61 protein-coding genes and 3 riboswitches (2 of these 64 only partly in view) are annotated in these 57,302 nt (G+C 49.6%); of the genes, 14 read left to right on the top strand and 47 right to left on the bottom strand.

What is annotated here, in order from left to right; genetic code table 11:
* The 27 genes from mreB to prfA form a co-directional block, all read right to left on the bottom strand.
* Positions 1-67 carry the 5' end (the start) of a rod shape-determining protein MreB gene (gene mreB / locus KNQ14_RS00630; RefSeq protein WP_023469490.1) on the bottom strand. 914 nt of this gene lie to the left of the window's left edge, so only the first 67 of its 981 coding nucleotides appear in the window; it begins with the start codon at positions 65-67; its stop codon lies beyond the left edge, outside the window.
* Positions 68-284: 217 nt separating this feature from the next.
* Positions 285-1,589 (bottom strand): UDP-N-acetylglucosamine 1-carboxyvinyltransferase, encoded by a 1,305-nt coding sequence (gene murA / locus KNQ14_RS00625; RefSeq protein ID WP_023469491.1) that lies wholly within the window; start codon positions 1,587-1,589, stop codon positions 285-287.
* A 221-nt stretch (positions 1,590-1,810) separates the two neighbouring features.
* Complete coding sequence (locus tag KNQ14_RS00620; RefSeq protein WP_023469492.1) at positions 1,811-2,044, bottom strand: DUF1146 family protein; 234 nt, start codon at positions 2,042-2,044, stop codon at positions 1,811-1,813.
* Positions 2,045-2,362: 318 nt separating this feature from the next.
* A complete protein-coding gene (locus tag KNQ14_RS00615) occupies positions 2,363-2,776 on the bottom strand; it encodes a F0F1 ATP synthase subunit epsilon (protein ID WP_029342737.1) in 414 nt (137 codons plus the stop codon).
* 26 nt (positions 2,777-2,802) lie between these two features.
* Entirely contained in the window at positions 2,803-4,221 is a 1,419-nt protein-coding gene (gene atpD, locus KNQ14_RS00610) for a F0F1 ATP synthase subunit beta (RefSeq protein ID WP_023469494.1), read from the bottom strand.
* Between the two features lie 36 nt (positions 4,222-4,257).
* Positions 4,258-5,109, bottom strand: a complete 852-nt coding sequence (atpG, locus tag KNQ14_RS00605) for an ATP synthase F1 subunit gamma (RefSeq protein ID WP_023469495.1) — start codon at positions 5,107-5,109, stop codon at positions 4,258-4,260.
* Between the two features lie 42 nt (positions 5,110-5,151).
* Positions 5,152-6,660, bottom strand: a complete 1,509-nt coding sequence (atpA, locus tag KNQ14_RS00600; RefSeq protein WP_035395863.1) for a F0F1 ATP synthase subunit alpha — start codon at positions 6,658-6,660, stop codon at positions 5,152-5,154.
* A 19-nt stretch (positions 6,661-6,679) separates the two neighbouring features.
* Positions 6,680-7,213, bottom strand: a complete 534-nt coding sequence (locus KNQ14_RS00595; protein WP_023469497.1) for a F0F1 ATP synthase subunit delta — start codon at positions 7,211-7,213, stop codon at positions 6,680-6,682.
* Positions 7,213-7,746, bottom strand: a complete 534-nt coding sequence (atpF, locus tag KNQ14_RS00590; RefSeq protein WP_023469498.1) for a F0F1 ATP synthase subunit B — start codon at positions 7,744-7,746, stop codon at positions 7,213-7,215. The genes KNQ14_RS00595 and atpF overlap by 1 nt, the downstream gene beginning before the upstream one ends.
* A 127-nt stretch (positions 7,747-7,873) precedes the next feature.
* The gene (gene atpE / locus KNQ14_RS00585; protein WP_023469499.1) at positions 7,874-8,086 is read right to left on the bottom strand and encodes a F0F1 ATP synthase subunit C; all 213 of its coding nucleotides are present in this window, start codon (positions 8,084-8,086) and stop codon (positions 7,874-7,876) included.
* A 75-nt stretch (positions 8,087-8,161) separates the two neighbouring features.
* Positions 8,162-8,905 (bottom strand): F0F1 ATP synthase subunit A, encoded by a 744-nt coding sequence (gene atpB, locus KNQ14_RS00580; RefSeq protein ID WP_023469500.1) that lies wholly within the window; start codon positions 8,903-8,905, stop codon positions 8,162-8,164.
* An 8-nt stretch (positions 8,906-8,913) separates the two neighbouring features.
* Complete coding sequence (locus tag KNQ14_RS00575; protein WP_053454404.1) at positions 8,914-9,300, bottom strand: ATP synthase subunit I; 387 nt, start codon at positions 9,298-9,300, stop codon at positions 8,914-8,916.
* Positions 9,297-9,515 (bottom strand): AtpZ/AtpI family protein, encoded by a 219-nt coding sequence (locus KNQ14_RS00570; protein WP_214859211.1) that lies wholly within the window; start codon positions 9,513-9,515, stop codon positions 9,297-9,299. Before KNQ14_RS00570 ends, KNQ14_RS00575 begins: the two co-directional genes overlap by 4 nt.
* A 777-nt stretch (positions 9,516-10,292) precedes the next feature.
* Complete coding sequence (gene wecB, locus KNQ14_RS00565) at positions 10,293-11,426, bottom strand: non-hydrolyzing UDP-N-acetylglucosamine 2-epimerase (protein ID WP_058264532.1); 1,134 nt, start codon at positions 11,424-11,426, stop codon at positions 10,293-10,295.
* Between the two features lie 124 nt (positions 11,427-11,550).
* Positions 11,551-12,180, bottom strand: a complete 630-nt coding sequence (gene upp, locus KNQ14_RS00560; protein WP_023469504.1) for a uracil phosphoribosyltransferase — start codon at positions 12,178-12,180, stop codon at positions 11,551-11,553.
* Between the two features lie 72 nt (positions 12,181-12,252).
* Positions 12,253-13,224 (bottom strand): hypothetical protein, encoded by a 972-nt coding sequence (locus KNQ14_RS00555; protein WP_156357211.1) that lies wholly within the window; start codon positions 13,222-13,224, stop codon positions 12,253-12,255.
* A 141-nt stretch (positions 13,225-13,365) separates the two neighbouring features.
* Positions 13,366-14,007, bottom strand: coding sequence for an ABC transporter ATP-binding protein (locus tag KNQ14_RS00550; protein WP_214859210.1), 642 nt, complete (start codon positions 14,005-14,007; stop codon positions 13,366-13,368).
* Positions 14,004-15,032, bottom strand: coding sequence for an ABC transporter permease (locus KNQ14_RS00545; RefSeq protein WP_214859209.1), 1,029 nt, complete (start codon positions 15,030-15,032; stop codon positions 14,004-14,006). Before KNQ14_RS00545 ends, KNQ14_RS00550 begins: the two co-directional genes overlap by 4 nt.
* A gap of 75 nt (positions 15,033-15,107) precedes the next feature.
* Complete coding sequence (locus KNQ14_RS00540; RefSeq protein WP_214859208.1) at positions 15,108-16,463, bottom strand: HAMP domain-containing sensor histidine kinase; 1,356 nt, start codon at positions 16,461-16,463, stop codon at positions 15,108-15,110.
* Positions 16,460-17,128 carry a response regulator transcription factor gene (locus KNQ14_RS00535; RefSeq protein WP_023469509.1) on the bottom strand — a complete coding sequence of 223 codons (669 nt, stop codon included), beginning with the start codon at positions 17,126-17,128 and terminating at the stop codon, positions 16,460-16,462. Before KNQ14_RS00535 ends, KNQ14_RS00540 begins: the two co-directional genes overlap by 4 nt.
* 74 nt (positions 17,129-17,202) lie before the next feature.
* Positions 17,203-18,462, bottom strand: a complete 1,260-nt coding sequence (gene glyA / locus KNQ14_RS00530) for a serine hydroxymethyltransferase (protein ID WP_058264526.1) — start codon at positions 18,460-18,462, stop codon at positions 17,203-17,205.
* A 111-nt stretch (positions 18,463-18,573) separates the two neighbouring features.
* A complete protein-coding gene (locus KNQ14_RS00525) occupies positions 18,574-19,113 on the bottom strand; it encodes a TIGR01440 family protein (RefSeq protein ID WP_023469511.1) in 540 nt (179 codons plus the stop codon).
* A complete protein-coding gene (rpiB, locus tag KNQ14_RS00520) occupies positions 19,113-19,553 on the bottom strand; it encodes a ribose 5-phosphate isomerase B (protein ID WP_023469512.1) in 441 nt (146 codons plus the stop codon). The genes KNQ14_RS00525 and rpiB overlap by 1 nt, the downstream gene beginning before the upstream one ends.
* Before the next feature lie 5 nt (positions 19,554-19,558).
* Entirely contained in the window at positions 19,559-20,074 is a 516-nt protein-coding gene (locus KNQ14_RS00515) for a low molecular weight protein arginine phosphatase (RefSeq protein ID WP_023469513.1), read from the bottom strand.
* Between the two features lie 17 nt (positions 20,075-20,091).
* The gene (locus KNQ14_RS00510) at positions 20,092-21,078 is read right to left on the bottom strand and encodes an L-threonylcarbamoyladenylate synthase (protein ID WP_217448999.1); all 987 of its coding nucleotides are present in this window, start codon (positions 21,076-21,078) and stop codon (positions 20,092-20,094) included.
* Positions 21,079-21,086: 8 nt separating this feature from the next.
* Positions 21,087-21,935, bottom strand: a complete 849-nt coding sequence (gene prmC, locus KNQ14_RS00505; protein ID WP_214747128.1) for a peptide chain release factor N(5)-glutamine methyltransferase — start codon at positions 21,933-21,935, stop codon at positions 21,087-21,089.
* Entirely contained in the window at positions 21,935-22,993 is a 1,059-nt protein-coding gene (prfA, locus tag KNQ14_RS00500; protein ID WP_023469516.1) for a peptide chain release factor 1, read from the bottom strand. The genes prmC and prfA overlap by 1 nt, the downstream gene beginning before the upstream one ends.
* Before the next feature lie 156 nt (positions 22,994-23,149).
* Between prfA and KNQ14_RS00495 the strand changes: the two genes are divergently transcribed.
* The 8 genes from KNQ14_RS00495 to treC all read left to right on the top strand — a co-directional run bounded on the left by KNQ14_RS00495 (position 23,150) and on the right by treC (position 31,653).
* Positions 23,150-23,518 carry a GntR family transcriptional regulator gene (locus KNQ14_RS00495; RefSeq protein WP_023469524.1) on the top strand — a complete coding sequence of 123 codons (369 nt, stop codon included), beginning with the start codon at positions 23,150-23,152 and terminating at the stop codon, positions 23,516-23,518.
* Between the two features lie 35 nt (positions 23,519-23,553).
* The gene (locus KNQ14_RS00490) at positions 23,554-24,378 is read left to right on the top strand and encodes an ATP-binding cassette domain-containing protein (RefSeq protein WP_251138248.1); all 825 of its coding nucleotides are present in this window, start codon (positions 23,554-23,556) and stop codon (positions 24,376-24,378) included.
* Entirely contained in the window at positions 24,371-25,345 is a 975-nt protein-coding gene (locus KNQ14_RS00485) for a hypothetical protein (RefSeq protein ID WP_075643031.1), read from the top strand. Before KNQ14_RS00490 ends, KNQ14_RS00485 begins: the two co-directional genes overlap by 8 nt.
* 170 nt (positions 25,346-25,515) lie before the next feature.
* Positions 25,516-26,874, top strand: coding sequence for an alkaline phosphatase (locus tag KNQ14_RS00480; protein ID WP_058704141.1), 1,359 nt, complete (start codon positions 25,516-25,518; stop codon positions 26,872-26,874).
* An 11-nt stretch (positions 26,875-26,885) separates the two neighbouring features.
* Complete coding sequence (locus tag KNQ14_RS00475; RefSeq protein WP_055969310.1) at positions 26,886-27,533, top strand: DUF4352 domain-containing protein; 648 nt, start codon at positions 26,886-26,888, stop codon at positions 27,531-27,533.
* A 128-nt stretch (positions 27,534-27,661) separates the two neighbouring features.
* Positions 27,662-28,369, top strand: coding sequence for a trehalose operon repressor (treR, locus tag KNQ14_RS00470; protein WP_023469529.1), 708 nt, complete (start codon positions 27,662-27,664; stop codon positions 28,367-28,369).
* A 182-nt stretch (positions 28,370-28,551) separates the two neighbouring features.
* Entirely contained in the window at positions 28,552-29,991 is a 1,440-nt protein-coding gene (gene treP / locus KNQ14_RS00465; protein WP_214859204.1) for a PTS system trehalose-specific EIIBC component, read from the top strand.
* 21 nt (positions 29,992-30,012) lie between these two features.
* On the top strand, positions 30,013-31,653 hold the full coding sequence (treC, locus tag KNQ14_RS00460) for an alpha,alpha-phosphotrehalase (protein ID WP_214859202.1): 1,641 nt from the start codon (positions 30,013-30,015) through the stop codon (positions 31,651-31,653).
* Positions 31,654-31,863: 210 nt separating this feature from the next.
* On the opposite strand, the gene KNQ14_RS00455 is transcribed toward treC, so the two are convergent.
* Positions 31,864-33,222 carry an alanine/glycine:cation symporter family protein gene (locus tag KNQ14_RS00455; protein WP_035395828.1) on the bottom strand — a complete coding sequence of 453 codons (1,359 nt, stop codon included), beginning with the start codon at positions 33,220-33,222 and terminating at the stop codon, positions 31,864-31,866.
* 189 nt (positions 33,223-33,411) lie between these two features.
* On the opposite strand from KNQ14_RS00455, the gene KNQ14_RS00450 reads away from it, so the two are divergent.
* A complete protein-coding gene (locus KNQ14_RS00450; protein WP_035395827.1) occupies positions 33,412-35,115 on the top strand; it encodes a methyl-accepting chemotaxis protein in 1,704 nt (567 codons plus the stop codon).
* A gap of 49 nt (positions 35,116-35,164) precedes the next feature.
* Here KNQ14_RS00450 and KNQ14_RS00445 read toward each other — a convergent pair whose 3' ends face one another.
* The 9 genes from KNQ14_RS00445 to KNQ14_RS00405 all read right to left on the bottom strand — a co-directional run bounded on the left by KNQ14_RS00445 (position 35,165) and on the right by KNQ14_RS00405 (position 43,717).
* Positions 35,165-35,986, bottom strand: coding sequence for a DUF6612 family protein (locus KNQ14_RS00445; protein WP_214859200.1), 822 nt, complete (start codon positions 35,984-35,986; stop codon positions 35,165-35,167).
* A 212-nt stretch (positions 35,987-36,198) separates the two neighbouring features.
* Positions 36,199-36,657 carry a 6,7-dimethyl-8-ribityllumazine synthase gene (gene ribH / locus KNQ14_RS00440; protein ID WP_035395821.1) on the bottom strand — a complete coding sequence of 153 codons (459 nt, stop codon included), beginning with the start codon at positions 36,655-36,657 and terminating at the stop codon, positions 36,199-36,201.
* Positions 36,654-37,844 carry a bifunctional 3,4-dihydroxy-2-butanone-4-phosphate synthase/GTP cyclohydrolase II gene (locus KNQ14_RS00435; RefSeq protein ID WP_023469536.1) on the bottom strand — a complete coding sequence of 397 codons (1,191 nt, stop codon included), beginning with the start codon at positions 37,842-37,844 and terminating at the stop codon, positions 36,654-36,656. Before KNQ14_RS00435 ends, ribH begins: the two co-directional genes overlap by 4 nt.
* The gene (ribE, locus tag KNQ14_RS00430; RefSeq protein ID WP_035395815.1) at positions 37,844-38,470 is read right to left on the bottom strand and encodes a riboflavin synthase; all 627 of its coding nucleotides are present in this window, start codon (positions 38,468-38,470) and stop codon (positions 37,844-37,846) included. The genes KNQ14_RS00435 and ribE overlap by 1 nt, the downstream gene beginning before the upstream one ends.
* Positions 38,455-39,495, bottom strand: coding sequence for a bifunctional diaminohydroxyphosphoribosylaminopyrimidine deaminase/5-amino-6-(5-phosphoribosylamino)uracil reductase RibD (ribD, locus tag KNQ14_RS00425; RefSeq protein WP_214859198.1), 1,041 nt, complete (start codon positions 39,493-39,495; stop codon positions 38,455-38,457). Before ribD ends, ribE begins: the two co-directional genes overlap by 16 nt.
* Positions 39,496-39,654: 159 nt before the next feature.
* Positions 39,655-39,799, bottom strand: a riboswitch (FMN riboswitch).
* Positions 39,800-39,982: 183 nt separating this feature from the next.
* Entirely contained in the window at positions 39,983-41,188 is a 1,206-nt protein-coding gene (locus KNQ14_RS00420) for a M20 family metallopeptidase (protein WP_023469539.1), read from the bottom strand.
* Between the two features lie 22 nt (positions 41,189-41,210).
* Positions 41,211-42,029, bottom strand: a complete 819-nt coding sequence (locus KNQ14_RS00415) for a MetQ/NlpA family ABC transporter substrate-binding protein (protein ID WP_023469540.1) — start codon at positions 42,027-42,029, stop codon at positions 41,211-41,213.
* Between the two features lie 19 nt (positions 42,030-42,048).
* Positions 42,049-42,699: a methionine ABC transporter permease gene (locus KNQ14_RS00410; protein WP_023469541.1), complete on the bottom strand. Its 651-nt coding sequence runs from the start codon at positions 42,697-42,699 to the stop codon at positions 42,049-42,051.
* Positions 42,689-43,717, bottom strand: a complete 1,029-nt coding sequence (locus tag KNQ14_RS00405) for a methionine ABC transporter ATP-binding protein (RefSeq protein WP_214859196.1) — start codon at positions 43,715-43,717, stop codon at positions 42,689-42,691. The genes KNQ14_RS00410 and KNQ14_RS00405 overlap by 11 nt, the downstream gene beginning before the upstream one ends.
* An 86-nt stretch (positions 43,718-43,803) precedes the next feature.
* Positions 43,804-43,907, bottom strand: a riboswitch (SAM riboswitch).
* A 249-nt stretch (positions 43,908-44,156) separates the two neighbouring features.
* Positions 44,157-44,258: riboswitch (SAM riboswitch) on the top strand.
* Between the two features lie 67 nt (positions 44,259-44,325).
* Between KNQ14_RS00405 and KNQ14_RS00400 the strand changes: the two genes are divergently transcribed.
* A complete protein-coding gene (locus tag KNQ14_RS00400; RefSeq protein WP_035395806.1) occupies positions 44,326-45,084 on the top strand; it encodes an alpha/beta hydrolase in 759 nt (252 codons plus the stop codon).
* Positions 45,085-45,165: 81 nt separating this feature from the next.
* Here the strand turns inward: KNQ14_RS00400 and KNQ14_RS00395 are convergent, their stop codons facing one another.
* A complete protein-coding gene (locus KNQ14_RS00395) occupies positions 45,166-45,780 on the bottom strand; it encodes a thymidine kinase (protein WP_041255579.1) in 615 nt (204 codons plus the stop codon).
* A gap of 183 nt (positions 45,781-45,963) precedes the next feature.
* Between KNQ14_RS00395 and KNQ14_RS00390 the strand changes: the two genes are divergently transcribed.
* Positions 45,964-46,614 carry a DedA family protein gene (locus tag KNQ14_RS00390; protein WP_055969335.1) on the top strand — a complete coding sequence of 217 codons (651 nt, stop codon included), beginning with the start codon at positions 45,964-45,966 and terminating at the stop codon, positions 46,612-46,614.
* 36 nt (positions 46,615-46,650) lie between these two features.
* Here KNQ14_RS00390 and KNQ14_RS00385 read toward each other — a convergent pair whose 3' ends face one another.
* Positions 46,651-46,896 carry a type B 50S ribosomal protein L31 gene (locus KNQ14_RS00385; RefSeq protein WP_023469546.1) on the bottom strand — a complete coding sequence of 82 codons (246 nt, stop codon included), beginning with the start codon at positions 46,894-46,896 and terminating at the stop codon, positions 46,651-46,653.
* A gap of 91 nt (positions 46,897-46,987) precedes the next feature.
* Positions 46,988-48,361 (bottom strand): transcription termination factor Rho, encoded by a 1,374-nt coding sequence (gene rho, locus KNQ14_RS00380; RefSeq protein WP_214859194.1) that lies wholly within the window; start codon positions 48,359-48,361, stop codon positions 46,988-46,990.
* A gap of 354 nt (positions 48,362-48,715) precedes the next feature.
* Here rho and KNQ14_RS00375 point away from each other — a divergent pair, with 354 nt between their 5' ends.
* Together KNQ14_RS00375 and KNQ14_RS00370 are read left to right on the top strand one after the other, a co-directional pair.
* On the top strand, positions 48,716-49,393 hold the full coding sequence (locus KNQ14_RS00375) for a C40 family peptidase (protein WP_087681534.1): 678 nt from the start codon (positions 48,716-48,718) through the stop codon (positions 49,391-49,393).
* A 76-nt stretch (positions 49,394-49,469) separates the two neighbouring features.
* On the top strand, positions 49,470-50,237 hold the full coding sequence (locus tag KNQ14_RS00370; RefSeq protein WP_214859192.1) for an SDR family NAD(P)-dependent oxidoreductase: 768 nt from the start codon (positions 49,470-49,472) through the stop codon (positions 50,235-50,237).
* A 276-nt stretch (positions 50,238-50,513) separates the two neighbouring features.
* Here the strand turns inward: KNQ14_RS00370 and glpX are convergent, their stop codons facing one another.
* From glpX to KNQ14_RS00345, 5 genes are all read right to left on the bottom strand, one after another.
* Entirely contained in the window at positions 50,514-51,479 is a 966-nt protein-coding gene (gene glpX / locus KNQ14_RS00365; protein ID WP_035395794.1) for a class II fructose-bisphosphatase, read from the bottom strand.
* A 32-nt stretch (positions 51,480-51,511) separates the two neighbouring features.
* Positions 51,512-52,759 carry a UDP-N-acetylglucosamine 1-carboxyvinyltransferase gene (gene murA / locus KNQ14_RS00360; protein ID WP_023469551.1) on the bottom strand — a complete coding sequence of 416 codons (1,248 nt, stop codon included), beginning with the start codon at positions 52,757-52,759 and terminating at the stop codon, positions 51,512-51,514.
* Between the two features lie 28 nt (positions 52,760-52,787).
* Positions 52,788-53,435 carry a fructose-6-phosphate aldolase gene (gene fsa, locus KNQ14_RS00355; protein WP_023469552.1) on the bottom strand — a complete coding sequence of 216 codons (648 nt, stop codon included), beginning with the start codon at positions 53,433-53,435 and terminating at the stop codon, positions 52,788-52,790.
* Between the two features lie 154 nt (positions 53,436-53,589).
* The gene (gene fba / locus KNQ14_RS00350; RefSeq protein WP_023469553.1) at positions 53,590-54,444 is read right to left on the bottom strand and encodes a class II fructose-1,6-bisphosphate aldolase; all 855 of its coding nucleotides are present in this window, start codon (positions 54,442-54,444) and stop codon (positions 53,590-53,592) included.
* Between the two features lie 132 nt (positions 54,445-54,576).
* Complete coding sequence (locus KNQ14_RS00345; RefSeq protein WP_035395791.1) at positions 54,577-54,951, bottom strand: response regulator; 375 nt, start codon at positions 54,949-54,951, stop codon at positions 54,577-54,579.
* 94 nt (positions 54,952-55,045) lie between these two features.
* Here KNQ14_RS00345 and KNQ14_RS00340 point away from each other — a divergent pair, with 94 nt between their 5' ends.
* Complete coding sequence (locus tag KNQ14_RS00340) at positions 55,046-55,555, top strand: DUF2529 family protein (protein WP_035395788.1); 510 nt, start codon at positions 55,046-55,048, stop codon at positions 55,553-55,555.
* A 136-nt stretch (positions 55,556-55,691) separates the two neighbouring features.
* Here KNQ14_RS00340 and KNQ14_RS00335 read toward each other — a convergent pair whose 3' ends face one another.
* Both KNQ14_RS00335 and KNQ14_RS00330 read right to left on the bottom strand, forming a co-directional pair.
* A complete protein-coding gene (locus tag KNQ14_RS00335) occupies positions 55,692-57,014 on the bottom strand; it encodes a PTS sugar transporter subunit IIC (protein ID WP_023469556.1) in 1,323 nt (440 codons plus the stop codon).
* Positions 57,015-57,026: 12 nt separating this feature from the next.
* On the bottom strand, positions 57,027-57,302 hold the 3' end of the coding sequence (locus KNQ14_RS00330; RefSeq protein WP_214859190.1) for a GH1 family beta-glucosidase. It continues 1,131 nt past the right edge of the window; 276 of the gene's 1,407 nt are visible here — the last part of the coding sequence; its start codon lies beyond the right edge, outside the window; its stop codon occupies positions 57,027-57,029.

Below are 57,302 nucleotides of genomic sequence, written 5' to 3'. Positions count from 1 at the left end.
CTCTCCCTTTGACATGAATGACGACGTTCGCCGTCCCTAAGTCGATTCCGATATCTTTTGAAAACATCTCGTGTGCTCTCCTTTACCCGATGGCTATTCTTCCAAAATATAGAACGTCGTTTGGACGTCTAACCCATTTATGTATACATACTTTTCAATTCTAGCATACGCCTCATAACGAAACGACTTTCTTTTTCGCTTTTCACATTTCATTGTCATCTTTTTGAAAATACAGCAAAAAAGCATCATCTCAAAAACATGAGATGATGCTTCGATAATTGGAATTAAAGCTTTGTTGCTGCCGTTTCTTCGACGATTGCCGCTTCTTCTGTCACACGTTCGACGTCTGCACCGAGTGCTTGAAGTTTGAGGTGGAAGTCGACGTATCCACGATCGATGTGGTGAAGCGCACCGACACGCGTTTCGCCTTCAGCGATCAATCCTGCTGTGACGAGTGCAGCACCTGAGCGAAGATCCGTTGAAAGAACTTCTGCTCCTTGCAACTGTACGCCGCCATTGATGATCGACGAGCGACCTTCAATCTTGATGTCCGCATTCATGCGACGGAATTCTTCGACGTGCATGAAACGGTTTTCGAAGACCGTTTCCGTGATGACGGATGTGCCGCCCGCTTTAAGAACGAGTGCCATCATTTGTGCTTGAACGTCTGTCGGGAAACCAGGGTGTGGCATCGTCTTGACATCAACTGCTTCGAGTTTTGCTGGACCAACGACACGGAGTCCTTCTTCTGTATCCGTGATTTTAACGCCCATCTCTTCCATCTTCGAGATGAGTGGACGAAGGTGTTCGCGCTCAGCACCGATGACTTCGACGTCACCTTCTGTGATCGCTGCTGCGATCATGAACGTACCTGCTTCAATCCGGTCAGGAATGACATAGTGTGTTGCACCGTGTAATTTCTCGACGCCTTCGATGCGGATCGTTTCTGTACCTGCACCGCGGACTTTTGCGCCCATTGCGTTCAAGAAGTTCGCAAGGTCAACGATTTCTGGTTCTTTTGCGACGTTCTCGATGACTGTCGTTCCTTCTGCGAGTGTCGCAGCCATCATGATATTCTCTGTCGCACCGACTGATGGGAAGTCGAGGTAGATTTTTGCACCTTGGAGACGACCGTCGACATGCGCTTCAACAAATCCGTTTCCGATGATCGTCTTCGCGCCCATCGCTTCGAATCCTTTCAAGTGAAGATCGATCGGACGTGATCCGATTGCACAGCCACCTGGCATTGCAACGCGTGCGCGCCCGAGGCGTGCAAGTAATGGACCCATGACGAGAATCGAAGCTCGCATCTTACGCACGTACTCGAGTGGTGCCTCGTCTTTAAGATTCGGCTCTGCATTGACCGTCACCGTGTTGGCTTCCGCATCGAATTCGACTTCCGCGTTCAAGTTGCGCAACACGTTATTGATCGTATAGACGTCTGCTAAACGTGGTACGTTTTGAAGGACGGATTTCCCTTCTGATGCAAGCAATGTTGCAACGAGTGTTTTTAATACGGCATTTTTTGCACCTTCTACTTTGACTGTGCCAGCTAATTTACGTCCGCCTCGGACAACGATTTTTTCCATTCCCCATACTCCTCTGCTTCGTTTCTGTTCTATTTATGATGGCGTGATAAGTGCGTATGCGGTTCGAGATGAACCGATAGAAGAGAAACTCCCAATAGTTAAAACTACTACGCGACTGTTTCGATGATTGATAAATTGACTGTGTTCTTTCATTAAAGAACAGTGTCCTTTTCCATGGTAATCCAGTTTCACGATACAAGGTTTACAATGAAGTTACAAGTTCAGCTGAATAAGAATTTCAGACGTTGCGCAAAACCAGCATATTCAAGTAAAAAGCGCGCCAGACTGGAACCAAGAGCAACAGCAAGCAGGACACGTAGTAAAACCGCCTGTGGACCTCTAGGATGTTGCAGGAATTTATCCCATTTGATTGGTAACATCACCCACCAAGCAAACAAGATGGCGATCACGTACATGAGCATGCTGATCAGAGCACTAATACCAATTGACGTCACTATCCTCGCACCTCTTCTTCATAATTTCTTCAACTTTACCATGATTTCATAAAATGAATGATTGCGCAAACAAAATGACACAAGCTGCATTTATTTTATCGCATAAAATATATTTATTGAAGAGCAAATGAGGAAAATCATGAGCTTTCTGTTGAAGAAATCGTGAAAACAAGGCATATAGTGTTCTTTTACATATTTTTCGCTTCCTAAACCTGATTCCAAGCGCCTCGCTCAGAAAACGCTTCTTCGCACTCATTCATTGATGCGTCGTACAAAAAAAGACCCGATTCCATGAAGGAATCGAGTCTTTGATCGACATCAATCGCGACCGTAATCTTTCAAGCTGAGACGGTTAACTGCTCGTTTCAGTGAAAGTTCAGCACGCTTGAATTCGAGTTCTGATAATTTCGTGTCCTGGAGACGACGTTCTGCACGAACCTTCGCAGCTGCAGCACGGTCGTAGTCGACCTTGTCTGCTTGCTCCGCAGTTTCCGCAAGAACCGTTACAGTATCCTGGCGCACTTCCATAAAGCCACCGCTGATAGCGATCAACGTGCGTCCGCCATCTTCGTGGCGCAACTTCAAGATGCTGATGTCGAGTGGTGTCACGAGTGGGACGTGGTGCGGGAGAACCCCGATCTCACCAGAAATCGTCTTCGCAACGACCATACGGACATCGCCATCATACACTTCGCCATCCGGGGTGACGATATTGACATGAAGTGTGTTCATCTCAAGTCCCCCTTATGCTTTGTCACTTAGACAAGCGCCTTCGCTTTTTCAATCGCATCTTCGATCGGACCGACGAGACGGAATGCTTCTTCCGTTAAGTCATCGTGTTTACCTTCGAGGATTTCTTTGAAGCCGCGGATCGTGTCCTTAACTGGGACGTACGATCCTTTTTGTCCTGTGAACTGCTCAGCTACGTGGAAGTTCTGCGACAAGAAGAACTGGATACGACGCGCACGGTGTACAGTCAATTTGTCGTCTTCTGACAACTCGTCCATACCGAGGATCGCGATGATATCTTGAAGTTCTTTATAACGCTGAAGTGTTTCCTGAACTTGACGTGCAACACCGTAGTGCTCTTCGCCGACGATTTCCGGTGAAAGGGCGCGTGATGTTGAAGCAAGTGGATCCACGGCAGGATAGATCCCCATCTCAGAGAGACGGCGCTCAAGGTTCGTCGTTGCATCTAAGTGAGCAAACGTCGTCGCAGGAGCCGGGTCAGTATAGTCATCGGCTGGTACATAAACCGCTTGGATCGATGTAACCGAACCTTTGTTTGTTGATGTGATTCGCTCTTGGAGCATACCCATCTCTGTTGCGAGTGTTGGCTGGTAACCAACGGCAGATGGCATACGACCGAGAAGGGCCGATACCTCAGAACCCGCTTGTGTGTAACGGAAGATGTTATCAACGAAGAGAAGAACGTCTTGTCCTTGCTCATCACGGAAGTATTCTGCCATTGTCAAACCAGTCAAGGCAACACGAAGACGTGCACCCGGTGGTTCGTTCATCTGACCGAAGACCATCGCTGTTTGTTTGATAACGCCTGAATCCGTCATCTCGTGGAACAAGTCATTTCCTTCACGCGTCCGCTCACCAACACCTGCGAATACCGAGATACCGCTGTGCTCTTGAGCGATGTTGTTGATCAATTCCTGGATGAGGACGGTCTTACCTACACCGGCACCACCGAAGAGACCGATCTTACCACCCTTGATGTAAGGAGCGAGCAAGTCGACGACTTTAATTCCAGTCTCGAGGATTTCAACTTTCGTTGAAAGGTTATCGAAAGTCGGTGCTTTTTTGTGGATCGGAAGACGTTCCACGTCAGCAGCGATTTCTTTTTCATCAATTGGGTTACCGAGTACGTTGAAGACGCGACCAAGTGTCGCTTCTCCGACGGGTACCGAGATTGGAGCATTCGTATCGAGTACTTCCATTCCACGGCGTACTCCATCCGTAGAGTCCATCGCAATGGTACGGACGACGTCGTCACCAAGGTGCAGGGCGACCTCAAGCGTCAAGTCGATAGCCACTTCTTCTACAGTTTGCGGCGTATATTGAATACGAAGCGCGTTGTAGATGTTCGGTAAGTGTCCTTCGAACTTAACGTCGATGACAGGTCCCATGACCGCGACGACGCGGCCTTTTAAACCGAGTTCGTTCATCGTGTTTCCTCCTACCTATCGTTACGCCAGTCGGGATTACTGCTGCGCAGCAGCCCCACTGACGATCTCTGTGATTTCTTGCGTGATCGCAGCTTGTCGAGCTCGGTTGTAGACGAGAGTCAATCGACCGATCAAGTCATCTGCGTTATCTGTCGCACTTTGCATTGCTGTCATACGTGACGCATGTTCTGCTACTTTCGCGTCAAGAAGCGCACCGAAGATCAAGCTCTCCGCATAACGCGGGAGGAGTTCAGCAAGGATTTGTTCCTCGCTTGGCTCGTACTCATAAGTCGTCGAAGACGAAGCTTCGATTTCTCCGAGTGGGAGAAGAGTTTCGACTTTCACTTCTTGGCTGATGACAGATAAGAAGTGGTTGTAGCACAGCTTGAGCTCGTCGATTTCGCCGATCGTGAACGCACTCACTGTGCGCTTCACGATCTCAGCGACGTCGACATACGAAGGAGAATCGTTCAAGCCTGTGATCGCATCCGTGACCGTGATTCCGCGTGAACGGAAGAACTGGACACCGACTTTACCGACCACGAAGAGAACGTAACTGTCCGCAGTATGCTTTTCTTTGATTTCCCGGTAGACTTCACGCAGCACGTTGGCGTTATATGCACCAGCTAAGCCGCGATCCGATGTGATGACGATGTAGCCCGTCTTTTTGACGGGACGTTTCTCGAGCATCGGATGGCTCGCACCTGTCGTGCCATTCGCAATGGTTCCGAGTACCTCTTGCATTTTCAGCATGTAAGGTTGGAACTTCGCGCTATGTGCTTGAGCGCGGTTCAGTTTCGACGCCGAAACCATGTTCATCGCTTTCGTGATCTGTTTCGTACTTTTCGTCGAGTTGATCCGCGTTTGTATCTCGCGCAACGATGCCATTTCGATTCACCACCTTGTTAGTATCAAGAGCGTTCCGCCGGATTAGACCGTCGCTTGGAACGTTTTCTTAAATTCTGAGATTGCTGCTACGAGCTCTTCGTCTGCTGGAAGGTTACCTGTCTTACGGATCTCATCGCAAAGTTGTTTGCGGTTTTGATCGAGCCAGAGGTTGAGTTCCTTTTCAAAACGACGAATATCCGTTACAGCAACATCATCAAGGTGACCACGAGTCAAGGCATAGATGATGATGACTTGCTTATCGACAGTAAGTGGTTGGTTCAAGTCTTGTTTCAAGACTTCAACTGTCCGCTCACCACGGTTAAGCTTCGATTGAGTCGCTTTATCAAGGTCAGATCCGAACTGAGCGAATGCTTCAAGCTCACGGTAAGATGCGAGGTCAAGACGGAGCGTACCCGCTACCTTCTTCATCGCTTTTACTTGAGCCGAACCACCTACACGCGATACCGAGAGACCCGGGTTGATCGCGGGACGGACACCTGAGAAGAAGAGATCCGATTGAAGGAAGATTTGACCATCCGTGATCGAGATAACGTTCGTCGGGATATAAGCTGAGATATCCGACGCTTGTGTTTCGATGAACGGAAGGGCAGTCAAGCTACCTGCGCCAAGCTCGTCGTTCAACTTCGCCGCACGCTCAAGAAGGCGTGAGTGGAGGTAGAAGACATCCCCTGGGTAAGCTTCGCGGCCTGGTGGGCGTTTCAAGAGAAGTGAAAGCTCACGGTAAGCAGCTGCTTGTTTTGAAAGATCATCATAGATGACAAGAACGTGTTTGCCTTGGTCCATGAAGTGTTCACCCATCGCGACACCTGCGAATGGTGCGAGGTAAAGAAGTGGAGCTGGCTGTGAAGCCGCTGCCGAAACGACGATCGTGTAATCGAGGGCACCGTTTTTACGGAGCGTCTCGACGACGCCACGGACTGTTGATTCTTTTTGTCCGATTGCGACATAGATACAGATCATGTTTTCTTCTTTTTGGTTGATGATCGTATCGATGGCGATCGACGTTTTACCCGTCTGACGGTCACCGATGATCAACTCACGCTGTCCACGACCGATTGGAACGAGGGCATCGATCGCCTTGATTCCTGTCTGAAGTGGTTCGTGTACCGATTTACGCGCCATGACGCCAGACGCCTTACGCTCGATCGGGTTGTAGTGTTCTGTTTCGATTGGACCAAGACCATCGATTGGCATACCGAGTGGGTTGACGACACGTCCGAGGAGTGCGTCTCCTGTTGGTACTTCCATGATGCGGCCCGTACGGCGAACAGAGTCGCCTTCTTTGATTTCAAGGTAGTCACCGAGGATGATGATACCGACGTTGCCTTCTTCTAAGTTTTGCGCCAAGCCCATTGTGCCGTTAGCGAATTCTACGAGCTCTCCCGACATGACGTTGTCGAGTCCGTGTGCACGAGCGATACCATCACCGATTTGGATGACCGTACCTGTCTCGTTCACTTCCATCGTAGAACCGTACTGCGCGATACGCGCTTTAAGCAGGGCGCTGATTTCTTCAGCTCTAATGCTCATGCGTTTCACCCCTATTTTCTTACGCTTTTAACAGCTCACGCTCAAGGCGCGTTAGTTTAGTTTCGATCGTACCGTCATATGTCGTGTAACCGATTTGAACGCGAAGTCCTCCGATGACACTCGTGTCGACGACGTTCTCGACTTCAAGCGTTTTACCTGATTTTTGGCCAAACGTCTCTTTCACTTTCGTGAGTTCCTCGTCTGACAATTTGTATGCACTCGTGACGATTGCCGTCGCGACATTGCGGTGTTCATTCAACAATGCAATGAAGTGTTCCGGTAATGTAACGATCTCTGCCGCCCGGTCGTTTTCGACCATGACGAGCAATGTGTTCAAGACGATCGAGTTGAAGCCCGTGAAGCTTGTTTGAAGAACTTGCTTGAGCTCTTCAGCAGAAATCGATGGGTTATCTAAAACCGAAGCGAGCTCTGGTGTTGCGTGGAGCACTTCGCCGAGCGTCCGCACATCAGCTTCTGCTTGCTCGAGCACATGGTGCTCAAGCGCAAGATCGAAGAGCGCTTTTGCGTAGCGTCCCGCTACGTGATCACGCATTAGTTCGTGCCCTTAGTATCAGCAAGGAATTGATCGACGAGTGCTTTTTGAGCGGCTTCGTCTGTCGCAAGCTGTGTTTTCATGACGTGGCGTGCTGCAGCGATTGCTTGAAGAGCGACATCGTTCTTCAAAGCAGCTTGTGCTTCAGCGCGTTCACGTTCGATCGCACGGCGAGCTTCTTCCTTACTCATTTCGGATTCAAGACGTGCCTGCTCCATCGCACGTGCTTGCTCTGCTTCTGCCTGACGGCGTGATGCTTCTAAAAGGTCGCGTGCTTCCGTACGCGCCTTGTTTAATTCTTCGCGTTGTTGTTCTACGTAGACTTCAGCGTCTTTACGGCTCTTTTCAGCCGAGTTGATCTCGCTAGCCACATGCTCTTCCCGCGCTTTCATCATGTTGACGAGCGGGCCCCATGCGAATTTCTTCAAGAGGATGAGGAGCAAGAGGAAAACGACGATCGTGACGATCATGTTGGCTAATAAGAGTTGGTTGCCTTCGCCGCCAGCCTCTGCCGCAAGATACGTTAGATTCATTCGATTACACTCCCCTCGTGGTTGGTTCAACTTCAATATCTACATAAGGGAGCCTAAGCTCCCGTGACGGTTCACTCAAACGTTGAACGAATAGCGCCCTATGTAGTCCGTTCTCGTTAATCGTGGATTAAGAGTTGAGAAGAAGGAAACCGACCGCTACACCGATGATTGGAAGTGCCTCAACAAGACCGATACCGATGAACATTGTTTGACGAAGTTCGTTTTTGAGTTCTGGCTGACGTGCTTGACCTAATACTGTACCGTTTACGATAAGACCGTTACCGATACCTGCGCCGAGTGCGCCGAGTCCGATGATGATCGCTGTTGCAATAAGATTCATGATAAATTGCCTCCCTAGAGTATGTTCATTGATTTGTCGTGCTGTTATCGGAAAAGCGGATGCTTTACCTTCGAATTAATGGTCGTGCGCTGCCTTATGTCCGATGTAAACCATCGTCAGGATAAGGAAGATGTACGCTTGGATACCACCGATGAAGAGTGAGAATCCTTGCCAGATCAACATCGGGATACCCGAGATGATCGCGCCGACTGGTCCGAGGAATTGGAAATCGTTCGTACCAGAGACGATACCGATCGAAAGAATGATTCCGATCATGATTTCACCAGCGAAGATGTTTCCGTAAAGACGAAGACCGAGCGTCAACGTGTTTGCAAACTCCTCGATGATGGTAATGATAAACATCGGCGTCATGAATGTTTTCGCATAAGCACCGAAGCCTCGCATCTTCACACCGTAGTAATGACTTAAGACTACTACGAGAGATGAAAGTGCCAGTGTCACGTAAGGATCTGCAGTTGGTGAGTTGAACCAAATGTAGTGTCCCGTCACGACGTTGAATGGGAGACCCATGATGTTGGACACAAGGATGAACAGGAATAATGTCATTCCGAACGTAAGGAAGCGACCCCCTGTTTTCCAGTCCATCGTGCTGCTGATGATTCCGCGAACGAATTCAAGGAACATCTCCATCACGTTTTGAGCACCGGTTGGCTTCATCACAAGACGTCGCGTACCGGCCACGGCAATCAAGAAGACGAGAGCAGCAGCAATCAATACTGTGATCAAGTTCGTCCAGCTACCGTACAGAACGAAGTCACCCCAGAGTGGGATTTCGTAAAGTGGCATTTCGTGGTTCATTTGACTATTCACCTCTTTTCCCGCTTGAGTTCGTGAGTCAAGAACTCACAAAATTGTATGACGTGGCCGGCGAGAAGGCCTATTACCACCGCAGTTAATGACAATTCAGTTTGATATTTCAAACCGATCATCACACAAAGTACCGCGACCGCCATGCGTGAAACGGTCCCTCGAGACATCGGCTTACGCCCTGTCTCAATTACACGATACATACGATCGACGCTTAATCGTTGAAGCGTCAAGATCAGAAAGCTGCCAGTTCCACCAAGTGCTAGTCCATAGATGACTGGGTCACTCGGGCGTCCGATGAGCAGCAGGACAGCTAGGATTCCGTAAAAGAGTCCAAACCATCGTAAGTACGCACGATACAACGCATCTTGAAGGATGATGTTCATGTCTTCTCCCCTAACAAGTGCCTGATCATGGCGATCATGCAAAGAATGCCGATGAAAATCCCGATGAACACGGCGAATGTCTCACCCATTTTTTCCCACCATTGTTGTTGTTCCCCATAGTTCCCAACCAAAAAGCCAATGACGATCGGTGCAGCCAGTGCCGTCGAAATTTGCGAGGCCATGACCATACTCTTCGCGAGCCCACTTTGGCGCACTAGAGACGACCCCCTTTTTTCCCAATTGCGAGTTCTTTTTCTTTCCCACAATTTGCGGATTTTCATACTAGTCAAGAATACAATGAAGCAGCTTTCATAGTCAAATGAATTCACAATAAAAACAGAGCCAAAAAACCTATACATATCAACGAATGATAAGGTTTTCACAGATGTCATACGTGCAACTCATTTCACGAAGATGTGAAGAAAATATGTAGTACTATCAACGGTTATAGAGATTGTTCATATGGTGAACAAAACCGTTGAATAGTAACGTTATATCGTGCTACCTCAACCGAAACAAGACCTCTAAAATTGATTTGTGTCGATTTTGTGAAAAAACATTTTCTGTTCACAATTGTAAACGCTTCCGAATCGGGACACAAAAACAGCTCTGACATCTGTTTGTAACAATAGATTTCAACGATTTCCAATTTTTCAATCGTGAGGTGTGTCACAGCCTGAATCGTCATGGTTTATCTTCCAGTTTCAAGGTCATCTGGTTTTACATTTTCTAAACAAATGGGCTGATTTTAGTGGAAATGGTAAGAATTAAAGATGTTATTCCTATAAACTAAAACCTCTTGTCGCCATAGATGTACTAAAACAAAAAGAATCGCTTATTTCACGCGACTCCTACAGGAAAAAGCACAAGTCTTTGTGCTGTCAGAGACAAGTGAGACCCGACTCCTCGTCTAAGGACGATGGAGGCGCGGCTTGCGTCTCGCCTGAGGAAAGCAAGTGAATATAAGCGATTCGGAGAGTACTAGTCGTTTCTCATTGCGTGAGTAGCGGTGCCGGCGCTTCCCCTTGACCGAAGTGATGCAGGATCGCTTGGACGATCCGTTCTGACGCATGACCATCACCGTATGGATTTGAGGCATGTGCCATTTCTTTATAAAGTGCGTCATTCGTCAACAGTTCGGTTGCCATCTGATAAATCGTCTCTTCTTCTGTTCCGGCAAGCTTTAACGTCCCAGCAGTAATTCCTTCCGGACGCTCGGTCGTATCGCGTAAGACAAGAACCGGAACACCGAGTGACGGTGCTTCTTCCTGAACACCACCGGAGTCCGTCAAGATTAAGTGAGCACGACTCGCGAAGTTGTGGAAGTCGAACACGTCGAGCGGAGCAATTAACGAAATCCGATCATGTCCCTCAAAGACCGTCTTCGCCGCTTCCTGAACAACTGGGTTAAGGTGAACTGGATAAACGACGTGTGTATCCGGGAATGCATCGACGAGACGACGAATCGCGCGGAACATCTGATGCATCTTCTCGCCTTGGTTCTCACGACGGTGCGCTGTCATCAAGATCAACTTCCGATCCCCGACCGTCTCAAGCATCGGATGGACGTAATCGGCTTGGACCGTCGTTTGCAGGGCATCGATTGCTGTGTTCCCTGTAATATAGACGCCAGCATGACGATTCTCGGACGCAAGGTTCGCTGCCGCTTGTGCGGTCGGAGCAAAATGTAAGTCTGCGAGCGTCGACGTCAACTGACGATTGACCTCTTCCGGGAACGGTGAGTATTTATTATACGTGCGCAGCCCTGCCTCGACGTGACCGACCACGATTTGGTTGTAATAGGCAGCAAGGCTCCCAACGAACGTCGTCGTCGTGTCGCCATGGACGAGGACAAGGTCCGGCTTGATCTCTTTCATGATCGCATCGAGTCCTTCAAGACCACGCGTCGTAATGTCGACGAGAGTTTGACGTTGCTTCATGATGTTCAAATCGTGATCCGGTTCGATTTCGAACAGGGTAAGTACTTGATCGAGCATCTCGCGGTGCTGGGCTGTGATTGTGACATGAACATCAAAAGCAGGGTGTTGCTTCAGGGCGTTGACGAGCGGTGCCATTTTAATAGCTTCCGGTCGAGTCCCGAAAATCGGCATGACTGTAATCGGCATGGTGACTTCCTCCTTTTTTCCTTTTTTCATTAAAGCATATTTCAGCAGTCTTGCGCAGTTTACGAAATAGCAACGAAAAGACCGCAGATCATCGTCTGCGGTCTTTTTGTGTATCTTACTATTTTTACTTCGTTCCGAAGAGACGGTCTCCTGCGTCACCGAGCCCTGGGACGATGTAGCCGTGGTCGTTCAACTTCTCGTCGAGTGCCGCGAGATAGATATCGACGTCCGGGTGTTCTTCTTGAACGCGTTTGACGCCTTCAGGTGCTGCACAGAGACATGCGAGCTTGATGCTCTTCGCCCCTTGTTTCTTTAAGGAGGAGATGGCGTCTGCCGCCGAACCACCTGTCGCAAGCATCGGGTCAACGACGACGAAATCACGTTCTGCGACGTCTGTTGGGAGCTTGAGGTAGTATTCCGTTGGCTCGAGTGTCTCCGGATCACGGTACAAACCGATGTGACCGACCTTGACGTTTGGCATCATGCGGAGCATGCCGTCGACCATCCCGAGACCGGCGCGGAGAATCGGGACGATCCCGAGTTTCTTGCCTTCGATCATCTTCTGCGTCGTCTTCGTGACCGGTGTCTCGATCGCGACATCTGTGAGTGGAAGGTCACGTGTGATTTCATATGCCATCAATGAAGCCACCTCGTCGACAAGTTCCCGGAATTGTTTCGTTCCTGTTTCGACCTTACGCATGATCGTCATCTTGTGCTGAATCAATGGGTGATCAAATACATGTACTTTACTCATTGTTTGCATCTCCTCTCCATTCTCTTTTCGCATTGTACTCTAAAAGCGCACTGCTTGGGAACTGTTTTTTCGTCAGTCCCCAAGCGTGCTCTTGCCGGAAAGAATCGCTTTCGCCGCGTAAGACCATTCATTGTCCGGCTGTTGTGCGAGTTCTTGCAAGGTCGCGCGATAATCACCTTTTTTATATTTTTGTTCATAGACCGCTTGCATCCAGAGGACATCACTCATGTAACCCGACTTCGGAAAATCCTCACGGTACGCGATATAGTCCGCCTGTGTCGTCTTCTTTAACTTACCAGCGGCAATCAACTTATAAAAACGCGCCATCCCTGCCGTCTCTTTATTTTTCAAGACGTCTGCACTCAACAGGTCATTTGCTTTTTGATAATCCTTTGCTTGGACAGCCGCAACCGCTTCCTTTAATGCGGCTTCCGGTTTCAGACCACTCGTTTTCGTCGTTTTCTTTTCCTTAACCGGCGACTCTTCTTGTTTTACTTCCGCTTCCGTCTTTCGCTTCTGATCGGTATTCAATTTCTCGTTTTCTTTTTTTAACTGCTCGACTTCCGTTTGTAAGGCAGCCAATTGTTGCGCAATTTTTTGATCGGTCTCTTCTTTCGGTGCAGCATTTTCTGAAGTAGGAGACCACGCTTGAATACCTACGAATAAGAGGCCGGCCGCTACCACTCCGGTTGCCGCCATCCACCATTGATTCTGATTCACCGCTTGGCGCCACTGTTTTAATTTGTCATGTTTCTGAATCGCTTCCGGCAGCGCCTTGAATCGCTTCTTCGCAAGACGTCGTCCGCCTGCCTTTGAGGCGATCGCAAGACGATATGTATAATATTCAACCGGCATCGGTAAATGTTTCCATTGCAGAAGCCGTGCATCCGCTTGTTCATAAAAGCCTGCTTGTTGCATGATGATGATCGTCTTGAAATCTTCGTACAGTCGTTTGTATTCTGATTTCGTCGTACTCTTCTTCTCCAACCATTTCAACATCTGGCTTCCTGTCGTCGACGCGAGCTCGGCTTGGGTCAACTTCATAATATTCATAACGCGTAAACTCCTTCATTTCCTTTTTTAAAAAGTATAGCAAATTTTTGGAATGACATCGCCTCCTCTTACAAGATTGAATATAAAAAAAGAATCGCTTTCCATTCTCTCGAAAGCGATCCATTCGTTGTCTTATGCTGTATGAATTTTTCCATCCTCGATCCGCCAGATGCGATCACAGACGTCAAGCATCCGTTCATCATGAGTGATGACGATAATCGTCTTGTTTGACTCATGCGCTTGCCGTTGTAATAGCTCCATCACTCGACGCCCATTCGCATAATCGAGACTTGCGGTCGGCTCGTCCGCTAAGACAAGTTGCGGATCATTGACGAAGGCGCGGGCAATCGCGATGCGTTGACGCTCACCGCCCGATAACGCATGCGGCAAATGATCTTTGCGATGCTCGAGTCCGAACATAGCGAGTGCTGCGACCGTATCCACCGTCCGGCCAGCTTCTTTTGCGACGAGTTCCAGTTGCTCCCGTGCCGTCAAAAAGGGTACGAGATGCGACTCCTGAAAGATGAACCCGACTTCCTCAAGACGTAAGCGACGACGTTCTTCGCCCGACGCTTCACTGACGCACGTATCATCAAAATAGACGGCACCTTTTGTTGGTGTCTGCAGTAAACCGAGCAACTGAAGGAGTGTACTTTTCCCACTCCCGCTCGGTCCAACAAGGGCAATCAGTTCCCCTGCTTCTGCCTGTAAGTTGATATCGTGCAAGACGGTCATCTCACCATAACTCTGTTCAATCCCTTCTAACTGAATCATCCGTTCATTCCTCCCATCGCGTCTGCCGCCTCAAGTTTTTTCACCATTCGTAACGGAACGAGCGCTCCGAGGATCGCTGTTACGAGTAAAATGCCGCCGTACATCAGACTCGTCGACCATTCAAATCGGAAGGGAAGATCCGCTGGTAAGAAGCGGCTCGTCAGATAGGTGATAACGACACTGACACCAAAGGCGAGGCTCGTCAGGAGGATGACTTGTACGAGTAGACTCGCACCCATCGTCCGTGTTCGGATGCCGATTGCTTTTAGGACGCCAAGTTGTTTCATCTTCTGCATCGTCAAGATATAGAAGAAAGCTGTCAGAATCAATGCCCCGATGACGACGAGTGCAACCCGCATCATCTGGAAGGAGTTTTGCTCCGCTGCATAGCCTGGCACATTCTCAACGACTGCTTGTTTTGAGAAGACGGCTTGATCCGTTTGCAACGACTGACCGATGTACGCTGAGACGTATGATGCCCCCATCTTGGATTGCCACGCTTGCCACGATTCATCCGTCATCCAAAGGACCGGTGCGTGACTATAACGTCCGTCCGTGACCGTGCCGGCAATCCGGAACGTCTCTTTCGTCCGAAAATCGGTGATCGTATCGCCGACATGGGTTCCGCGTTGTTCCGCATACGCGGCATCAACGAGCACTTCTCCTTGTTTCAATGATTGCAACTGTTTTGGACCATAGTTCGTAGTCTGTGGTAACGCAAAGACTGTCACGTCATCCTTCGTTCCATTCTTCTTCTCAAGCACCATGTTCTGGACACCGAGCGCTTCTGCTCCCTTCGGTGTCTCGTCCGCCTGTAAGAATGAACGGGTCAGCTGCCCTTCCGCATCTTTACTCAGTGCAAACTGCTCGACCGGCAGATTACGGACGGCAGCCCCATTGTCGTAGGCCAGCCCGTCCGCAAGACCGGTGATCATTAAAATCAATAAAACGATCAACATCGTCACGATCGTCATCCAACTGAATCGTCCTTTCATCCGGACGAGTTCTTTCCATCCTAGTTTCATTGCGTGATTCCTCCTGTATGTTCGCTACAGGATTGATGATACGACTGCAATATGAACGGAACATGAACGCACGCGTCAAGTACGTAAAAAAATCAATGTCACAGTCAGACCGGATGAATCGGACGACAAGCTCGCATCCCCACCAAGTTGGCGCATCGTCTCTTTGACGATTGCAAGCCCAAGACCCGTCCCGCGCGACGTGCGGGACACATCACCTTGATAAAAGCGTTCAAAGGCATGTTCCATCTGTTGTTCGGTCATGCCTGGTCCTTCGTCCTTGATTCGGACGATGACCTGATTCACTTGTTCTTCCGCTTGAATGTGAATCGTCGCTCCTTCGGCTGAGACCGAAACAGCGTTTCGAATGACGTTTTGGAAAACATGTTCGAGCGCACTAGCATCTGCTTGAATCTGTAGCGCTGCTGGTACATCGAGTGCGACGGCGATGCCTTGCTCATCGAGCTGAAAGGCAAGTGTTGCGAGTGTCGTCTCTAGACTCGTCCGTAGATCAAGTGCTTGCCGCTTAAAGCGCCGTCCTTCATCGAGCTTCGCTAAGATCAATAATTGACGCGTCAGCTCCGACATTCGCGCTGCCTCTTGTTGAATGATCGCCCGTCTCCTGACGTCTTCTCCCGTCACGTCGAGTTGTCCCGCGTACCCCGAGATCGTCGTCAGCGGTGACTGAAATTCATGCGAAACGTTTGCGACGAACCGGCGTCGTTCTGTATCAGACGCTTCGACTGCCGTTGCCATCTCGTCAAAGCGTCGGGACAGCTCTCCAATCTCATCGCGTGCCTTCGTTCCGACGCAGATTCCGTAGTCACCGTACGCCATCTGTTCCGTCGCTTTTGTCAGGCGCCGGATCGGACGCACGAGATACCGGATGGAGAAGACAAGCAAGAGGAAGCTGATCACGACAAGCAATCCGAGAAACAGACCGACGAACAGGTGCAACTCACGGATTTGCCGACTCAAGTCCGGACGGACGAAGATCGCATCCGTTCCTTGCGCCGTCTTGACTGACGTCCCGTACGTATTGATGACTTCATTGTCGAATAGACCGAGCAAGAAGAGGTGGAACGGATACTCACGCATCCCGTAGTACGGTTGACCATTTTTCACTTGCTCGACGATTTGACTTGAGAGCGTTTCATCACGAAATGGATTTCCGTAACGCTCCGTTCCGTCTTCGGTCTGCACATATAGTTGAAAGCCAGTCGCTTGTAACATCCGGTAAAACGATTCCGTCTTTCCGTCACCGTGCGTCTCGTAATAATCAATCGCTGTCTCGACCGCTTCCTCAACTTTTTGGCTATAGCTGTCCTGCCAAAACGAATAGTAGGCAATGTTACTGATTAAAAGCGCTAACAGTGCGGACACGAGTAGAACGACACAGACGAGTCCGACGATTTTCGTATAGAGGGATCTCATGATTCGACCTCCAACCGGTACCCGAGTCCACGAACCGTCTCAATCTTCACCTGATTCGTCTCCTTTAAGCGTCCACGGAGTCGTTTGATGTGGACGTCAATCGTCCGGTCATCTCCCATGAAATCAAGTCCCCAGACGTGTTCAATCAATTCCTCGCGACTGAATACCCGTCCCGGAAAACTAGCCAGCTGATGTAATAATTCGAATTCGCGCCGCGGAAGTGTCCACTCGGTCGACTGGATCGTCACGAGCTGACTGCGTTTATCGATCGTGACATCTCCGAGATGTAAGACGGGTTGCGCCGCTTTTTGATAGCGCCGCGCCACGGCGTGAAGCCGAAACACTAATTCTTCCGGATCGAACGGCTTTGTGATGTAATCATCAGCACCTGCTGCAAAACCGTCCCGCTTATCCGTCAGTTCACCGAGTGCCGTCAGCATCAAGATCGGGATGTCCCCGTTTTGCCGTAATCGCTCACACAGGACGAGACCGGTCTGCCCGGGAAGCAAGACATCGAGCACCGCTGCTTCGAACGTCATCGTGTCAATCCAAGCGAGCGCTTCATTTCCGTTTGCTGTCGCTCGAACGGAATGTCCGTCGGCTTGTAACGTCGATACGACAAGTGCTTGGATATGTGGATCATCTTCAACGACTAGAATATACATCGTACGCCTCCTTTTTTAGACAAACAAAAATCCCCTTCCCCTTCTCATAACGAAAAGGACGAAGGGGATGACGATCATCCGCGCTCTGGGTAGAGTGGGAAACGACCTGTCAAAGCAACGACACGCTCACGTGCTTGTGCGAGAACGTCTGCTTCTTCTGGGTGGTTCAAGACGAGTTCGATCAACTCAGCGATTTCTTTCATCTCCGCTTCCTTGAAGCCACGTGATGTCATCGCTGCCGTTCCAATCCGGATACCACTCGTGACGAACGGGCTCGCTGGGTCGAACGGAATCGTGTTCTTGTTGACCGTGATACCGGCTTCGTCAAGGGCATGCTCAGCGAGTTTCCCCGTGATCCCGAGCGGTTGCAAGTCGACGAGGAGCAAGTGATTGTCCGTTCCGCCTGAGACGATCCGGAGTCCACGCTTCGTCAATTCCTCACCGAGGACTTTTGCGTTCGTGACGACTTGACCGATGTAGTCCTTGAACTCTGGTGCAAGAGCTTCACCGAACGCGACAGCTTTCGCGGCGATGACGTGCATGAGTGGACCACCTTGGATGCCTGGGAAGATCGCTTTATCGATTGCTTTCGCATGCTCTTCTTTACAGAGGATCATCCCACCACGTGGACCACGCAACGTCTTATGCGTCGTCGTCGTGACGAAGTGTGCATGTTCGACTGGGTTCGGGTGCTGACCTGCTGCGACGAGTCCTGCGATGTGTGCCATGTCGACCATCAAGTAAGCGCCGACGCTATCTGCGATTTCACGGAAACGTTTGAAGTCGATGACGCGCGGATACGCCGATGCGCCCGCGACGATTAATTTTGGTTTGTGCTCTTCTGCTAATTGTGCGACGACGTCGTAATCAATCATCTCTGTCTCTTGATCGACACCGTATTCCACGAAGTTGTACTGGACACCGGAGAAATTGACGGGGCTACCGTGCGTCAGATGGCCACCGTGCGAGAGGTTCATCCCGAGGACCGTATCGCCTTGCTCGAGAATCGTGAAGTAGACCGCCATGTTCGCTTGTGCGCCCGAGTGTGGTTGCACGTTCGCGTGCTCCGCACCGAAGATTTCCTTCGCGCGGTCGCGTGCTAGATTCTCAGCGAGATCAACATACTCACAGCCACCATAATAACGGCGACCTGGGTAACCTTCTGCGTACTTGTTCGTCAAGACGCTGCCTTGTGCTTCCATGACAGCTTGCGAGACGAAGTTCTCGGATGCGATCAATTCGATGTTATCCCGTTGACGACCTAGTTCCTGGCGCATTGCCGAAAAGAGTGCCTCATCTTGTTGTTTCAGATACGTAAGCGGTGTTTGTTCCATCTGAATTCCCCCATTTCATTTCGATAGACCTATCTTAACACGAATGTTTCGTTCCCGGCATCCCTAAAAACAACATCAAAAAAGCAAGGGGTGCGCAACCCCTTGCATCAATCATTCGTATTTAGCACGTGCTCCACCGATTAATTTCGGTCGTGTCACGGCTGCCGTCACGTGTGCCTCACCGATTTCCTTGTGCGGCAAGCGCACAGGAATCGCAACAGCCTTCAAGTGCATCCCGATGAACGTGTCCCCGATATCAATCCCGGCGTCTGCCTGAATCGCTTCGACGACGACCGGTGCCGAGAAGCGCTGATAGGCAGCACTTGCCATCGATCCACCGGCTTCCGGAACAGGAACGACCGTCACTGGATCAAGTCCGAGTCGCTCTGCCGTTTGCCGCTCAAGCGTCAGCGCCCGGTTGATATGCTCACAGCCTTGGAAGGCAAGATCAACTTGGTGCGACCGACGAAAGGCATCGAACACGTCGAACAACGCGTCCGCGACTTCTGGTGAACCGGCCTTGCCGATTTGTTTGCCGATGACTTCGCTCGTCGAACAGCCGATCACGAGCAATTTTCCTTTTAAGGAAAATCGTTCATCCAGAGCGTTCAGTGCTTCTTCTAAATCGTGCTGGATGCGTGTCAAGTCCATTACTTCACCTCATAATCTGAGATTTTGCAAACGCGGTTCTCATGACGTCCGCCTTCGAATTCCGTTTCAAGCCAAAGCTGTGCGATCTCACGAGCCAGTCCTGGACCGATGACGCGTTCGCCCATCGTCAAGATGTTCGAATCGTTGTGCTGACGCGTCGCTTTCGCGCTGAACGTGTCATGGACGAGTGCTGCTCGGATGCCCTTGACCTTGTTCGCTGCGATTCCGATCCCGATGCCTGTTCCACAAATCAAGATACCACGATCAAACTCTCCGCTTGCGACTGCCTCAGCGACTGGAATCGCGACATCCGGATAATCGATCGAGTCGGCTGAATGCGTACCGAAGTCCGTATAGTCGATGCCGAGCTCTTGTAAGAGATCGTTGATTTCTGCCTTTAACTTAAAACCGCCATGATCCGCGCCGATTGCTACTTTCATCTTTACTATTCCCCCGTTTGTTTAGGTTGTTTTTTCGGAAGTTTCCGTGTATCCGGAGCTTTTCTTCCGTTTCCGTTCTGCGTCAATTTTAACACAAGACGGTTGACGAGGGGTTCGAGTTCATTGCGTACTTGCCGGTAGACGTTCATTGATCCGCCGTACGGATCGTTGATATCCCGTTCAAGCCCTGTCACATATTCATATAAGGTGAACGTCCGTTCTTTCAGTTCCGGATAGCGTTCACCGACTTCCTGCTTGTGCTGACGCGTCATCGTCAAGATGATGTCGGACCAACGTCCGAGTACATCATCAAAGACTTGCGTATAGTGCTCGAGTTCGATCCCGCGCTCGCGCAACACTTGTAAGGCGTTCTCGGACGCATCAAATCCTTGCATCGAACGTAGTCCTGCTGAACGGACGTCGAATTCCTGATCAGCGACCTTCGAGCGTAGTAATGCCATCGCCATCGGGCTACGGCATGTATTTCCTGTACAGATGAATAAAACGCGACGTGTGCTCATCTCCGTATCCTCCTTCTTCAAGGGCGAATGACCCGACCACCTGCTGCTTTATGGAGGCGGTTGCGGACCGCAAGCCCCACCCCTTCTTCTGATAGGTCTCGTACAAAAATCTGATCCACCGTCGTCTGATCAAATCGCCGTAAACAATCGTAAAGACGTTGTGCCGCCGTCTCCATCGAATTACCAAGGGAGCAGCGAACATCTGCGTCGACATCCTCCCCGTCAAACAGGAGAACGCCCGTCTTGTGTCCGGTTTGTCGCGCATCATCGATGAGTTGCTGTAAGAATGAAAGATCCCCTTCGACGACGGACAGTGTTGCTTCCGGCGCATAGTGGGTATATTTCATCCCGGGTGCCTTCGGTGTAACATCTTTCATCGATAAGGCAGGATCGAGTGTGACAGGACCGATGACCGACTCGATTTGTTCGCGTGTCACGCCACCCGGTCGTAAAATCGCCGGTGGCGTCATCGTACAATCGATGACAGTCGATTCGACCCCGATGCCCGTTTCCCCTCCATCGACGATCGCAGCGATGCGTCCCGAGAGGTCATATGCGACGTGCGCAGATGACGTCGGTGAAGGTTTTCCGGAACGGTTGGCACTCGGTGCTGCGAGGCCCAGCCCTGTCGCTTCAATTAATTGAAGCGCGAGCGGATGGTCTGGCATCCGTAATCCGATCGTATCTAGTCCTGCTGTGACGAGTGTGGATGCGGTACCGTTCGATTCGAGGATGATCGTCAAGGCTCCTGGCCAGAACGCCTCCATCAAACGTGCCGCGACATCTGGAATGTGCGTGACGAACTGATGTGCCTGTTCTACGGATGCGACATGGACAATCAGTGGATTGTCGGAAGGTCGACCCTTCGCGGCGAAGATTCGCCGAACAGCCGCTTCGTTCGTTGCGTCTCCTGCGAGACCATAAACGGTCTCGGTCGGCATCGCCACGACCTCTCCTTCCTGCAATAACCGAACTGCTTCATCCATCGTCTGTAAGTCAATCATTTCCGTCTTCACGCTGTACAATCCTTTCGTTCCGCATACACGATACGGTCTTTACCGTTTATATCTTTTAAAATACCCGTTTCCGCATTTGGATAACGTTCTTTTAACATCATTTGCACTTCTGGTCCTTGATTGTGTCCAATTTCAAACGCAATCAGTCGGAAATCGTCGCGTAAGACCCGTCCACTCTCCTCGACGAGACGTCGGTAAAAGACGAGACCGTCTTTTCCGCCAAACAGGGCGAGATGCGGTTCATGATCGAACACGACTTCACTGAGTAATTCTTCTTCCTCGATATAAGGAGGGTTCGAAACGAGCACCCGGACGGAATCATCTGCGAGCGGTGCGAGTAAATCTCCTTCAAGGAACGTCACGTCTCCACCAAGCGCTGCTTGATTTTGCTTCGCGACCGCGATTGCAGCTGGTGAAATATCGACGGTCGTGACCGGTTGCTCGAGTTCAAGGGCAAGCGTGATTCCAATCGCCCCGCTACCGGTACCGATGTCGACGATTTGTCCCGCGGCGAACGTCTCGCGTTTGAGACGCTCCGTCACGAAGACGATCAACTCTTCCGTTTCCGGTCGTGGAATCAAGACATCCGGTGTGACACGAAAGTCCCGTCCGTAAAACGGCTGATAGCCGATTAAATGCTGAACGGGCACACCGTGCACATGAGCAAGCAAGTATTCACTGAATCGTAAATCCTGCTCCGGTGTCAATTCATCGGACAAGCGGACAAGGAGTCCGGTCCGGTCGACTTCTAAGACGTGCATGAGTAACCATTCGGCACTTGAACCCTCGCGTCCTGCTTGTTCCATCATCGTTTTTGCCTCATTTAGACGTTTTGCGATCCGCATCAGTTTGCCGCCTCCGATGCTCGCGCCTGATGTTCCATGACGAGCGTATCGATGACTTCATCCATCTCGCCTTGCAAGATTCGATCAAGCTTCTGAATCGTCAATCCGATGCGATGGTCCGTCACCCGGTTTTGGGCGAAATTATACGTCCGAATCCGCTCTGAACGGTCACCCGTACCAACAGCCGACTTTCGTTTTTCATCATACTCCGCTTGCTGTTCGCGTTGAATTTTATCGTAGACACGCGCCCGTAAAACTTTCATCGCTTTTTCCTTGTTCTTGATTTGCGATTTCTCATCCTGACAGCTCGCGACGATCCCCGTCGGCACGTGTGTAACACGGACGGCGGACTGCGTCGTATTGACGGACTGTCCACCCGGTCCACTCGACGTGAACGTATCGACCCGGACATCCTTATCATGGATTTCGACCTCGACGTCTTCTGCTTCCGGTAACACGGCAACCGTTGCGGTCGATGTATGAATCCGTCCACCCGATTCCGTTGATGGAACGCGCTGGACGCGGTGTGCCCCGTTCTCATACTTCAGCTTCGAGTAGGCGCCTGTTCCTTTGACGATAAAGATGATTTCTTTATAACCACCGAGCTCCGTATAGCTCGCGTCGATGATCTCAATCTTCCAGTTCTGTTTCTCAGCAAACTTCGAGTACATCTTAAACAGGTCACCCGCAAATAAGGCTGCCTCATCTCCCCCTGCCGCACCACGAATCTCGACGATGACGTTCTTATCGTCATTCGGATCCTTCGGTAAGAGTAAAGCTTTCAGCTTCGCTTCGAGCTCTTTGATCTCCGGCTCAAGCATCGCGACTTCTTCCTTCGCAAGGTCGCGCATCTCCGGATCTGTCAACATCTGACGTGCCTCTTGATAGGCTTCCATCTTCTCGCGATAGACGCGATATGTCTCAACGGTTGGGGCAAGCTGCGACTGCTCCTTTGAGACCTCGCGTAATTGATTCGTATCATTGATGATGGCTGGATCAGCCAACATATCATTCAGTTTTTCATAACGGTCCTCTAAGGCACTCAATCGATCCAACATCTCGGTCATCCTTCCTGGCGGTTCTTCTGTCGTCAGTATAGCAAATATTGCGATCGTTGGCGTAACCGTCTTCTCGAAAAGAAACATTGACAGACCGATTCAAAATTCCTATAATTGGTGTATTAATTGAATTAGTACACTTAAGGAGGTGAAGAAATGTTCACCGTCGATCCGAAAAGTCCCTTGCCGATTTATGAACAGTTAGTCACGCAAATCATCCGCTCGATTGCCCGTGGTCTACTCCGCTCCGGCGAACAGATGCCATCCGTTCGTGAACTTGCCGGTACACTCCTTGTCAATCCGAACACGGTCTCCCGTGCCTATCAGGAACTCGAGAGCCGCAACTTCATCGTCACGATGCGCGGCAAAGGCTCCTTCATCTCAGATATTCCCCTCAGTGAAGTCAAACAAGCCGCTATTCAAGATCCACTCATCCGTCTTTGTTCCGTCGCCGACGAACTCTCGATCTCAAACGAAGAACTCTATCAACTCATCTTACACATAAGGGAGGATTCCTCATGTTGACCGTTTCTCATCTAACGAAACAAATTGACCGTACCATGATTTATGAAAATGCATCCTTCACCCTGCCAGCAGGAACGATCACCGCGTTGATCGGTCGTAATGGTGCCGGAAAAACGACGTTACTGAAAACACTCGTCGGTGCCCTCGAGCCGACACGCGGAAAGGTCGAATGGAACAACGAATCCATTCACCATGTCCCGCAGACGCGGGAGCACCTCTTTCTCGTTCCTGACTCCGTCTCCGTCTATCGTCAAATGACACTTGGCGAACTGATCAACTTCTACAATGCGTTCTATCCGAATTTCGAAAAGACGTATATCGAAAATTATTGTCGCTCGTCGAATCTCGATCGTGGTCGTCGCGTGACATCTTTATCAAAGGGACAAGCCCAGTTGTTCCTTCTCCAACTCGCGTTTGCAACCAATGCCCCGGTCCTCTTGCTTGACGAACCAACTGATGGACTTGACCGGATCAACAAACGTGATTATCTGAAACAACTCGTCTCATTACTCGCGGAGCGCCAGACAGCCGTTCTGATTGCTTCGCACCAACTCGAAGAACTTGATTCCCTTGCCGACCGTGTCATGACGATCGAAAAACACCTCGTCCGCGAACCAAAGGCACTCGATGATGCCAAAGCTAGCATGCAGAAATGGCAAGTCGTCTATGAAGATGTTCCAGAGCTCAGTCATGCCGATCTCCACGTCTTATCCCAAACGGGTCGGGTCGTGACGTTACTCGTCTTATCGGATGAAGGCGCACGTTATCTTGAAACGACAAGCCCTCTCTTAAAGGATGCTTTACCGGTGCAGATGGAAGATTACTTCTTAGGGACGTTTGGAGGGAAACGAAATGGTTAAGCAATTGATCCGCTATCATATCAAGCAAGGTATTTGGCCTCTCGCTTGTTTCATTCTGCTCGCAATCTTCAGTTATGGGTTCGGCAGTTATACCGTCATCAATGAATTCGAAAAATACGATGTGTCTCAGCAACCCGATCTACTCAACACTGTACTCGTCAGTCCGTTCTTCGCTGGGTTCGCAGCAATTCTGATTGCCGTCTTTGCAATCCTGATGCTCGGCTCTGAGCGTGGAAGTGGTCGTAGTTTGATCTTGCATGCACTCCCATTCCCGAAGGTCTGGTTGTTCTGGATCAAATGGATCATCGGTGTCGTGACATTGATCGTCTTCCCGATCATCGGCTTTTTTGCTAGTTGGTTATTACTGCAAGCATTCGGAATCGATCCGTTCGATTACGTCACGTGGTCGTCACTCCTTCAAGATTTTGGTCTATTCCTTCTATTTGATGTGACGATTTTGACGATCTTCTTATTCGCCGGAACGATTGCTGGTGATATCATCGGACAACTGTTACTCGGAACGTTCTTCTTGTTCTTGAATTACTTCACGTATTTCAGTATCTATGCTATCGGTCAACTGGGTTTTGGCGTGGGCTATGAAGAGTTAGACAAACCAACAAGCTTTTTGATGACGATCACGACGCCATTTGCGCTCTTCTTCGAGTACAATACCGATTTCAACATCACCTATGCTGTGTTGTTCAGTTTAGCCTTGACGGTCATCTTACTGATTTTCGGTAGTCGTCTCTATGTCAAAGGTGCGAACGAACGTCTCGGGCGTTTCACGATTTTCCCGAAATTACATCCAGCACTCATCATCACCTTCTCGATCTATACGACGATTCTGCTCGCTGGCATCATCGGTCTGATTTCGTCTGAGAACCAGTTCCTGTACTGGCTCGCGATCGCGATTCTCGCCTGGCCGACGTTTAGCTCGTATCGTCGGATGATTGGGTGGAGTCGCTAATGCAACGAATGGACCTTCTGAAATGACTTTTCAGAAGGTCCATTTTTTTGTCATCGATTCTTCACAAAGCTTTACAAACGATAAACATGGATTTCACATTCTATCCGTAAGGTGGAGTTTGTAGGTCGTATCAATCATCAAACCCCAGCACCTTTCGAGGAGGAACTCTTATGAAATTAAAACGTATCATTCCGATTTTTGCCTTATCAACCCTTTCCCTTAGTACGATGCTCTCGATGCCTGAAGCAGAAGCAAAGACAAAACCGGTTAAATCACCGGAAATCCGGAACGTCATCTTCTTGATCGGCGACGGGATGGGGGTCTCGTATACATCAGCACATCGTTACTTAAAGAACGATCCATCGACACCGGTTGCTGAAAAAACAGCGTTTGACCAATACCTCGTTGGTCAACAGATGACTTATCCGGAAGATCCGAAGGAAAACGTCACCGATTCCGCTTCCGCAGCAACAGCGATGTCATCCGGCGTCAAGACGTATAATGCAGCGATTGCCGTTGATAATGATAAATCGGAAGTCAAGACCGTCCTTGAAGCAGCGAAAGAACGTGGTAAGTCAACAGGACTCGTTGCAACATCGGAAATCACGCATGCGACACCTGCTTCGTTCGGTGCTCATGATGAGAGCCGAAAGAACATGAACGCGATCGCAGACGATTACTTCAAGGAACGCGTCAATGGGAAGCATAAAATTGACGTTATGCTCGGTGGCGGTAAGTCGAACTTCGTCCGTCCGGATGTTGATTTGACGAAAGCATTCAAAAAAGACGGTTACAGTTACGTCACGGATCTGGATCAATTGCAAGGTGATAAAAACAAACAAGTCCTCGGTCTGTTCGCAGATGGTGGATTACCAAAACGGATTGACCGCGAAAACTCGGTCCCATCGCTTGAACAAATGACGAACTCTGCCATTAAGCGACTCGACTCGAATAAAAAAGGATTCTTCCTGATGGTCGAAGGTAGCCAAGTCGACTGGGCCGGTCATGACAATGATATCGTCGGTGCCATGAGTGAGATGGAAGACTTCGAGCGGGCATTCAAAGCCGCGATCGCATTTGCAAAGAAGGATAAACATACACTCGTCGTCGCGACAGCTGACCACTCAACGGGTGGATATTCAATCGGTGCAGATGGCATCTATAACTGGTTCGCTGAACCGATCAAAGCGGCAAAGAAAACACCTGACTTCATGGCGCAAAAAATCGTCGATGGTGCGGACGTCCGCAAGACGTTGACGACGTATATCGATCAGGACAAACTCGCCTTGACGGATAAAGAAATCGATAGCGTCTCCCGCGCTGCTGAATCGAAGAAATTACTCGAGATCGATAATGCGATTGAAGAAATCTTCAACGAACGCTCGCATACAGGCTGGACAACAGGTGGACATACAGGTGAAGACGTACCGGTCTATGCGTTCGGTCCTGCTAAAGAACGTTTCGCGGGACAAGTCGACAACACGGATCACGCGAAAATCATCTTCGATCTCTTGAAATCGAAGAAATAAGGAGAATGTTCATGAGACAGATACTTGCTACTTTGATGCTCGGGACGGTGCTCGCTGGTTGTGGCACTTCAGCATCACAAGACACACCAAAAGAACCAGCGTCTGCGAAACAGGAGCAGCCGGTATCGCTTGAAAAAACAAGCGCCTACGTTCCAAACCCACAAATTCCAGACGATCGCGATTTGACAAAAATCGATCAGACCGTCACGGATGATAAGGGCGACCTGACGCTTAAACAATTCAAACGAGTGAACGAAACACGGAAGATTGGTCCGATCGAGATGACGATCGAAGAAATCAAAGTATTCCATGCTCGTCCAAGCTATGGCATGATTGATTTCTTCCATGGCTTTACGCACGATGAATCCTTTGATTTGATCAAGACACGGGTCACGATCAAGAACACAAGTAATGAACCGGTCACGTTCAATCCTGTCGCCCACTTCAAACTCGATGCTGCGACAGAAAAGACGCTCGAGGACGACGTCTATTTGGAGTCGCTTGCGAAGACTTACGCCCCGTCCGAGTCACGGAGTGGTAACTTCGGCTTCATCTTGGAACATCCGGTTGACTCGATTGAACTCTTGACGAGTGATGTTCTCGATGAAAAACAAGATGTCCTCAAAAAAGGAACGACGTTTTCGACGTCTCTTCGTTGACTGACATTCACACTTCTACGCTCTATCTATTTTCCGGTCATGTCCGGATCATAGGTGGAGCTATTTTGGTGCCTGTAATCGTTCCGTGCTACACTAAAGGCATTATTTGAGTGTAAAGGACGGATCATATGCCGAAGTATTTAAACATCTATCACGAGCTCGCACAGCGGATTCAGGAAGGAACGCTTCCGGCCGAAACGAAATTACCTTCTGAAACGGAATTGATGCATGAATTCGAGGCGAGCCGCGGAACGGTTCGAAAAGCGATTGATGCCCTGCAAGAAAAAGGCTTCGTCCGTAAACATCAGGGGAAAGGTGTCTTCGTCCTGTCGCAAGAAGCGATCGAGTTCCAATTCAACGGCATCGTCAGCTTCTCGGAAGCACATCGCCGGATGGGGCGTCATACCGTCGAGACGGATGTCTTATCCTGCGACGTCCTTTCCGCTTCCGCTGAACTCGCTTCGTTATTACATGTGGCAGAAGGAACGGACGTGACACGCATCGAACGCATTCGCCAAATCGATGGTGAACGTGTCATCCGTGACATCAATCATTTCGTGACAGCACTTGTGCCCGGACTAACGACTGACATCGCTCGAGGTTCGATCTATCAGTACATCGAAGAGACACTTGGTCGGCAAATCAGCTACGCGAAACGAAAAATCGAAGCCCGTCCTGCGACACGCGAAGACCAAGAACGACTCGACCTTCACGATATGACGCATGTCATCGTCGTCACGAACGATACGTATTTCTATGAAGGACAACATTTCGAACGGACGGAATCGCGTCACCGGCTCGATAAGTTTCAGTTCACTGATATTGCCCGTCGTTGAATATGCATTTTTAAATGAGGGAATCCGTAGATGACGGGTTCTCTCTTTTTTACTCTCCCCAACTTATCTATATAAGTTCTTGACCAACTTATATAGATAAGTTAAGATAAGTGTGCGCAGATAAGAAAACGTTTTCATTTCAAGAGTGGTCGAGTATGTCACTTCCAAAAAGGAGCATCGAGATGAAACCAAACTATCGTCAGATTGCAGAGCAAATCATTGAGAACATCGGAGGCAAGGAGAACGTCGAGCAGGCAGCTCACTGTGTCACCCGTCTTCGTTTAACCCTTAAGAATCAAGAGCTTGTCGATCAAGAAGCCTTACTTGAAGTTCCACTGGTCAAAGGCGCGTTCTTGAACGCGGGTGTCTACCAAATCGTCATTGGTGCCGGAGACGTCGACCGTGTCTATGCAGAATTCATTCAACTGACCGGCTTACAGGCAACAACGATCGCAGATGTCAAATCGTCTGGCGCTGCTAAGATGAATCCGTTCCAAAAATTGATTAAAGTCTTTTCTGATGTCTTCATGCCCATCATTCCGGCAATCATCGTTGCTGGTCTCTTAATGGGAATCAATAATCTATTCGGAATCGAGTTCGGTGGCAAGACAATGATCGATCGTTATCCGAACTTACAAGGACTTTGGGATCTCATCAATATGATGGCCAATACGGCCTTCGTCTTCCTCCCAGCACTCGTCGGTTGGTCAGCGACGAAGCGATTTGGTGGTAGTGAGATTCTTGGGATCGTCATGGGTCTGATGCTTGTTCACCCCGACCTTCTAAACGCTTGGAACTACGGACAAAGTGCTCTAAAAGGTGAAATCCCGACGTTCAACATTCTCGGTCTCTTTGAAATTGAAAAAGTCGGCTATCAGGGACAAATCCTCCCTGTACTCGCCGCTGCTTATGTCCTCAGTACGATTGAACGTTGGCTCAAAAAACGGGTACCGAATGCGGTTCAATTACTCGTCGTACCGATTACGACGATCACATTGACGGGCTTCCTCGCCCTTGCCGTCATCGGACCGGTCACGCGTCAAGTCGGTGACTGGATTACGATCGGTGTCGTCAATACGTTCGAAGCTGTTCCGTTACTTGGTGCCTTACTCTTCGGCGCACTCTATGCGCCGCTCGTCATTACCGGCATGCACCACATGTTTATCGCCGTTGATCTACAGTTGATCGGACAAAGCGGAACGACGTTCATCTGGCCGATGATCGCGATTTCGAACATCGCCCAAGGTTCAGCAACACTCGCGATGCTTTTCCTCGCGAAAAACGTTAACGATAAAAACATGGCATCAACGTCCGCTTTATCCGCCTACTTCGGGATCACGGAACCAGCGATGTTCGGGGTCAATCTCCGATTCAAATATCCGTTTTACGCGGCACTCGTCGGTTCAGCGATCGCGTCAGCTTTCATCGCCGTCAGTGGCGTTCTTGCTCCTGCGATCGGTGTTGGCGGATTACCTGCTTTCATTTCGATCGTACCAGGCTCGATTCTGTCATTCATCGTCGGCATGGTGATCGCGATCATCGTTCCTGTCGCCTGTACGTTCCTGTTCCACTATGTCTCAACGAAACGCGCAAAAAAAGCTGCCCTGAAAAAAGCAGCGTAATTCTAGAAAGGTGTGTATCTAATGATCACGACAACCGATTGGCGCAAATCCGCCGTTTATCAAATCTATCCGAAGAGTTTTTATAGTCCGGAGGGCAAAGCGACCGGTACGTTACGTGGCGTCACTGCCAAACTCGATTATCTGGCGGATCTGGGTGTCGATTATCTTTGGTTGACGCCGGTCTATGCCTCACCGCAAAACGACAATGGTTATGATGTCAGTGATTATTACGCGATTGATCCATCGTACGGAACGATGGACGATTTCGAGACGTTACTCGCAGAAGCGAAACAACGCGGTTTGTCTGTCATGATGGATATCGTCGTCAATCACTGCTCGACGTCGCACTCTTGGTTCGAAGAAGGACGTCACCCGGACAGCCCGTATCACGACTATTTTATCTGGCGCGATACACCGAACGACTGGGTATCGAAATTCGGTGGTCCTGCTTGGTCGTTCGATGAGGTGGCCGGCAAGTATTACTTGCACCTGTTCGACAAGACACAAGCGGATCTGAACTGGGAAAATCCACGTTTACGGGAAGAGGTTTACAACATGATGCGCTTTTGGCGGGATAAAGGGGTCAGCGGCTTCCGACTCGACGTCATCAATTTGATCTCAAAGACGCCAGGTCTTCCGAACGATCCAGCAGGAGACGGACGGACGTATTATACGGACGGACCGAACGTCCACGACTACTTGCAAGAGATGAACGCAGAAGTCTTTGCCGGACACGATCTCTTGACTGTCGGTGAGATGTCATCGACGTCACTTGAACACTGTCTTCGTTATTCATCGCTTGATGAACAAGAACTGAAGATGACATTCAACTTTCATCATTTGAAAGTCGATTATCCGAACGGTGAGAAATGGACGGCAGCACCGTTTGATTTCACGCAACTGAAACAGATCTTCTCCGACTGGCAATCCGGCATGAACGGACAAGCATGGAACGCGATCTTTTGGTGCAATCATGATCAGCCACGCGTCGTTAGCCGGTTTGGTGACGACGTCACGTATCGCGTCGAAAGTGCGAAGATGCTCGCGACGACGCTTCATGGTCTACAAGGTACACCGTACATCTATCAAGGAGAAGAGATTGGCATGCCGAATCCGGACTTCACGGATCTGTCCGACTACCGCGATGTCGAGACATTGAACGCCTATCAGGAAGCTCGGGACAACGACGTAACGGAAGAAGCGATTCTCGCTGCGATTCGTCAAAAGTCGCGTGACAATGCGCGGACGCCGATGCCATGGTCAGACGCACTCAACGGTGGCTTTAGTACAAGCGAGCCGTGGATCCCGGTCTCGCCGACGTATGATCACATCAATGTCGAGTCGGCTGTCGCAGACCCAAACTCGGTCTATCATCATTACAAACGATTGATTCAACTCCGTAAACAGTATGACGTGCTCACGGATGGTTCGTACCGTCTGTTGACACCAGACGATCCGTCACTCTGGGCGTACGAACGCGTAACGAACGAGGAAGAGTTGCTTGTCGTTTCGAACTTCTACGGAATAGACACGACGTTCACGTTACCTCGTGACGGGTCGGACTATACGGTGTTGATTCACAACTACCAGGAGATGCAGACAGAAGATCACACTCTGACGTTACGTCCTTATGAATCCTTGATGCTTTATCGTAAAAAGTGATGCATCTCTTGTTGTTCTCTTGATCACCATCTCTAACAACGCATGTTTTATCATCCTCGCTTTCCACAGGCGGGAGTCGAGTATGATGCACATTCGTATTTCTTTCGGATCAAATAAAAAGGGAAATCACCATCCGAGTACATGACCCGGAACGTGATCTCCCTTTTCTCATACTTCATCATACACGAACTCGTTTTTAGAGCATGTATCCTACGAAACCTTCCGATTCGCTTCTTCTCGTCTCAACTGTTCGCGGAACAGTCGTGTCTCGGCAATGACGACGCCAGACAATCCAATCAAACCGATTAAGTTCGGAATCGCCATCAATCCGTTAAAGACATCGGAAATCGCCCAGACCATGTTCAAGTTCGTCGTCATCGCGCCGGCTCCGGCGACTAAAACGAACAGGATGCGGTACGGTAGGATTGATTTTTGACCAAATAGATAATAGATCGACTTTTCACCGTAATACGACCAACCGAGGACCGTCGAGTAAGCGAACATGACGAGACCAATCGTAACGATGTATTTCCCGGCAGGACCGAGGAAGACCTCGAAGCTTGCTGTCGTCAACTCGACGCCTTCTAATTTCGTGTCCAACTGTCCCCCCATGACGAGCGTCAGACCCGTGATCGAACAGACGACCAATGTATCGAGGAAGACTTGCGTCATCGAGACGAGCGCTTGACGCCCCGGGAAGTCCGTCTTCGCAGCAGCGGCTGCGATCGGTGCTGAACCGAGTCCTGCTTCGTTCGAGAAGACACCACGCGCGACACCATAACGAATCGCTGCCCCGATTGCCCCACCCGTGATGGCTTCGTTTGAGAACGTACTGCTGAAGATCGTCGAGATCGCACCTGGAATCAAGTCATAGTTCATGACGAGAATCAGCAAGCCACTTCCGACATAGAAGAAAATCATGAACGGAACGAATAGACTGACGACCTTTCCAATCGATTTGACCCCACCAAGAATGACGACACCCGTCAATACCATCAACGCGATCCCCGTCACGTAAAGTGGCACATCGAACGTCGATTTCATCGCGAGGGCGACCGAGTTTGTCTGGACCCCGTTTCCAATACCAAACGCAGCGATCGAAGCGAATGCAGCAAACAAGACACCGAGCCATTTCTGCTTCAGTCCACGCTCAAGGTAATACATCGGTCCTCCTGCCATCTGTCCTTTTTCATCGACGACGCGATATTTGACGGCAAGAATCGCTTCCGCGTACTTCGTTGCCATCCCGAACAGACCGGACAACCACATCCAGACGATCGCACCTGGTCCCCCGAGGACGACAGCGGTTGCGACACCGACGATATTCCCCGTACCGACGGTCGCAGCCAGTGCCGTCATCAACGCTTGAAAGTGACTGATGTCACCTTCTGACTTATCGTCCTGATGCTTTGAAAACGCAAGCTTCAGCGCATATGGCAGTTTGGTAATTTGAATGAATCCTAAGCGAATCGTCAAGTAAATCCCCGTACCGACCAACAGAATGAGTAACGGTGGTCCCCAAACAAAATTGGACACCTTACCAATCCAGTCACTAAATGAATTTCCCATTCGTTTTACCTCCCCCTATGTAATCTATAGTTCCTTACCATTTTTTCAGAATTTACTGATAATTGTCAAACTATTTTTTCATAAAACTATTCTACATTTTAATTTTTTCTATAATAAGTAAATTTTTTACTTGTGACGTTATAATCAAGAAAATGAATAGTTCATCTTGCAAAAAAAGGAGCGAATCATATGAAGATTAAAACGAAGCTTATCTTATTGTCCTCCATCCTTTTGCTTAGCTTGATCGGTGTCGGGTTATACGGCGCATCTTCTCTCAATCGTGTTGACCAAGAGAGTCAAACGATCACCTCGTCCTGGATTCCCGGTCTGAACTTATCTCATGAAACGAATACTGCTCTATCTGATTTACGACGTGTCGAATTACTACACATTCAAGAAAATGATCCAGAAATCAAAGCCGGTTATGATAAGCGTGTCAAAGACGGTTTAGCGACCGTTGATGCGAATCTCGCGAAATACGAAAAAACGATTTATTTAGAAAGCGATCGCGCACTGTACAATGATCTCACAAAAAAATGGCAAACTTTCAATGAGACGACTGATCGTCTTCTCGCCCTCAGTACACCAGAAACTCAAAAAGAAGCGGTCACCTATTATGAAGGTGAGAGTCGTGATTCATACTTCGCTGTTTCGGATCAATTGACGAAAATCGTGAAATACAATAATCAACAAGCTGGTAAAAATGGTGACGCTATCACCAGCGCCGCTAATACGGCGCACCTTATGCTGTTCACGATCATCGGTGTCGTCGGATTGCTCGGTGTCATCTTCACCGTCTTGATTTTACGCTCAATCTTCGGTCCACTCCGTCAACTGCAGGCGAAAACGCATGAACTCGCAACACAAGGTGGTGACTTGACGGCGCAACTCGACGTCGTACGAGAGGACGAAATTGGACAAATCGCCAAGTCGATGAATCAATTCATCGCTCACTTACGAACAATTATTGTCCAAGTCGATGATACGGCAACACACGTCGTGTCGACCTCTCGTCATGTCTCTGGTCGAATCAGCGAACTCGATCAAGATATGGCGTCGACTTCGCATACGATTGAAAACTTATCGGCGGGTATGCAAGAGACAGCCGCTTCAGCTGAAGAGATGAACTCGTCTGCCGTCGATATGGAAGCGACGATTCATGACATCGTCTCCGGCGCAGAAGCGAACGGAAAACGCGCTCAAGAAGTCGGCGGTCGTGCTGAATCGCTTCAAGTTGTCGCCACAGAAGCGAAACAGACCGCCACTCAAATTCTCTTCGAAACAAAAAATAAACTGGAAGATGCGATGGCACGGGCGAAAGCCGTTAAGGAAATTTCCGTTTTGTCTGACGCGATCCTTTCAATTGCGGCGCAAACGAATTTATTATCCCTTAACGCTTCGATTGAAGCAGCACGTGCCGGAGAAGTCGGTCGAGGCTTCGCCGTCGTCGCCGATGAGATTCGAAAACTCGCCGAGAGCAGTCGAGATACCGTTGAACAAATTCAAGACGTCTCACTCTCCGTCATCGATTCCGTCGAACACTTGAATGCCGCGTCCGGTGAGATGCTCTCTTTCATCGATACAAAGGTCGTCAAAGACTATGATTTATTCGAAGATGCCTCGATTCAATACCGTGATGATGCGCAATTATTTGGTGATGCAGCAGAACATTTTGCCGCTCAAGCTGGTCAACTTCAGGAACTGACAGCAAATATGCTCGGTGTCATCCATGACGTTGCGGTCACCGTCAATGATGGGGCGCAAGGCACTCAATCGATGTCGGAGCAAATCAATCATTCCGTTCAAGCGTTCCGAGATGTGCATGAACAGACTTCCGTCAGTCAACAGCAGGCGGAAGCATTAAAAGAGGTATTACGTCAATTTCAAGTCTAAATGAGACAAGCCCCTCACTTCCGATTGGATGTGAAGGGCTTGTTGTTCGTTATTGTGTCGCACCTGTGAGCGGTTGGGCATCTTTTGCTTCCGCTGGTAATTTGATTTCGTCAATCTCATTGAATTTCGAGAACGTCGACGCGTTTTTCATATTGAACTCGGTATCTTTTTCAATCGCAAATACCATGTCCATGTCGAGAGACTTCGGATAGAACGTTTTTGCGTCATACGTCATCTTGTAGTTCATCTTCTTATAGTCGATGCTATCCATCGCATCTTTCATCTGCGCCATCTGTCCTGTTTGTTCGAGCGAATCCTTCATGAAAGCTTTGAGGTCGTCACCCTTTAGTTTGACGTCGATTTGATAGACGTCACCCTCTTTTTTTGCTGTCCAGTTGTCTTTATACTTTTTCAACAGCTTGAGATTTTGATCCGTCGATGCCAATGACTCCATTGCTTCAACCATATCGCCTAGTTCCGAGACATCTTGAACGAGCCATTGTCCGTTTTGCGAGATATACATCTTATCGTCGACGATATAGCTCTCAATCGACATGTCTTTACCGTCCTGTGGATTTTTCATTGTCATCGTCTGGTGCATCGTAAGCGGCTTCTGGATGATATCGGCGGATACCTTTTGATCCACTGTCATCTCACCTGCTTTTGAGTTGACTGTCCCTTCCATATGGAACGATTTAATATCTTTTTGAGCGGCTGTCGCTTTATTCAGTAATTCCGTATTCGAGAGTTCCCCCGACTTCGTCGAACCAGACCCACTGCCACTCCCTGTATCTGTTTGTCCATCTTGACATCCCGCAAGCCCAATCGATGCTGCAACGATCCCGGCTGCTACCCACCTAGCTTTCTTCATATTCATTTCCTCCTTTATACGCGTTACCCTGATTTACGAAAAACATTGGAAAATGTTTCAAACTTTCTTTAGTAGACCATTACCGTTCTACTTAAAATTGAATCCTCAAATTTCAAATCAACGATTCTTTTTTTGAAATTTGATTCAATCTTCAAGAGATTTCCGCAAAAAAACAGGATGACGGAATGTACCGTCACCCTGCCTCTATTCAATTAAATCGTCCGTAAAAGATTCGCCATCTCAATCGCAGAAACCGCAGCTTCGTAGCCTTTGTTTCCGGCTTTCGTGCCAGCACGTTCGACTGCTTGCTCGATCGAATCCGTCGTCAGGACACCGAAGATGATCGGCACGCCTGTATCGCGCGAGGCACTTGCGACACCTTTTGCGACCTCGTTACAGACATAATCATAGTGCGACGTCGCCCCACGGATGACGGCACCGAGTGTGATGACGGCGTCATACTTACCGCTTTTCGCTAACTTTTCCGCGACGAGCGGAATTTCGAATGCTCCCGGAACCCACGCTGTATCGACAGCATCCGCTGCGACCCCGTGGCGGCGGAAAGCGTCGTTTGCTCCTCCGACGAGTTTTGAAGTGATCAATTCGTTAAAACGTGCTGCGACGATTGCGACGCGTAGTCCTTCTCCTGTTAAGAAACCTTCGTAGATCATGATGTGTGTCCTCCTTGGATGTCGAGCCAGTGCCCGAGTTTCGTTTGTTTTGTTTTTAGGTAACGCTGATTTTCCGGCTCGGCCGGTACTTGATGGGGTACACGTTCGATGATTTCGATCCCCTCTTGCTCGAGCACCCGTTGTTTGTCCGGGTTGTTCGTCATCAAGCGGATCTTCGTCACGCCGAGATCGCGCAACATATTGGCTGCGACCGTGTAGTCACGCATGTCCGTCGGATAACCGAGTGCATGGTTCGCTTCGACCGTATCGAGTCCTTGTTCCTGTAACTCGTACGCTTTTAACTTCGCCATTAGACCGATGCCGCGTCCTTCCTGACGTAAATACAAGACGGCTCCACCTTCTCGTTCGATCCGCTCGAGTGCCGCATCGAGTTGTGGTCCACAATCGCAACGCTTCGAACCGAAGACATCCCCTGTCAGGCATTCCGAGTGTAGACGGACGAGCATCCCGTCTTGCGCTTCGCCGGATAAGACAGCGACATGTTCTTTCTCGTCTTGCGTCGTATAGCCAATCATCCGGAAAGCTCCGAACGTCGTTGGAAGTAATACTTCTGCTTCACGTGTCAATGGACGCTCGAGATACGCGACAAGTGCTTCAATCGTGACCAGTTTTAAATCGTGTTCTTCCTTATAGAGAAGTAGATCGTCGACCCGTGCCATCGTGCCATCTTCTTTAATGATTTCACAGATGACGGCGATCTCATCGCTACCGGCAAGACGGGCAAGATCGACACCTGCTTCCGTATGTCCGCGTCGCTCCCGGACACCACCCTCTTTTGCGATCAACGGGAAGATATGACCCGGTCGTTTGAAACGTTCCGGTCCATCCGTCAGCATCCGCTGAATCGTTAGCGACCGTTCCTCGGCACTGATGCCGGTCTTTGCCTCTTCATGATCGATGCTGAGCGTGAATGCCGTCCCATGCGGGTCCGTATTATTCGCTGTCATCGGAGCAAGTTCGAGTCGCTGTGCGATCCGCGGACTGACTGGTACACAGACGAGTCCTTTTCCATGTGTAATCATGAAGTTGATGTTTTCCGGTGTCGCGTGTTCCGCGAGCATGACGAGATCGCCTTCATTCTCACGATCCTCGTCATCACAGACGATGATCGGTCGTCCGTTTTTCAAATCTTCTATTGCGTCTTCAATCAAGTCGAATCCGTTCATTACATGTCGCCTCCTAAGAATGCTGCCCAGTCCGTCTGCTTCTCATGCTGCGTGAAATGATAGAGATGTTTCGCCATCATGTCACACTCGATATTGACGACTGCACCGCTTGCCAATCGATCAAACGTCGTCACTTGACGGGAGTGCGGAATCAATGAAATCGAGATCGTTTCCGGTGTGACGCGTTGCAACGTCAGGCTCGTGCCGTTGATTGCGATCGAGCCTTTCGGAATACAATACTTTTGCCACGCTCCGACATCAAACGTATAGACCATCGCTTCTCCATCCGGTCGCCGACTGATCAGTCGGGCTGTTCCGTCGATATGTCCACTAACGAAATGTCCACCGAAGCGACCGTCTGCCGGCATCGCCCGCTCAAGTTGCAAGGGACTTCCGACTCGGTACGTACCGAGTGCTGTTGAACGGATCGTGTCATGGACGGCATCTGCCGTGAAACCGGTTGGACTCATCGACGTGACCGTCAAACAAATCCCGTCGACGGCGATGCTATCACCGATCTTCGTTCCTTCGAGTACCCGGTGCGCCTCAATTTCAAGCGCTAACCCGTTCGGTCGCGGGATCTTTCGTTTTAAGGTTCCGACTTCTTCAATCAATCCGGTGAACATGTCGTCTCCTCCTTTCGGATGTACGTCAGATGGAGATCCGGTCCGACCGTCTCAACCTGGTCGATTTGAAAACGATCTTCGATATCGTGTTGACCATTCCACGCATCGCCTTCAAAAATCGATGGGGCTTGGTAGACTTCGATTCGGTCAACGAGATCTGCCTCAAGGAAAGCGGCTTGAATCGTTGGTCCGCCTTCAATCAAGACACTACGGATGTCTTGTTCGTATAAGCGTTTCAAAATCGCTTCCGGCGTCTCATATTCACCAACGAGGACCGTCACCTGATCGTGACTAATCCGAGGAACACTCGTCAGCCAGTAGGTTGGATTTTTACCATCGCGGAAGACTTGCGCCGTCTCCGGAATCCGCCCCCGGCGATCAACGATTACTCGAATCGGCTCGATGCCTGACGATGCGCGTAACGTCAGTGCCGGATCATCGACGAGCACCGTCTCACTTCCGACGAGGATGGCATCGTGGCGTCCACGCAGGGCACGACCGTTCGCGCGTGCTTCTTCTGACGTGATCCAGCGCTGTTCACCTGTCGTCGCGATCCCGTTCATCGTCTGAGCGATTTTGACGGTCACGGTCGGACGTTTTCGTTCGATCGTCTTCCAGAATACCGTGTAAAGGGCTTCTGCCTCATGCCGTAACAAGCCGACATCGACTTCGATTCCCGCGTCCTGTAGCCGTTTGATTCCGGAACCAGCGACAATCGCATGTTTGTCTTCCGTTGCAACGAAGACTCGTTTGATTCCTGCTTGTAGAATTGCTTCCGTGCATGGTGGCGTCTTGCCGTGATGGTTGCATGGCTCGAGCGTCACGTAGAGATCGGCACCACGGGCGGCTTCTCCTGCCATCCGTAAGGCTTCGACTTCTGCGTGCGGCCCACCGGCAAACCGGTGTGCACCGAAGCCGATGATGCGTCCTTGTTTGACGATGACACAGCCGACACTTGGATTCGGACTTGTTTGTCCGTGTAACATTTGTGCTAATTGCATGGCATAACTCATCATCTGTGACATCGCGTTCACTCCTTTCAAATGAAAAAAGACGCCCCTTGAAAAAGGGGCGTCTGTATAGAAGGGTTCACGAAATACACGGTTCGCTTCCTGCATTTTTTCATGCAGAAAGAGACCGTCTCCTGAAAACATTTTTTCAGAAAACAGCTTGAATCGCGTCGTTTCGTTCTTCTCCCATCCGGACTTTACCGTCGGCCCTGGAATCTCACCAAGTCAGCCATGATGCGTACATCATGGGTCGCGGGCTCGTCGATCGATTGATCGCATCACCGCCGGTTGGGATTTTCACCCTACCCCGAAGAACTGGATTATTGAGTTATACAACTTTAGCCTAGCATATCTTTTTCAAGAAAACAAAGCGCAAATGCTTCTGTCTTGTCTCTTTTTTGATTTCGTTCCACTTCTGTCACCCGTCCCCAATTCGTAATCGACTGCATCTCAAAAACGACCGGAGCACTTGATAGCAGTGCGTCCAGTCGTTATTTTCCACTTACAAATAACCATTCTTCCGGTCATGGAATTCTTGCGCAATCGCCCCGCGCGTCCGTTCATCAGCGAGGACGCGAAGCGCTGTCCGGGCGAGGATTTTTGCTCCTGTGATCAATGCTTCATCTCCAGCTTCTGAACGGGCCGCTTCTTTGAATGCTTCCGTATGGGCGACGAGATCATCTGGTCCAATCTTGATATACGGATGGATCGTCGGGATGACTTGACTGATGTTACCGGCGTCCGTTGAACCAAGACCCGGTCGTTCGTCCAAGTGAACGATTTCGCCGAGCGCCTCTGCTTCTTCTTGGAACAGACGGTCGAACGTCCGGTTGAAGACGAGGTTATCGACTTCATTTTGGAAGGCGATGACATCGAGCGTCGCCCCAGTCGCGAGTGCCGCGCCTTGGGCGACGGCTTTGACTTTTTCCGTGACGGCATTCAATCGTTCCCGTGTCGTTGCCCGGATGAAGAAACGTGCTTTTGCGTATTCCGGGATGATGTTCGGCGCATCGCCTCCATGCGTGATGATCCCGTGGATCCGGACATCGTCTGGTAACTGCTGACGTAAGGCATTGATTCCATTGAAGAGTTGAATGACAGCGTCGAGGGCGTTGATGCCTTCTTCCGGTGACGCCGCTGCGTGCGCCGGACGACCCGTAAAGGCAAAGTCGAGTGGATCGACCGCAAGGGAAGAACCCGTGATCCGTGTTTGTCCCGACGGATGGACCATCAAGGCTGCATCGATTCCTTCCAGTAACTGATGTTTGACGAAACTGCCTTTCGCACTGCCGTTCGGTCCACCTTCCTCGGCTGGTGTTCCAAGGACAACGACACTCCCGCCGACTTCATCGAGCACTTTACTGAGCGCGATCGCCGCTGCGACGCTCGTCGTGCCGATGATATTATGACCGCACGCGTGACCAATACTCGGCAACGCATCGTATTCAGCAAGAAAGGCAATCGTTGCGCCTGGTCGGTCGCTCGATTTCTTCGCGAAGAACGCGGTATCATGCCCCGCGACGCCGAGTTCTACTGTAAAACCTTCCGCCGTTAGACGCTCCGCATGGAGCCGCGAAGCAAAGAATTCCTCGTTCCCGATTTCCGGCGTTGCATGAATCCGGTGACTTGTCTCAAGATACGATTCCCGTTTTTGTTCGATATCCTGTTCAATCGTCTCTACCCATGTCGTGCGTACTGGTGTCGTCATACTGTCCACTCTCCTTTTGAAATTATTCGCCGATGTCGCTCAGTGGAACGAACGTCGGGATCGTACTGCCTTTGTATTCTTTTTTGATGAAGGCCGCGACATCTTTTTGTTGATACAGCGATGCGATTTTTTTCAGTTCTTTTTTGTTCTTGTCTTCCGTCCGTGTCGCGATGATGTTGATGTATGGTTTTGCTGTCTCGTTCTCATGAACGATCGAGTCCTTGATCGGGTTGAAGCCAGCGTCAACCGCGATGCCATTGTTGATGATAGACGCCGCGACGTCCGGTAAGACGCGTGGCGTTTGTCCGGCGACGATCGGAACGATTTTCAGCTTCTTCGGATTCTCGACGATCTTATCGACCGAACCGTTACCATCGAAGTCGTCCGGTAGCTTGATCAGACCTGCTTCTTGCAGTAACAAGAGGGCGCGTCCCATGTTCGTCGCTTCGTTCGGAACAGCGATTTTTCCGCCATTTGGAATATCTTTGACATCCTTGTATTTATCCGAGTAGATCCCCATCGGTGCGATGACAGTCGTCGCAATCGGCGATAGCTTCAAGTTATGTTCTTTCTTGAAAGCGTTGAAGTAGGAAATCGTCTGGAAGGCATTGGCGTCGATCTCACCCTCAGCCAGTGCCATGTTCGGCTGGACATAATCGGAGAACTTGACGAGTTCGATTTTGATGCCTTCCTTCTCTGCTTTTTTGGCGACATAATCCCAAACTTGTGTGTCTGAACCGCTGACACCGAGCTTGATCGTCTTTTCGTCTTCTCCTGATGCTGCGCACCCGGCAAATAAAATCGTCGTGAGTGTTGCTCCAATTGCTACTGCTTTTTTCATGACTGAATCGCTCCCTTGATTAATGTCTTCTGATTTTTCGTGCGACGATGTTGCCTGTCGTCTGTAAGCCTTGGACTAAGATGACGAGAATCCCGACCGTGATGATCATGACTTTCGTATCAAACCGTTGATAGCCGTAAGTAATTGCTAAGTCACCCAAACCGCCACCACCGATGGCGCCTGCCATCGCCGATGCCCCGATCAAGCCGACCGTCGCGATCGTTAAGTTCAGGATGAGTGAACCGAGTGCTTCCGGTAGGAGGAAGCGGAAAATCGTTTGAAACGGTGTCGCGCCCATCGCTTCTGCTGCTTCAAGAACGCCTTTATCGACTTCGAGTAAAGAACTCTCGATCAGACGCGCCATGTACGGTGCAGCGTAAAAGACGAGCGGGACGATTGCAGCTTCGGTTCCGATCGACGTCTGGACGATCAACCGTGTCAACGGGATGATCGCGACGAGTAGGATGATGAACGGAATCGAGCGGAAGATATTGACGATACTGTTGAAGAACGTGAACAACGGAACATTTTCAAGTAACGCTCCTTTTCGCGTGACAACAAGCAGGATACCGAGTGGTAAGCCGATCAAGGTCGAGAACAAGAGCGAAACGGATACCATCGTCATCGTCTGCAAGAATGCTGTCCAGATATCACTGTAGTTAACTAGCATCAGCGAGCACCTCCTCGACCGTCACCTGTGCCTGATCGATGTATTGTAACGCTCGTTTCACTTCAGCCGGCTCACCAATCAACTCGACGAGCAAGGTGCCGAACGGCGTATCCTGCAACTCTGTGATGCTACCGTGCAGGATATTGACATCGACGTCGAAGCGTTTTGCGACTTGCGACAAGAGTGGTTGTCCGGTGTGATGTCCAAGGAAGTGAATCTTATAGATTGGATGCGCATTTCGCGACTCGATCAACTGACGAATCGACGCTGGAATCTCGTCATGCATGACGGACCGTACAAAGTTCCGTGCCGTCTCGGTCTGCGGATTTGAAAAGACATCAAAGACCGTTCCTGACTCGATTAGCTTCCCAGCTTCGATGACGGCTACACGATCGCAAATCTCCCGGATGACGCCCATCTCGTGGGTAATCAAAAGAATCGTGATCCCGTACTCTGCATTGATCCGTTTTAATAACTGAAGAATATGATGTGTCGTCTGGGGATCAAGTGCTGACGTCGCTTCGTCACATAAAAGGACGGAAGGTTGCGTCGCGAGTGCCCGGGCGATACCAACGCGCTGTTTCTGCCCACCCGACAATTGATCTGGATAATGATCCGCCTTGTCCGCGAGATCGACGAATTCGAGCAACTCCGTCACCCGACGGCGAATCTCATCTTTCTTGACGCCTGCGAGAACGAGTGGTTTTGCAACGTTCGTAAAGACCGTGTTCGCATTCAATAGATTGAAGTGCTGAAAGATCATTCCAATCCGTTGTTTTGCTTGGCGTAATTTTTTCGGAGACAGTTGCGTTAAATCTTCCCCATCGACCGTCACCGTTCCTGACGTCGGTCGTTCTAACAGATTGACACAGCGGAGCAGTGAACTTTTCCCGGCACCGCTAAAGCCGATGACACCAAAGATTTCGCCTTTCTCGATCGTCAGGTCGACACCGTCGAGCGCTGCAATCGTCTGATCTTTCGTGACGTACGTTTTTTTGACTTGATGAAATGCAATCATTCCGTTTTCCCCCTTCATTCAACAAAAAAGGTCCCTTCTTGAGAAACAAGAAGAGACCTGGATCCGCACAGTGGCAGAATCCACTCCACTCATCTCTCAGACATCTGTCTGATGGAATTGGCACAGTGCTCATAATGAGTCTGTTGCCGAGGTTTCGTAGGGCCAGTCCCTCCACCTCTCTGGATAAGTATTGCGGTATGAAATTCGTATGTGTGTTGTTGCGTTGTTGCTTATGTCGTAAAACTAATTTTTACATTACGGGTCGAAACTTTAAAAGTCAACCAACTTTGCAAAAATAATCCATTTGGCGCATATCGATGGATTTACAAGTTATGAATTAGCTTAATGAACGGATCACGATTCGTCAAGAAAGATTTGACAAGTCATTTTTGGTCGTGCTACCATCGTTTCAATGATTATTCCGACAATTCCAATATGATATTTATCAAGAGTGAACGAGAGACCTGGCTCTATGACTTCACGGCAACCTGCAATTTGTAAGGTGCTCCGACCAGCAAAGCGCGGCTTTGGATGATACGGTGAAAAACTCGTGGGCGTCCAAGCAGTGACGTCGACGAGTTTTTTTCATGAATGGAGGAAAAATAGTAATGATGAACTATCCTGTATTGACTGGTGCTGAAGCGTTTTATTTTCAAGGTGGATCGATCGGCATTCTAATCTGTCATGGTTTTAACGCCACTCCGCAAAGTGTCCGGGACGTCGGTGAGGCATTCGCTGCTGAAGGTTTTACCGTCTATGCCCCGCGCTTACGTGGACATGGAACGAACGTCCGCGAGTTCGAACAATCGACTGCTCGATGTTGGAAGCAAAGCCTGCAAGACGGCTATGAACGTTTACAAGAAACATGCGATCAAGTCTTCGTCATCGGTCAATCGATGGGTGCGACGCTTGCGCTGTCGCTCGCCGCTGACGGGATTCCGTTTGCCGGCATCATTACGATCAATGCCGCACTCTCCGTTCCATCCTATGAATCACTTTCGTTCGAGGACGGTCCAGAGTATTTACCGGAAGGCGCACCGGACATTAAGCGAGCAGCCTTTGAAATCATCTATGATCTTGTTCCGAGCCGTTGTGCGTTCGAACTTGTTCGCCTAATGGATGAAACAAAAGGACGCCTTGGATCGATCCTTCTACCGACATTGATTCTTTACTCAGCGACCGATCACGTCGTTCCACCTTCGAGCTCGGATTATCTGCACCAGCACATCGGAACAAATGATAAACGAAGCTACTGTTTACTGAACTCGTATCACGTTGCGACACTCGATCATGATCAGGATTTGATTGTTCGTGAGACGATTCGCTTTATCGAACAATCGTGTCAGTTTTCGCAAGAAACAGGCTGAATCAAAAAAACAGCTATTCGTTTCCATATGGAAGCAAATAGCTGCTACATCAAAGGACGACCATCATCGGTACGTCTTTTTTTAATTTTCTTGGTGCTGCACCGATTGGAGCGGCTTCGGTTTTCCAGGTACCTCATGGCAATGACGGCAACGTGGCTCATACGATTCCGACGCTCCGACTAGGATGATCGGATCATCGTAGTTCGCTGGTTTCCCGTCAATCAAACGTTGTGTCCGGGAAGCCGGATCCCCACATGAAAGACAGATCGCTTGTAGCTTCGTCACGAATTCTGCACGCGCCAGTAATTCAGGCATTTTCCCGAATGGCTCTGCCCGGAAATCTTGATCAAGGCCTGCACAAATGACGCGTTTTCCGTCTTGTGCGAGTGCTTCGATGACTTGTACGATCTCATCATCAAAGAATTGAACTTCATCAATGCCAACGATTTGTGTTTCTTCTGCTACTGCCGCGTAGAGATCACGACTCGTCGCCATCGGAATCGCTACGACAGAGTTGCCAACGTGAGAGACGACATGCTCTTCATGGTACCGGTCGTCGATTGCTGGCTTGAATACTTGCACGGGCAGTTTGCCGTACTGCGCCCGTCTGACACGACGAATCAACTCTTCCGATTTCCCGGAAAACATACTGCCACAAATTACTTCGATCCAGCCGTACTGATTTATTACATGCATCATCGTCCGACACCGTCCTCTAAAAATAGTCACTTTAACGAGTATAGCTCGAAACGGTATCGAGAAAAAGGGTTGACTTCCGGAAATCAAAATTCATTTTTTCTTTCCCTAGAATTTTTGTCCTTTCATTCCAACTGCCCCCTATTTCCTGTACACTGAAGAAGAAGATTCTCACGAAAGAAGGTGTCCCCGATTCATCATCTCTTACATGACATCCTGCACCAATATGGTGCCCTTGGTCTCTCCGTCCTTCTCGCAGGTGGTATCGTGGGATTGCCGGTTCCTGATGAGACCCTGCTCGTTTTGTCCGGATTTTGGATGCATCAAGGCAATCTACCACTCGTCGGTACGATTCTCGCCGCTTACGCCGGCAGTTGCATCGGGATGACGATCAGCTATTTACTCGGATTAAAACTCGGTATGCCACTACTACACCGCGTTGGACCGAAAATGCGTATCTCAGAAAAACATATTCTTTCCGCTGAAGCCGGATTTCGTCGTTACGGAAAATCGGTCTTGATCATCGGTTACTACATACCTGGTCTCCGCCAACTCTCTGCCTTTTTTGCAGGCGTCTCAAAAATGCCGTTTCGCGTTTTTGCGAGTTATGCATATACAGGTGCCTTGATTTGGATCAGCGTGTTCTTAGGCGCCGGTTATTTCGTCGGCCGCCATCTCTCGTTCCATAAAGTCATGGACTATGTCTTGGCACATCCGGAAGTCATGCCCTATTTAATCGGGATTGCTGGCGGAATCGCCTTCTCGTTCGTCTTGAAGACGTATCTCGCGTATCGTTCACAATTCAGTCTATACAAAAACAGCCTGCTTCCGTAATGGAGGCAGGCTGTTTTTTTAAGAACCGACAAGTAATTACTTGCGGCCGTATTTTTTGTTGAAGCGATCGACACGACCATCTGCCGCGTTGAACTTTTGACGACCTGTGTAGAATGGGTGCGAGTCTGAAGACACATCCACACGGATGAGTGGGTACTCGTTACCATCTTCCCAAGTGATCGTTTCGTTCGAAGAACGAGTAGAACCGCTTAAGAATTTGTACTCAGTCGTTGAATCCATAAATACTACTTTGTTGTAGTTAGGGTGAATTCCTTGTTTCATGGTTGATTTCTCTCCTTCCGCCCTGGTTCATTTGCTGAGCCAGAGTAAGTTACCTTCCTATACTAAACGATTTTTTTATGCGTCGCAATAGTTATTTTTCTGTCGTCGTTTCCTTCTTGACGGTACGTGGTTTAGCTGGCGCGCGTCGGACCGCCTTCTTCTGTTCTTTCTCGAGTTCGACGAAAAATTCTTCATTATTTTTCGTATCACGAATCTTACGCAGGAACGTATCGACGAACTCGTTCGACTCGTTCATCGTCCGGCGAATCGCCCAAAGCGCATCAAGCTGCTCTTTCGGAAGCAACAGTTCTTCCTTCCGTGTACCGGACTTCCGAATGTCGATCGCTGGGAAGATTCGACGCTCTGACAACTTACGATCAAGATGCAGTTCCATGTTGCCAGTTCCTTTGAATTCCTCATAGATGACGTCATCCATGCGCGATCCTGTCTCGACGAGTGCTGTCGCAAGAATCGTCAAACTACCACCGTGTTCGATGTTTCGCGCTGCACCAAAGAACCGTTTTGGCTTATGGAACGCAGCCGGATCAATTCCGCCAGAGAGCGTCCGACCACTTTGCGGTACCGTTAAGTTATAAGCCCGTGTTAGACGCGTGATCGAATCCATCAAGATGACGACATCCTTCTTGTGTTCGACGAGCCGCATCGCCCGTTCGAGGACCAGTTCAGAAATTCGGACGTGGTTGTCCGGTGTTTCGTCAAACGTCGAGCTGACGACGTCTGCTCCTGGAACCGAACGCTCAATGTCCGTTACTTCCTCAGGTCGCTCATCAATCAAGAGAATGATTAGTTCGACATCCGGATGATTCTCCTGAATCGAGTTTGCGATTTCTTTGAGGAGTGACGTCTTCCCTGCTTTTGGCGGTGCGACGATCAAACCACGTTGACCAAATCCAACCGGTGCGATCATATCCATGACACGAACGGATAGATGGCGTGGTTCTGTCTCAAGTCGCATCAATTGGTCCGGATAAATTGGTGTCAGTGCCGGGAAGAATAAACGGTTACGGGCAGTATCCGGTGCTTCACCGTTAACGGCTTCCACGCTAAGTAACCCTTGGAACCGTTCGTTTTCCTTCGGTGGACGGACTTTACCTGTGACGACATCACCATTACGTAGATTAAAGCGTCGGATTTGAGATGCTGCGATATAAATATCTTCAGAGGATTGGGAATAATTGATAGGACGAAGGAAGCCAAAGCCACCATCGTTTTGCATTTGTGGATTGCCAGGGATGACTTCGAGTACCCCTTCGAGGAAATAAAGACCAGTCGATTCAGCCTGTGCTTTTAAAATCTTGAACATCAACTCGCGTTTACGGGCTTCTCGGTATTGTGGGACATTTTTCGTCTTTGCGATTTCATAAAGTTCTTTTAATGTCAGTTGGCTCAATTGAGCCAGTGTATAGGAACGTTCTGGTTTATCTTTTTTATCAGTTGTTGGCATGTTCTTCACCTATTCTTTATAAATTCAACTGCATTCAGCATACTTCCATACATACATCAGGAGGTATGTAATTTTATTCGTGAACTAAAGGTATCATATTTTTTTGAATTCGTCGTCAACAATCCTTTGCGTTTCTTACTTTGTAATATTCGAGGATATTATTTCAGTTATGTTACAAAAACATCTGTTTTGTCTTCTAACTGAAAAAACGTTTTCAAGTGTGCGCATGCTAAGATATTCCTGCAGACAAAATTCTTACACAGTTGTAAGGTTCACTGCTTAACCAAACACTTAATGATTTCATCATATAACTTACGGACGCAACACACTACATCAAACGGAGGAATTCTTAACATGAAACGTTTTCTAGCATCGATCGCGACAGCAGCCTTAGTGGTTTCAGGTTTTACATCAGTGGGTACAGGTAAAGTTGAAGCAGCAACAGTCACGAAAGTCAAGATCACGGACAACGGTCTTCGTGTTCGGACAGCACCTTCTACGAAAGCAAGCATCGTCGGGAAAGTCAACGCTGGTCAAGTCTTTACATATAAAGGCAAGTCAGGCAGCTGGACAAAAATCTCATACGGCGGTAAAACACGCTATGTCTACTCACAGTACACAAAGACATACAAATCATCTTCAAGCGCTAAAAAAACAACGAGCACATCTTCTAAACGGACTAAAATCCTAAGCGAAGCAGCAAAACATAAAGGTACACCATATGTATGGGGCGGAACGACGACTCGTGGATTCGACTGCTCTGGTTTCACAAGCTACGTCTACAAGAAAGCGGCTGGTAAAACATTACCACGTACGTCTTCTTCACAATATTCTTCTTCTAAGAAAGTCAGCGTTTCTAAAGTACAGCCAGGAGATCTTGTCTTCTTCTCACACGGTAGCGGCATTCAACACGTTGGGATCGCAACAAGCAAGTCAAGCATGGTCAACTCAGAAACGGGCGGCGTTAAATACTCAAGCTTCAAATCAGGGTACTGGGGTTCACGCCTTGTCGGCGCAGGATCTTACCTATAATTCATCATCTCAAAGCGGTTGAGCATTGGCTCGATCGCTTTTTTTCATCGAATCGATTACAGGAGGAGGAAATCGGATGCATGTCTTAATCACAGGTGCTTCAAGAGGTCTTGGTCGTGAATTTGCTTATCTGCATGCCAAGCAAGGGGATCACGTCTTGCTCGTCGGACGCGATGCGACAGCACTCTTCGAAACGAAGTTCCATGTCGAGCGACTCGGGGGAACGGCAACCGTCTTTCCGTATGACTTAACGCAGCCGACGCATCGTCTCGCACTATTTCGGGCAACGGAACAGATTCCGGTCGACTGCGTCATCAACAACGCCGGGATCGGCGTCTTTGGTTCTTTCCTTGAGACCTCGTTCGAAGACGAGTCCCGGATGATTGCCTTGAATATCGAAGCATTAACACACGTAACGAAGGTCTATGCCTCTCGCATGAAAGCACAGGGAATCAAAGGACGTATCGTCCATCTCGCATCAACGGCTGCGTTTGAAGGTGGTCCATGGCTGAGTGTCTACTACGCGACAAAAGCCTATGTCCTTCATTTCTCGGAAGGCTTGACGGAAGAACTCGCACAAGACGGGATTCAAGTCAGCGTTGTCTGTCCAGGCGCGACCCATACCGGCTTCGAATCAGCAGCAAATCTTGAACAGTCACGCTTGTTCTTGCGACCTGGCGTCATGGATGCTCCGACGGTTGCGCGTATCGCTTACCGTAGCTATATGAAGGGGAAAACGTTCATCGTTCCTGGCTTTGGCAATGCCTGGTATATCTTTTCGACGCGTTTTCTACCGCGTCGGTACGTCACCCGACAAGCAGGAGAAGTTCAGCGTCCGCGGTGATAGTTATAATGTTCATTATTTCAATATTTATGACGTTCATCCTCAACTCCTACAGGAAAAGGAAACGAGTTCAACGTTTCCGTCAGGGTAAGGTAAGACCCGACATTTCGCATAAGTTGCGAGATGTCGCGGCTTACCTCCCGCCTGAGGAAAGTGAGGATATGAACGTTATCAGTTTTAAACATCATCAAAAAAGAGTTGGCCTTCCGGAAATTATCCGCAACGCCAACTCTTTTTGTATGGATTCAGACGTCCTTTTTGAGGAGTCAGTCTGTTTTACTTAATGACAAGCTTCGGTTTCTTCTTGAACGAGTGAATACCTTCGACGAAACGCACCGTTCCGGATTTTGCACGCATGACCACAGAGTGTGTCTGACCGCCTTGTGCCGTGAACTGAACACCTTTCATCAACTCACTGTCCGTGACGCCTGTCGCAGCAAAGATACAATCGTCTCCTGAAACGAGATCATCCATCATAAGGATCTTCGATGGATCTTCAATGCCCATCTTCTTGCAACGCTCGACCTCGGCATCGTCTGCTGGTAACAAGCGTCCTTGGAGCTCACCACCGAGGCATTTCAAGGCAACGGCAGCAAGAACGCCTTCCGGTGCACCACCTGAACCGAGCAGGATATCAATCCCCGTATGCGGGAACGCCGTGTTGATCGCAGCAGCGACGTCACCGTCACCGATCAAGCGAATCCGCGCCCCTGTTGCCCGAATCCGTTGAATGATTTCTTCATGACGTTCGCGATCCAGAATCGAGACGACGACGTCTTCGATTTCTTTGTTCTTCGCCTTCGCTACGGCTGCGATGTTTTCTTCGATCGTCGCATCCAGACTGATGTGTCCTGCCGCTTCCGGACCGACTGCGATCTTATCCATGTACATGTCCGGTGCATGAAGTAAATCTCCTGCATCCGCGACCGCGAGAACAGCAAGTGCGCCCCATGTTCCTTTTGCGACGATGTTCGTTCCTTCCAGCGGATCGACAGCGACGTCGAGTCGTGGTCCATACCCATTTCCTAGCTTTTCTCCAATGTAAAGCATCGGTGCTTCATCCATCTCGCCTTCCCCGATGACGACGGTTCCTTTCATCGGAATCGTATCGAAGACATCACGCATCGCGCTTGTTGCCGCATCATCCGCTTCATTCTTCAATCCTTTTCCCATCCAGCGTGCAGAGGCGAGTGCTGCCGCCTCCGTGACGCGTACCAGTTCCATTGATAGACTTCTCTCCATGTGTATGTCCCCTCTCCCTTGTTACAAATCGGTCAAATCGTTTCACGCCATACGAGGGCGCCAAGTTCCTTCAACTTCTGATCAAATCGTTCGTAACTCTGGTCAAGCACTTCTGCATGGTGCAGCGTCGTCTCCCCTGAAGCGAGAAGTCCCGCCAAGACAAGTGCTGCGCCACCGCGTGGGTCCGGTGCCTCGATTTCCGTACCAAGTAAGGATTCGCCACCACGAATGATGATTGAGGCGTCTTCATGCGTGATTCGAGCATTCAAGCGTCGTAACTCCTGCACATGCCGGAAACGCTGCGGATACAACTTATCAACGACGATACTCGCTCCTTTTGCTTGCAGCAACGCTGCCGAGATGACAGGCTGTAAGTCGCTCGGGAATCCACCGTAGTGGAAGACACGAATATCGACCGGCTTCGTCTCCTGAAACGTCGCCGTGACGGAATCATCCGTTGCTTCGATCAACGCACCGTACCGCTCGAGTTTTTGGATGACGCTCTCGAGATGAAGCGGAATGACGTTATCGACGGTGACGCGTCCAAGTGCCGCCCCCATCGTCAAAAACGTTCCTGCCTCCATTCGGTCCGGAATCAAGGTATGCCGGCAACCACTTAGTTGCGATACGCCCTTGATTCGAATCTCGTCCGTTCCTGCCCCTTTGACGCTTGCCCCCATGTTCGTCAACATCGTACTGACGTCGATGACTTCCGGGTCGTAGGCGGCGTTTTCGATGACAGTCGTTCCTTCAGCGAAGACAGCGACGAGTAAGGCACTGATCGTCGCTCCGAAAGACGGGAGATCGAGGTAAATCCGGTTGCCGACGAGACGATCGACGCGCATGTAATGGACGCCTTGCTCGTTACGTACAGAAACACCTAGACGCTCTAGTGCTTTGATGTGTAAATCGATCGGTCGTGGTCCGATGGCATAACCTCCAGGAAGACCGACGACTCCTTGTTTGAATCTGGCTGCCAGAACGCTCATGAGGTAGATCGATCCGCGTAACTTGCGCGTCTCCGCACCAGTCAACGGCATCGATTCGACCCGGCTTGGATCAATCGTCACCATATCGCCTTGACGTGTCACGACCGCGCCGAGCGTCTCCAAAATCTCGATCATCGTCGCGACGTCGCCAATCTCCGGCACGCCTTCAAGAACGACCGTCTGATCCGTCAGGAGGGCTGCAGCAAGACACGGGATGGCGCTTTGCTTCGAACCACTGATTGATACGGTTCCTTCTAGGCGTTGTTGCCCTACGATATGCAAAATGTCCACGTTCCATCAACCTTTCTCTTCGCTACGATTATTGCTGCGTTTTTTCCCAGTCCGCGAGGAACTTTTCGATCCCTTGCGTCGTGAGTGGGTGGTGTGTGAGTGACTCGATGACCGAGAACGGAATCGTCGCGATGTCTGCGCCCGCAAGAGCAGCGTTCGTGACGTGAACCGGGTTCCGGACCGATGCCGCGATGATCTGTGTCGGAATATCATGTACGACGAAAATTTGAGCAATCGTCTCGACGAGCCCCATTCCATCTTGCCCGATGTCATCTAGACGACCGAGGAATGGTGATACGTATGTCGCACCAGCACGGGCTGCGAGTAACGCTTGGTTCGGATTGAAGATCAATGTGACGTTCGTCGTGATCTTCTCTTTTGAAAGGGCTGCGACTGCTTCGAGTCCGGCCGGAGTCATTGGAACCTTAACCGTAATGTTCGGTGCAATTTGGGCAAGTTCCTTCCCTTCACGAATCATTCCTTCTGCATCGAGCGCGATGACTTCAGCGCTAACAGAGACGTCCCCGACGATTTCACAGATTTCACGAAGTCGTGTATGGAAATCGACGCCTTCCTTAGCGACGAGCGACGGATTCGTCGTGACACCATCTAAAATCCCCATTTTATGTGCTTTCTTGATGTCTTCTACGTTTGCTGTGTCAATGAAAAATCTCATCTTTCTCGTTCCCCTTTCATCCCTTGAAATCGCTTACGACTCTATTATAGGTTTTTTTCACGAGAAGTCCTACTGTTTTCCATTGAATATATGTTCACATGATATGAAAAAAGCACGGTAGACCGAAGTCTACCGCACTTTAAAGAGGAGTCGATTAAGCTTTGTTGCTTGAACCGAACTCACGCATCTTACCGATGACAGTTTGTTTGATTGCTTCACGACCTGGTGCGATGAATACGCGTGGGTCATATGCTTCTGGTTTCTCAGCTAACACTTCACGAACGACTTTCGCGAATGAGATTTGGTTCTCTGTGTTAACGTTGATTTTTGAAGTTCCGAGTGAGATCGCTTTTTCGATATCGTGTGTCGGAATTCCAGTTCCACCGTGAAGAACGAGTGGGAGGTTTGTCGCATCACGGATTTCTTCCATCTCTTTGAATCCGAGGTTTGGTTCACCTTTGTATGGTCCGTGAACAGAACCGAGTGCAGGAGCAAGCGTGTCGATTCCAGTTTCTTTGACGATGCGTACACACTCGTCAAGTTTCGCGTACATGACATCACCGATGACGTCGTCTTCTTGTCCGCCAACTGTGCCAACTTCCGCTTCTACTGAAACGCCTTTAGAGTGAGCGTATTCAACAACTGCTTTTGTTGTTTCGATGTTTGTGTCGATCGGGCTGTGCGAATCATCGATCATGACAGATGTAAATCCAGCGTCGATCGCTTCTTTACATTTCTCAACGCTCGAACCGTGGTCGAGGTGGATTGCAACTGGAACTGTGATTTTCATGTCGTGTACAAGACCTTCAACCATTTTCACGACAGTGTAGAATCCGCCCATGTGGCGTGCTGCACCTTCAGATACTCCAAGGATGACTGGTGACTGCTCTTCTTGAGCCGCACCGAGAATCGCTTGTGTCCACTCGAGGTTGTTGATGTTGAATTGACCTACTGCATACTTACCTTCGAGAGCTTTGTTTAACATGTCTGTCATAGATACTAATGGCATAATGACATCCTCCTCTGTTTTGATCGCTGCTTACACGAACTCGTGCAATTTCAGACTGATTATAACATACTGATTCATCGGAACGTACAGCATTTCGCTCGGTTTTTTGGTTTGTGACGGCGACGTGAAAGATTAACCGCTTACATCGTGAGAAATTTGCACAGTCACTTCTTTTTTTAATTCAAAGATGTCAAATGGCTTTCCGAAGAAGGCGACAACCCCTAATCGTTTCGCTTCTTCCATCGCTTCTTTTTCACCGAGTGCCGTCATTAAAATCGTCCGGACGCGTCGTCCGATCCGGTCCTGATGACGCAATACCTCGATCCCGGTCCGCCCCGGCATGTTGACATCCATCAACAATAGATCGTATGCCGTTTCCTGTAAGTAGACGATCGCTTCCTCTCCATCGACGGCGACGTCCGTTTCGTACCCTTCTGCCCGGAACAATTGTGCAAGTAAGTTCCTGATTCCCGGCTCATCCTCGACGATCAACAATCTGCCTTTCATCTCTGCCACTCCCCCTCTAGTTATTTCCATTCTACACTAAAGCAAAACTTGCTTTATACTGTCCTTGAGAGAAACATAGAAAGGATGAAGAAAAATGATGAAAATCTTAGCTACACAATTCAACGGAAAATTGCAAACGCTCGCAAAACAGGAAGACGAACTATTCGATGTCGTCCGTCTACTCGCACAAGCGCTCGTCGGAGAAGGCACGGTCTACGTCGACGCTTACGGCGAATGTGAAGGACTCTATCCGATGCTCTCAGAAGGACCAGACCAGATGAAACGCGTTACGAAGATCAAGGATCGAAAGACCTTGCACGCTGTCGATCGTGTCTTAATCTTCACGCCGGATACGGAACGTTCGGATCTCCTCGCTTCTCTTGCCCGTTACGACGCATGGCATACGCCTTATGCGATTGTCACACTCAGTGACGTGACGGAAACGCTCGAGCGTTCGATTGCTCCGCTTGCATTGAAGTTCAATAAAGGATTGCTTCCGGCAGAGGACGGTTCACGTCACGGACTGCCGAGTCTTGCCCTTTGCGCGTTCCTCTTGACGCATATCTTGACGCAACTCCAAGAGATGACGGAAGAGTGGGATTGACGTTTTTCTTCTATAATATAAAGCTCACTGGATACGTGTCTGCGTCTGACTAAGTTTACGATCTTCATTGAATCAAAGCGAAACCGTCAATGACCGTTATACAAAAAGGAAGCGCCATTCGCGCTTCCTTTTTTGATCATGCCGAAGCATGTTCTTCTTGTGCTTTTAGTTCTTCGCCGTAAGACAGCTGATCCTGCATCCGAACGAACGGTAGATAGATTGCGACCGACATCGCAATCGTCGCCAGCTGGAGCAAGGCACCCTGCCAGCCGCTGATCAAGAAGCCAGAGATGACGGGTGGTGTCGTCCATGGTACTTGAAGCGCATTAAATGGTTCGACCCAACCCCAGAGGATCGAGAAGTAGACCATGAAGGATGCAATCGCTGGTACGATGACGAACGGAACGAACATGATCGGGTTGAAGACGATCGGCATCCCGAAGATGACCGGTTCGTTGATGTTGAACAAACTTGGCGCAAGTGATAGCTTCCCGAGTTGCTTCAAGTGAGCAGAGCGAGCAACGATCAATGTCGCGATGATGAATCCGACCGTAATCCCTGTTCCACCGAGCTTCGTAAAGACATCGAGGAACTGAATCGTAACGATCTTCGCGTTGTCACCGACGACAAGTTCTTTTCCGGAGTCGATGATCGCTTGGTTTTGTAAAGCGTTCGCTGTCAGCAACGGTCCCATGATTCCCATGATGATCGCTGCGCCGTGAATCCCGCACCACCACATGACAGACATCAAGATCATGATCAAGACTGCTCCTGCGAGCGTATCCGTCAAATTCTGAATCGGTGCTTGCAAGACGTCGTAGACGACTTCCGTGAACGTCCGGTCAGCGAATGCTTGGAAGACAGCAAACGTGACGACAGACAATGTAATGATCGCGAGTCCCGGAATGAGTGCCGAGAACGAGTTTGAAACGCCCGGCGGTACACCGTCTGGCATCTTAATTCGGATGCCCCGCTTGATGAACTGCGAGTAGATGAAACCAACGACGAGTCCGACGACGATCGAGGCAAGGACCCCTTGTCCGCCCGTCCATACTTTCGGTACGACACCCGTGACGACTTCCCCTGACTTCGACAGAACGGATGATTGTGTGATGATCAAGAAAGCGATGATTCCAAGTATCCCGGCTGGAACCCCTTCGATCTTCTCGTTTTTTACATAGGAGTAGGCAATACCGAAGACACCAATCAATGCGAGGATATCAAACGTCGCACCGACGACCTGCGTCAGCGGTAATGTCCAGTCGGCACCGAATAGGCCCGTCATGAACTTCTCCCAGCCTGGGATTGGTAACGCAAGAATCAGTAGGAATAACGAGCCGATGATCGTCATCGGCATCGTTAAGATGAAGCCGTCCTTGATCGCAAGGACAGGCTTGGCGTTCGCGAATCGTGCGAAGGCAGGAGTGACTTTTTCAAATACGGTTTCTAATCGGTTCATTCCGACTCCTCCTTATAGTTCAGCAGCACGTGTCGCGATGATTTCCTGATACCAATGGAACGACTGTTTCTTCTTCCGTGCCAGACCATTCGCATGATCGACATAGATGAATCCGTACTGCTTTTTATATCCGTTCAACCAGCTGAGTAGATCGATGACGGACCATGCATAATAACCAGAGACATTGATGCCCTCTTCGACAGCACGCTTGACGGCGCGAAGATGACTTTCGATGTACTCGATTCGTGGTGTATCCATGATTTCTTCGCCGACGATCGGATCCTCGTC

Source organism: Exiguobacterium sp. s161, assembly GCF_018619045.1.
GTDB classification, from domain to species: domain Bacteria; phylum Bacillota; class Bacilli; order Exiguobacteriales; family Exiguobacteriaceae; genus Exiguobacterium_A; species Exiguobacterium_A indicum.
This window is presented reverse-complemented; position numbering and strand designations above follow the sequence as displayed.

Coding starts and splice junctions, on each gene's coding strand:
- murA (WP_023469491.1), bottom strand. CDS start 1,589: ATGGAAAAAATCGTTGTCCGAGGCGGACGTAAATTAGCTGGCACAGTC.
- KNQ14_RS00615 (WP_029342737.1), bottom strand. CDS start 2,776: ATGAACACACTTCATGTCAATATCGTCACCCCGGATGGCGAAGTGTAT.
- atpD (WP_023469494.1), bottom strand. CDS start 4,221: ATGAACGAACTCGGTTTAAAAGGCCGCGTCGTCGCGGTCATGGGACCT.
- atpG (WP_023469495.1), bottom strand. CDS start 5,109: ATGGCATCGTTGCGCGAGATACAAACGCGGATCAACTCGACGAAAAGT.
- atpA (WP_035395863.1), bottom strand. CDS start 6,660: ATGAGCATTAGAGCTGAAGAAATCAGCGCCCTGCTTAAAGCGCGTATC.
- KNQ14_RS00595 (WP_023469497.1), bottom strand. CDS start 7,213: ATGCGTGATCACGTAGCGGGACGCTACGCAAAAGCGCTCTTCGATCTT.
- atpF (WP_023469498.1), bottom strand. CDS start 7,746: ATGAATCTAACGTATCTTGCGGCAGAGGCTGGCGGCGAAGGCAACCAA.
- atpE (WP_023469499.1), bottom strand. CDS start 8,086: ATGAATCTTATTGCAACAGCGATCATCATCGGACTCGGCGCACTCGGC.
- atpB (WP_023469500.1), bottom strand. CDS start 8,905: ATGAACCACGAAATGCCACTTTACGAAATCCCACTCTGGGGTGACTTC.
- KNQ14_RS00575 (WP_053454404.1), bottom strand. CDS start 9,300: ATGAACATCATCCTTCAAGATGCGTTGTATCGTGCGTACTTACGATGG.
- wecB (WP_058264532.1), bottom strand. CDS start 11,426: ATGCCGATTACAGTCATGCCGATTTTCGGGACTCGACCGGAAGCTATT.
- upp (WP_023469504.1), bottom strand. CDS start 12,180: ATGAGTAAAGTACATGTATTTGATCACCCATTGATTCAGCACAAGATG.
- KNQ14_RS00555 (WP_156357211.1), bottom strand. CDS start 13,224: ATGAAGTTGACCCAAGCCGAGCTCGCGTCGACGACAGGAAGCCAGATG.
- KNQ14_RS00550 (WP_214859210.1), bottom strand. CDS start 14,007: ATGATTCAGTTAGAAGGGATTGAACAGAGTTATGGTGAGATGACCGTC.
- KNQ14_RS00545 (WP_214859209.1), bottom strand. CDS start 15,032: ATGAAACTAGGATGGAAAGAACTCGTCCGGATGAAAGGACGATTCAGT.
- KNQ14_RS00540 (WP_214859208.1), bottom strand. CDS start 16,463: ATGAGATCCCTCTATACGAAAATCGTCGGACTCGTCTGTGTCGTTCTA.
- KNQ14_RS00535 (WP_023469509.1), bottom strand. CDS start 17,128: ATGTATATTCTAGTCGTTGAAGATGATCCACATATCCAAGCACTTGTC.
- glyA (WP_058264526.1), bottom strand. CDS start 18,462: ATGGAACAAACACCGCTTACGTATCTGAAACAACAAGATGAGGCACTC.
- KNQ14_RS00525 (WP_023469511.1), bottom strand. CDS start 19,113: ATGGACTTGACACGCATCCAGCACGATTTAGAAGAAGCACTGAACGCT.
- rpiB (WP_023469512.1), bottom strand. CDS start 19,553: ATGAAAGTAGCAATCGGCGCGGATCATGGCGGTTTTAAGTTAAAGGCA.
- KNQ14_RS00515 (WP_023469513.1), bottom strand. CDS start 20,074: ATGAGCACACGTCGCGTTTTATTCATCTGTACAGGAAATACATGCCGT.
- KNQ14_RS00510 (WP_217448999.1), bottom strand. CDS start 21,078: ATGATTGACTTACAGACGATGGATGAAGCAGTTCGGTTATTGCAGGAA.
- prmC (WP_214747128.1), bottom strand. CDS start 21,935: ATGCGGATCGCAAAACGTCTAAATGAGGCAAAAACGATGATGGAACAA.
- prfA (WP_023469516.1), bottom strand. CDS start 22,993: ATGTTGGATCGATTGAGTGCCTTAGAGGACCGTTATGAAAAACTGAAT.
- KNQ14_RS00495 (WP_023469524.1), top strand. CDS start 23,150: ATGTTCACCGTCGATCCGAAAAGTCCCTTGCCGATTTATGAACAGTTA.
- KNQ14_RS00490 (WP_251138248.1), top strand. CDS start 23,554: ATGATTTATGAAAATGCATCCTTCACCCTGCCAGCAGGAACGATCACC.
- KNQ14_RS00485 (WP_075643031.1), top strand. CDS start 24,371: ATGGTTAAGCAATTGATCCGCTATCATATCAAGCAAGGTATTTGGCCT.
- KNQ14_RS00480 (WP_058704141.1), top strand. CDS start 25,516: ATGAAATTAAAACGTATCATTCCGATTTTTGCCTTATCAACCCTTTCC.
- KNQ14_RS00475 (WP_055969310.1), top strand. CDS start 26,886: ATGAGACAGATACTTGCTACTTTGATGCTCGGGACGGTGCTCGCTGGT.
- treR (WP_023469529.1), top strand. CDS start 27,662: ATGCCGAAGTATTTAAACATCTATCACGAGCTCGCACAGCGGATTCAG.
- treP (WP_214859204.1), top strand. CDS start 28,552: ATGAAACCAAACTATCGTCAGATTGCAGAGCAAATCATTGAGAACATC.
- treC (WP_214859202.1), top strand. CDS start 30,013: ATGATCACGACAACCGATTGGCGCAAATCCGCCGTTTATCAAATCTAT.
- KNQ14_RS00455 (WP_035395828.1), bottom strand. CDS start 33,222: ATGGGAAATTCATTTAGTGACTGGATTGGTAAGGTGTCCAATTTTGTT.
- KNQ14_RS00450 (WP_035395827.1), top strand. CDS start 33,412: ATGAAGATTAAAACGAAGCTTATCTTATTGTCCTCCATCCTTTTGCTT.
- KNQ14_RS00445 (WP_214859200.1), bottom strand. CDS start 35,986: ATGAAGAAAGCTAGGTGGGTAGCAGCCGGGATCGTTGCAGCATCGATT.
- ribH (WP_035395821.1), bottom strand. CDS start 36,657: ATGATCTACGAAGGTTTCTTAACAGGAGAAGGACTACGCGTCGCAATC.
- KNQ14_RS00435 (WP_023469536.1), bottom strand. CDS start 37,844: ATGAACGGATTCGACTTGATTGAAGACGCAATAGAAGATTTGAAAAAC.
- ribE (WP_035395815.1), bottom strand. CDS start 38,470: ATGTTCACCGGATTGATTGAAGAAGTCGGAACCTTAAAACGAAAGATC.
- ribD (WP_214859198.1), bottom strand. CDS start 39,495: ATGTCACAGATGATGAGTTATGCCATGCAATTAGCACAAATGTTACAC.
- KNQ14_RS00420 (WP_023469539.1), bottom strand. CDS start 41,188: ATGACGACACCAGTACGCACGACATGGGTAGAGACGATTGAACAGGAT.
- KNQ14_RS00415 (WP_023469540.1), bottom strand. CDS start 42,029: ATGAAAAAAGCAGTAGCAATTGGAGCAACACTCACGACGATTTTATTT.
- KNQ14_RS00410 (WP_023469541.1), bottom strand. CDS start 42,699: ATGCTAGTTAACTACAGTGATATCTGGACAGCATTCTTGCAGACGATG.
- KNQ14_RS00405 (WP_214859196.1), bottom strand. CDS start 43,717: ATGATTGCATTTCATCAAGTCAAAAAAACGTACGTCACGAAAGATCAG.
- KNQ14_RS00400 (WP_035395806.1), top strand. CDS start 44,326: ATGATGAACTATCCTGTATTGACTGGTGCTGAAGCGTTTTATTTTCAA.
- KNQ14_RS00395 (WP_041255579.1), bottom strand. CDS start 45,780: ATGCATGTAATAAATCAGTACGGCTGGATCGAAGTAATTTGTGGCAGT.
- KNQ14_RS00385 (WP_023469546.1), bottom strand. CDS start 46,896: ATGAAACAAGGAATTCACCCTAACTACAACAAAGTAGTATTTATGGAT.
- rho (WP_214859194.1), bottom strand. CDS start 48,361: ATGCCAACAACTGATAAAAAAGATAAACCAGAACGTTCCTATACACTG.
- KNQ14_RS00375 (WP_087681534.1), top strand. CDS start 48,716: ATGAAACGTTTTCTAGCATCGATCGCGACAGCAGCCTTAGTGGTTTCA.
- KNQ14_RS00370 (WP_214859192.1), top strand. CDS start 49,470: ATGCATGTCTTAATCACAGGTGCTTCAAGAGGTCTTGGTCGTGAATTT.
- glpX (WP_035395794.1), bottom strand. CDS start 51,479: ATGGAGAGAAGTCTATCAATGGAACTGGTACGCGTCACGGAGGCGGCA.
- fsa (WP_023469552.1), bottom strand. CDS start 53,435: ATGAGATTTTTCATTGACACAGCAAACGTAGAAGACATCAAGAAAGCA.
- fba (WP_023469553.1), bottom strand. CDS start 54,444: ATGCCATTAGTATCTATGACAGACATGTTAAACAAAGCTCTCGAAGGT.
- KNQ14_RS00345 (WP_035395791.1), bottom strand. CDS start 54,951: ATGAAAGGCAGATTGTTGATCGTCGAGGATGAGCCGGGAATCAGGAAC.
- KNQ14_RS00340 (WP_035395788.1), top strand. CDS start 55,046: ATGATGAAAATCTTAGCTACACAATTCAACGGAAAATTGCAAACGCTC.
- KNQ14_RS00335 (WP_023469556.1), bottom strand. CDS start 57,014: ATGAACCGATTAGAAACCGTATTTGAAAAAGTCACTCCTGCCTTCGCA.